This window comes from Fictibacillus nanhaiensis (assembly GCF_036213205.1).
GTDB lineage: Bacteria > Bacillota > Bacilli > Bacillales > Fictibacillaceae > Fictibacillus > Fictibacillus nanhaiensis_E.
The window spans coordinates 57,672-115,342 of record NZ_JARMFC010000020.1 but is presented as its reverse complement, the minus strand read 5'-3'; the positions used below and the strand labels follow the sequence as shown (position 1 = coordinate 115,342).

At 38.9% G+C, this 57,671-nt stretch carries 62 protein-coding genes (2 of these 62 cut by a window edge); 13 read left to right on the top strand and 49 right to left on the bottom strand.

Annotated features, from left to right (window positions below; translation table 11 throughout):
- Window positions 1-276 carry the start of a diguanylate cyclase gene (locus tag P4V41_RS17745; RefSeq protein WP_328086517.1) on the bottom strand. Its footprint begins 801 nt before the window's first position, so only the first 276 of its 1,077 coding nucleotides appear in the window; it begins with the start codon at window positions 274-276; its stop codon lies off the left edge, out of view.
- A gap of 161 nt (window positions 277-437) precedes the next feature.
- Here P4V41_RS17745 and P4V41_RS17740 point away from each other — a divergent pair, with 161 nt between their 5' ends.
- Window positions 438-1,508: an NAD(P)/FAD-dependent oxidoreductase gene (locus tag P4V41_RS17740; protein WP_328086516.1), complete on the top strand. Its 1,071-nt coding sequence runs from the start codon at window positions 438-440 to the stop codon at window positions 1,506-1,508.
- A gap of 115 nt (window positions 1,509-1,623) precedes the next feature.
- On the opposite strand, the gene P4V41_RS17735 is transcribed toward P4V41_RS17740, so the two are convergent.
- The 6 genes from P4V41_RS17735 to P4V41_RS17710 all read right to left on the bottom strand — a co-directional run bounded on the left by P4V41_RS17735 (window position 1,624) and on the right by P4V41_RS17710 (window position 6,132).
- Complete coding sequence (locus tag P4V41_RS17735; protein ID WP_328086515.1) at window positions 1,624-2,892, bottom strand: aminopeptidase P family protein; 1,269 nt, start codon at window positions 2,890-2,892, stop codon at window positions 1,624-1,626.
- A 111-nt stretch (window positions 2,893-3,003) separates the two neighbouring features.
- Window positions 3,004-3,486, bottom strand: coding sequence for an NUDIX domain-containing protein (locus tag P4V41_RS17730; RefSeq protein ID WP_328086514.1), 483 nt, complete (start codon window positions 3,484-3,486; stop codon window positions 3,004-3,006).
- Window positions 3,487-3,849 carry an NUDIX hydrolase gene (locus P4V41_RS17725; protein ID WP_328086513.1) on the bottom strand — a complete coding sequence of 121 codons (363 nt, stop codon included), beginning with the start codon at window positions 3,847-3,849 and terminating at the stop codon, window positions 3,487-3,489.
- 59 nt (window positions 3,850-3,908) lie between these two features.
- The gene (gene pepT, locus P4V41_RS17720; RefSeq protein ID WP_328086512.1) at window positions 3,909-5,141 is read right to left on the bottom strand and encodes a peptidase T; all 1,233 of its coding nucleotides are present in this window, start codon (window positions 5,139-5,141) and stop codon (window positions 3,909-3,911) included.
- A gap of 343 nt (window positions 5,142-5,484) precedes the next feature.
- Window positions 5,485-5,631 carry a hypothetical protein gene (locus P4V41_RS17715; protein WP_328086511.1) on the bottom strand — a complete coding sequence of 49 codons (147 nt, stop codon included), beginning with the start codon at window positions 5,629-5,631 and terminating at the stop codon, window positions 5,485-5,487.
- Between the two features lie 78 nt (window positions 5,632-5,709).
- Complete coding sequence (locus tag P4V41_RS17710; RefSeq protein ID WP_328086510.1) at window positions 5,710-6,132, bottom strand: DUF1801 domain-containing protein; 423 nt, start codon at window positions 6,130-6,132, stop codon at window positions 5,710-5,712.
- Between the two features lie 184 nt (window positions 6,133-6,316).
- Here P4V41_RS17710 and P4V41_RS17705 point away from each other — a divergent pair, with 184 nt between their 5' ends.
- Window positions 6,317-7,366: an NAD(P)/FAD-dependent oxidoreductase gene (locus P4V41_RS17705; RefSeq protein WP_328086509.1), complete on the top strand. Its 1,050-nt coding sequence runs from the start codon at window positions 6,317-6,319 to the stop codon at window positions 7,364-7,366.
- A gap of 61 nt (window positions 7,367-7,427) precedes the next feature.
- Here the strand turns inward: P4V41_RS17705 and P4V41_RS17700 are convergent, their stop codons facing one another.
- Entirely contained in the window at window positions 7,428-8,726 is a 1,299-nt protein-coding gene (locus P4V41_RS17700) for an Nramp family divalent metal transporter (RefSeq protein ID WP_328086508.1), read from the bottom strand.
- A gap of 294 nt (window positions 8,727-9,020) precedes the next feature.
- Between P4V41_RS17700 and P4V41_RS17695 the strand changes: the two genes are divergently transcribed.
- Window positions 9,021-9,335 carry a MerR family transcriptional regulator gene (locus P4V41_RS17695; protein WP_328086506.1) on the top strand — a complete coding sequence of 105 codons (315 nt, stop codon included), beginning with the start codon at window positions 9,021-9,023 and terminating at the stop codon, window positions 9,333-9,335.
- Between the two features lie 36 nt (window positions 9,336-9,371).
- Here P4V41_RS17695 and P4V41_RS17690 read toward each other — a convergent pair whose 3' ends face one another.
- The 7 genes from P4V41_RS17690 to P4V41_RS17660 form a co-directional block, all read right to left on the bottom strand.
- Window positions 9,372-10,100: an exonuclease domain-containing protein gene (locus P4V41_RS17690; RefSeq protein ID WP_328086505.1), complete on the bottom strand. Its 729-nt coding sequence runs from the start codon at window positions 10,098-10,100 to the stop codon at window positions 9,372-9,374.
- Complete coding sequence (locus tag P4V41_RS17685; RefSeq protein ID WP_328086504.1) at window positions 10,097-11,068, bottom strand: DUF294 nucleotidyltransferase-like domain-containing protein; 972 nt, start codon at window positions 11,066-11,068, stop codon at window positions 10,097-10,099. The genes P4V41_RS17690 and P4V41_RS17685 overlap by 4 nt, the downstream gene beginning before the upstream one ends.
- Before the next feature lie 59 nt (window positions 11,069-11,127).
- Window positions 11,128-12,402, bottom strand: a complete 1,275-nt coding sequence (locus P4V41_RS17680; RefSeq protein WP_328086502.1) for an ammonium transporter — start codon at window positions 12,400-12,402, stop codon at window positions 11,128-11,130.
- Between the two features lie 153 nt (window positions 12,403-12,555).
- On the bottom strand, window positions 12,556-13,530 hold the full coding sequence (locus P4V41_RS17675) for a bile acid:sodium symporter family protein (protein ID WP_328086501.1): 975 nt from the start codon (window positions 13,528-13,530) through the stop codon (window positions 12,556-12,558).
- A 215-nt stretch (window positions 13,531-13,745) separates the two neighbouring features.
- Window positions 13,746-15,476: a ribosomal protection-like ABC-F family protein gene (gene abc-f / locus P4V41_RS17670; protein WP_328086500.1), complete on the bottom strand. Its 1,731-nt coding sequence runs from the start codon at window positions 15,474-15,476 to the stop codon at window positions 13,746-13,748.
- A gap of 395 nt (window positions 15,477-15,871) precedes the next feature.
- Window positions 15,872-18,265 carry a M14 family metallopeptidase gene (locus P4V41_RS17665; RefSeq protein WP_328086499.1) on the bottom strand — a complete coding sequence of 798 codons (2,394 nt, stop codon included), beginning with the start codon at window positions 18,263-18,265 and terminating at the stop codon, window positions 15,872-15,874.
- 206 nt (window positions 18,266-18,471) lie between these two features.
- Window positions 18,472-19,047 carry a GNAT family protein gene (locus P4V41_RS17660; protein ID WP_328086498.1) on the bottom strand — a complete coding sequence of 192 codons (576 nt, stop codon included), beginning with the start codon at window positions 19,045-19,047 and terminating at the stop codon, window positions 18,472-18,474.
- Window positions 19,048-19,141: 94 nt separating this feature from the next.
- Between P4V41_RS17660 and P4V41_RS17655 the strand changes: the two genes are divergently transcribed.
- The 3 genes from P4V41_RS17655 (at window position 19,142) to P4V41_RS17645 (ending at window position 21,434) form a co-directional block, all read left to right on the top strand.
- On the top strand, window positions 19,142-20,701 hold the full coding sequence (locus P4V41_RS17655) for a hypothetical protein (protein ID WP_328086496.1): 1,560 nt from the start codon (window positions 19,142-19,144) through the stop codon (window positions 20,699-20,701).
- A gap of 16 nt (window positions 20,702-20,717) precedes the next feature.
- Window positions 20,718-21,089 (top strand): cupin, encoded by a 372-nt coding sequence (locus P4V41_RS17650; RefSeq protein WP_328086495.1) that lies wholly within the window; start codon window positions 20,718-20,720, stop codon window positions 21,087-21,089.
- A gap of 90 nt (window positions 21,090-21,179) precedes the next feature.
- On the top strand, window positions 21,180-21,434 hold the full coding sequence (locus tag P4V41_RS17645; protein ID WP_066392185.1) for a YiaA/YiaB family inner membrane protein: 255 nt from the start codon (window positions 21,180-21,182) through the stop codon (window positions 21,432-21,434).
- Between the two features lie 46 nt (window positions 21,435-21,480).
- Here P4V41_RS17645 and P4V41_RS17640 read toward each other — a convergent pair whose 3' ends face one another.
- From P4V41_RS17640 to P4V41_RS17570, 15 genes are all read right to left on the bottom strand, one after another.
- Window positions 21,481-21,774, bottom strand: coding sequence for a putative quinol monooxygenase (locus tag P4V41_RS17640; RefSeq protein WP_328086494.1), 294 nt, complete (start codon window positions 21,772-21,774; stop codon window positions 21,481-21,483).
- Window positions 21,775-21,795: 21 nt separating this feature from the next.
- Entirely contained in the window at window positions 21,796-22,434 is a 639-nt protein-coding gene (locus P4V41_RS17635) for a nitroreductase family protein (protein WP_419181333.1), read from the bottom strand.
- A gap of 45 nt (window positions 22,435-22,479) precedes the next feature.
- Complete coding sequence (locus P4V41_RS17630) at window positions 22,480-22,917, bottom strand: MarR family winged helix-turn-helix transcriptional regulator (RefSeq protein WP_419181332.1); 438 nt, start codon at window positions 22,915-22,917, stop codon at window positions 22,480-22,482.
- Between the two features lie 149 nt (window positions 22,918-23,066).
- Entirely contained in the window at window positions 23,067-23,249 is a 183-nt protein-coding gene (locus P4V41_RS17625; RefSeq protein ID WP_066392178.1) for an alpha/beta-type small acid-soluble spore protein, read from the bottom strand.
- A gap of 232 nt (window positions 23,250-23,481) precedes the next feature.
- The gene (locus P4V41_RS17620; RefSeq protein ID WP_328086491.1) at window positions 23,482-24,036 is read right to left on the bottom strand and encodes a GNAT family protein; all 555 of its coding nucleotides are present in this window, start codon (window positions 24,034-24,036) and stop codon (window positions 23,482-23,484) included.
- Between the two features lie 8 nt (window positions 24,037-24,044).
- The gene (locus P4V41_RS17615; RefSeq protein ID WP_328086490.1) at window positions 24,045-24,449 is read right to left on the bottom strand and encodes a GNAT family N-acetyltransferase; all 405 of its coding nucleotides are present in this window, start codon (window positions 24,447-24,449) and stop codon (window positions 24,045-24,047) included.
- Window positions 24,446-24,943, bottom strand: coding sequence for a GNAT family N-acetyltransferase (locus P4V41_RS17610; protein ID WP_328086489.1), 498 nt, complete (start codon window positions 24,941-24,943; stop codon window positions 24,446-24,448). Before P4V41_RS17610 ends, P4V41_RS17615 begins: the two co-directional genes overlap by 4 nt.
- Before the next feature lie 10 nt (window positions 24,944-24,953).
- Window positions 24,954-25,832, bottom strand: coding sequence for an alpha/beta hydrolase (locus P4V41_RS17605; RefSeq protein WP_328086488.1), 879 nt, complete (start codon window positions 25,830-25,832; stop codon window positions 24,954-24,956).
- Between the two features lie 10 nt (window positions 25,833-25,842).
- Entirely contained in the window at window positions 25,843-26,970 is a 1,128-nt protein-coding gene (gene dnaN / locus P4V41_RS17600) for a DNA polymerase III subunit beta (protein WP_328086487.1), read from the bottom strand.
- Between the two features lie 135 nt (window positions 26,971-27,105).
- The gene (locus P4V41_RS17595; protein WP_419181334.1) at window positions 27,106-28,002 is read right to left on the bottom strand and encodes an AraC family transcriptional regulator; all 897 of its coding nucleotides are present in this window, start codon (window positions 28,000-28,002) and stop codon (window positions 27,106-27,108) included.
- Between the two features lie 432 nt (window positions 28,003-28,434).
- A complete protein-coding gene (locus P4V41_RS17590) occupies window positions 28,435-30,066 on the bottom strand; it encodes a M4 family metallopeptidase (protein ID WP_328086486.1) in 1,632 nt (543 codons plus the stop codon).
- Between the two features lie 259 nt (window positions 30,067-30,325).
- On the bottom strand, window positions 30,326-31,015 hold the full coding sequence (locus P4V41_RS17585; RefSeq protein WP_328086485.1) for an HAD family hydrolase: 690 nt from the start codon (window positions 31,013-31,015) through the stop codon (window positions 30,326-30,328).
- A gap of 14 nt (window positions 31,016-31,029) precedes the next feature.
- Window positions 31,030-31,593 carry a GNAT family N-acetyltransferase gene (locus P4V41_RS17580; RefSeq protein WP_328086484.1) on the bottom strand — a complete coding sequence of 188 codons (564 nt, stop codon included), beginning with the start codon at window positions 31,591-31,593 and terminating at the stop codon, window positions 31,030-31,032.
- Window positions 31,594-31,612: 19 nt separating this feature from the next.
- On the bottom strand, window positions 31,613-32,479 hold the full coding sequence (locus tag P4V41_RS17575) for an RNA polymerase sigma-70 factor (protein WP_328086483.1): 867 nt from the start codon (window positions 32,477-32,479) through the stop codon (window positions 31,613-31,615).
- Between the two features lie 3 nt (window positions 32,480-32,482).
- Window positions 32,483-33,772: a phytoene desaturase family protein gene (locus P4V41_RS17570; protein ID WP_328086482.1), complete on the bottom strand. Its 1,290-nt coding sequence runs from the start codon at window positions 33,770-33,772 to the stop codon at window positions 32,483-32,485.
- 161 nt (window positions 33,773-33,933) lie between these two features.
- On the opposite strand from P4V41_RS17570, the gene P4V41_RS17565 reads away from it, so the two are divergent.
- A complete protein-coding gene (locus P4V41_RS17565; protein WP_328086481.1) occupies window positions 33,934-34,386 on the top strand; it encodes a universal stress protein in 453 nt (150 codons plus the stop codon).
- 52 nt (window positions 34,387-34,438) lie between these two features.
- Here the strand turns inward: P4V41_RS17565 and P4V41_RS17560 are convergent, their stop codons facing one another.
- Window positions 34,439-35,143 carry a polysaccharide deacetylase family protein gene (locus P4V41_RS17560; protein WP_328086480.1) on the bottom strand — a complete coding sequence of 235 codons (705 nt, stop codon included), beginning with the start codon at window positions 35,141-35,143 and terminating at the stop codon, window positions 34,439-34,441.
- Between the two features lie 52 nt (window positions 35,144-35,195).
- Window positions 35,196-35,690 (bottom strand): DinB family protein, encoded by a 495-nt coding sequence (locus P4V41_RS17555; protein ID WP_328086479.1) that lies wholly within the window; start codon window positions 35,688-35,690, stop codon window positions 35,196-35,198.
- A 260-nt stretch (window positions 35,691-35,950) separates the two neighbouring features.
- Between P4V41_RS17555 and P4V41_RS17550 the strand changes: the two genes are divergently transcribed.
- Window positions 35,951-36,712, top strand: coding sequence for a class I SAM-dependent methyltransferase (locus tag P4V41_RS17550; protein WP_328086477.1), 762 nt, complete (start codon window positions 35,951-35,953; stop codon window positions 36,710-36,712).
- Between the two features lie 112 nt (window positions 36,713-36,824).
- On the opposite strand, the gene P4V41_RS17545 is transcribed toward P4V41_RS17550, so the two are convergent.
- The 9 genes from P4V41_RS17545 to P4V41_RS17505 form a co-directional block, all read right to left on the bottom strand.
- Complete coding sequence (locus P4V41_RS17545; protein ID WP_328086476.1) at window positions 36,825-37,454, bottom strand: YrrS family protein; 630 nt, start codon at window positions 37,452-37,454, stop codon at window positions 36,825-36,827.
- A gap of 190 nt (window positions 37,455-37,644) precedes the next feature.
- Complete coding sequence (locus tag P4V41_RS17540; protein WP_328086475.1) at window positions 37,645-38,094, bottom strand: GNAT family N-acetyltransferase; 450 nt, start codon at window positions 38,092-38,094, stop codon at window positions 37,645-37,647.
- 148 nt (window positions 38,095-38,242) lie between these two features.
- The gene (locus tag P4V41_RS17535) at window positions 38,243-39,496 is read right to left on the bottom strand and encodes an L-lactate MFS transporter (protein ID WP_328086474.1); all 1,254 of its coding nucleotides are present in this window, start codon (window positions 39,494-39,496) and stop codon (window positions 38,243-38,245) included.
- A gap of 243 nt (window positions 39,497-39,739) precedes the next feature.
- On the bottom strand, window positions 39,740-40,078 hold the full coding sequence (locus tag P4V41_RS17530) for an RNA polymerase sigma factor (RefSeq protein ID WP_328086473.1): 339 nt from the start codon (window positions 40,076-40,078) through the stop codon (window positions 39,740-39,742).
- 152 nt (window positions 40,079-40,230) lie between these two features.
- Entirely contained in the window at window positions 40,231-40,479 is a 249-nt protein-coding gene (locus P4V41_RS17525; RefSeq protein ID WP_328086471.1) for a phage holin family protein, read from the bottom strand.
- Window positions 40,480-40,563: 84 nt separating this feature from the next.
- The gene (locus P4V41_RS17520; RefSeq protein ID WP_328086470.1) at window positions 40,564-41,628 is read right to left on the bottom strand and encodes an NAD(P)H-dependent flavin oxidoreductase; all 1,065 of its coding nucleotides are present in this window, start codon (window positions 41,626-41,628) and stop codon (window positions 40,564-40,566) included.
- A gap of 88 nt (window positions 41,629-41,716) precedes the next feature.
- Window positions 41,717-42,988 carry a C4-dicarboxylate transporter DctP gene (gene dctP / locus P4V41_RS17515; protein ID WP_328086469.1) on the bottom strand — a complete coding sequence of 424 codons (1,272 nt, stop codon included), beginning with the start codon at window positions 42,986-42,988 and terminating at the stop codon, window positions 41,717-41,719.
- Between the two features lie 188 nt (window positions 42,989-43,176).
- Window positions 43,177-43,860 (bottom strand): response regulator, encoded by a 684-nt coding sequence (locus tag P4V41_RS17510; protein ID WP_328086468.1) that lies wholly within the window; start codon window positions 43,858-43,860, stop codon window positions 43,177-43,179.
- Window positions 43,853-45,451, bottom strand: a complete 1,599-nt coding sequence (locus P4V41_RS17505; protein WP_328086467.1) for a sensor histidine kinase — start codon at window positions 45,449-45,451, stop codon at window positions 43,853-43,855. The genes P4V41_RS17510 and P4V41_RS17505 overlap by 8 nt, the downstream gene beginning before the upstream one ends.
- Window positions 45,452-45,546: 95 nt before the next feature.
- Between P4V41_RS17505 and P4V41_RS17500 the strand changes: the two genes are divergently transcribed.
- A complete protein-coding gene (locus P4V41_RS17500; protein ID WP_328086599.1) occupies window positions 45,547-46,608 on the top strand; it encodes a DctP family TRAP transporter solute-binding subunit in 1,062 nt (353 codons plus the stop codon).
- A gap of 33 nt (window positions 46,609-46,641) precedes the next feature.
- Here the strand turns inward: P4V41_RS17500 and P4V41_RS17495 are convergent, their stop codons facing one another.
- Window positions 46,642-46,824 carry a cysteine-rich CWC family protein gene (locus tag P4V41_RS17495; protein WP_328086465.1) on the bottom strand — a complete coding sequence of 61 codons (183 nt, stop codon included), beginning with the start codon at window positions 46,822-46,824 and terminating at the stop codon, window positions 46,642-46,644.
- A complete protein-coding gene (locus P4V41_RS17490) occupies window positions 46,817-47,161 on the bottom strand; it encodes a helix-turn-helix domain-containing protein (protein WP_328086464.1) in 345 nt (114 codons plus the stop codon). The genes P4V41_RS17495 and P4V41_RS17490 overlap by 8 nt, the downstream gene beginning before the upstream one ends.
- 116 nt (window positions 47,162-47,277) lie before the next feature.
- On the opposite strand from P4V41_RS17490, the gene P4V41_RS17485 reads away from it, so the two are divergent.
- Window positions 47,278-47,820, top strand: a complete 543-nt coding sequence (locus tag P4V41_RS17485) for a GNAT family N-acetyltransferase (protein WP_328086462.1) — start codon at window positions 47,278-47,280, stop codon at window positions 47,818-47,820.
- A 211-nt stretch (window positions 47,821-48,031) separates the two neighbouring features.
- On the top strand, window positions 48,032-49,210 hold the full coding sequence (locus P4V41_RS17480) for an endonuclease (RefSeq protein WP_328086461.1): 1,179 nt from the start codon (window positions 48,032-48,034) through the stop codon (window positions 49,208-49,210).
- A gap of 336 nt (window positions 49,211-49,546) precedes the next feature.
- On the opposite strand, the gene mraY is transcribed toward P4V41_RS17480, so the two are convergent.
- Window positions 49,547-50,497, bottom strand: a complete 951-nt coding sequence (mraY, locus tag P4V41_RS17475; RefSeq protein ID WP_328086460.1) for a phospho-N-acetylmuramoyl-pentapeptide-transferase — start codon at window positions 50,495-50,497, stop codon at window positions 49,547-49,549.
- A gap of 201 nt (window positions 50,498-50,698) precedes the next feature.
- On the opposite strand from mraY, the gene P4V41_RS17470 reads away from it, so the two are divergent.
- Window positions 50,699-52,366, top strand: coding sequence for a serine hydrolase domain-containing protein (locus tag P4V41_RS17470; RefSeq protein WP_328086458.1), 1,668 nt, complete (start codon window positions 50,699-50,701; stop codon window positions 52,364-52,366).
- Window positions 52,367-52,415: 49 nt separating this feature from the next.
- Here the strand turns inward: P4V41_RS17470 and P4V41_RS17465 are convergent, their stop codons facing one another.
- From P4V41_RS17465 to P4V41_RS17445, 5 genes are all read right to left on the bottom strand, one after another.
- A complete protein-coding gene (locus tag P4V41_RS17465; RefSeq protein WP_328086457.1) occupies window positions 52,416-53,111 on the bottom strand; it encodes a DUF3600 domain-containing protein in 696 nt (231 codons plus the stop codon).
- On the bottom strand, window positions 53,111-53,686 hold the full coding sequence (locus P4V41_RS17460) for a sigma-70 family RNA polymerase sigma factor (protein ID WP_328086456.1): 576 nt from the start codon (window positions 53,684-53,686) through the stop codon (window positions 53,111-53,113). Before P4V41_RS17460 ends, P4V41_RS17465 begins: the two co-directional genes overlap by 1 nt.
- A 148-nt stretch (window positions 53,687-53,834) precedes the next feature.
- On the bottom strand, window positions 53,835-54,266 hold the full coding sequence (locus P4V41_RS17455; RefSeq protein ID WP_328086455.1) for an NUDIX hydrolase: 432 nt from the start codon (window positions 54,264-54,266) through the stop codon (window positions 53,835-53,837).
- On the bottom strand, window positions 54,263-55,054 hold the full coding sequence (gene fdhD, locus P4V41_RS17450) for a formate dehydrogenase accessory sulfurtransferase FdhD (RefSeq protein WP_328086454.1): 792 nt from the start codon (window positions 55,052-55,054) through the stop codon (window positions 54,263-54,265). The genes P4V41_RS17455 and fdhD overlap by 4 nt, the downstream gene beginning before the upstream one ends.
- 18 nt (window positions 55,055-55,072) lie before the next feature.
- Window positions 55,073-55,417 (bottom strand): DUF2294 domain-containing protein, encoded by a 345-nt coding sequence (locus P4V41_RS17445; RefSeq protein WP_137790251.1) that lies wholly within the window; start codon window positions 55,415-55,417, stop codon window positions 55,073-55,075.
- 387 nt (window positions 55,418-55,804) lie between these two features.
- On the opposite strand from P4V41_RS17445, the gene fdhF reads away from it, so the two are divergent.
- A protein-coding gene (fdhF, locus tag P4V41_RS17440) for a formate dehydrogenase subunit alpha (RefSeq protein ID WP_328086453.1) crosses the window boundary here: on the top strand, window positions 55,805-57,671 show its 5' portion. Its footprint extends 1,070 nt past the window's final position; 1,867 of the gene's 2,937 nt are visible here — the first part of the coding sequence; the start codon lies at window positions 55,805-55,807; its stop codon lies off the right edge, out of view.

The following is a 57,671-nucleotide window of genomic DNA, read 5'->3' as shown; positions in this document are numbered from 1 at the left end:
AATAACTAATACCATTCCAATTAATGCTGGTACTGCTCCACCAAAATAGGCTAGAAGGATAATCGGGATATGCCTAAGATCAATAATAATTGTACCGATTGGAATGCTGTACTGCATGAGAATATTACTGAACAATCCCCCTGCTACACCTGTTGTGAGCTTTTTCTTTATCGAAGAATTCATTCTAAGTGGTGGATCTTTCTTAATTTGGGTATACAGAAATAATAGTGCGACTAAGATTGCAAGATTAGCAAAAAGCTGTTTAACAATTATCATTTTTATCACCATCTAGTAAAATACCATATAATACATCCAAAAACTAACAAAATTTCCAACTCATCTTTTTTTACCTTTAAACAAACAAATCATTCGCATTATCCATATCGTACTTATATGATTAAGGAAAAATACTCATCAATCTAACTGGAGTGTTCATTTTGACAAAGCTTTTATTAATCGGTGGTGGACATGCTCATCTTTCCATTCTCCGCAGTCTTTTACATGAAAAAATGAGTGATTTAGAAATTACACTTATTACATCGTCAAAATTTCAATATTATTCAGGAATGTTTTCAGGATTTACAGAAGGTCTTTATGACGAAGACGAAATCCGTATTGATTTAGAGTCGTTATGCAGTCGAGCCTCGGTATCATTTATAGAGGACACCATCATCTCTTTTGATCCCATGCAGAAAGTGTTATTAGGGTTTTCTGGAGAGATCTATCACTTTGATGTGATTTCTTTTGATATTGAACCTTGGGTTTCTTCAGAACTCATATCTACGTCAGAACTAACCCCCAAACATCATTTTATTGAAAAGATAAAAAAACTTCGCTCTAGTGAAGCACCTGTAATCGTTGGTGATAGTTCCAGAGCAGTTGAGCTCGCTCTTTCTGTTTCGTCTTGGCGAAATACTTATAACCTGAGTAATTCCGTAACCTTAATAAGCCCCTCTTCGCTTCTTCACTCATATGGGGCTAAAGCTACGAAAAAGATTAGAGAGATCGCTCACGATCATAATCTTGAATTCTACGAAAATGAACAAGTGAACGAAGCAAAAGATAGTTATGTAACGACTAAAAACGGCACGAAAATAAAATACTCTATCATCCTACCTATTACAGAACCTAAAGCTAGTTCCCTTTTTAAACAAGCATTATTACCCGTTGATTCTGATGGATTCCTCCTTGTTGAAGACACATTGCAAAACGACGAGTATCCCTATGTGTTCGGAGCAGGTAACTGTGTGACAATTTCAATGTACTCTGAATTAGTGAAAAACGATTTTCATGCAACAAAGCAAGGACCTATTTTATGGAGAAATATTAAGCGTTTTCTATTCGGACAATCATTAGAAAGCTTCAAACCTTATACTAGTCCATTTTCTATTATTTCAACTGGTAAACAACAAGGGCTATTTATTTTTAGAAATGTGACTCTTTATGGAAAATGGGTATGGTACATGAAAAATTTTAATGATCAAAAATTCATAAAAAGACATGTATAAACAAATGAGATGTATGTTGTAAACCAGTGTATTCATTCGCTCTTTTAACTTCCGAAAACAACAAAAAGAGGTCCAAGTGCGTAGGACCTCTTTTTGTAATGATATAACGATATTATTAAGCTTTTACCACATGAACACCTTGAGTAGCCATAAACTCCTCAATTTCCTCTACTTCACGAATTATATCTTTAGATAGGTTCTCGAATCCATCTTCAGTTACCAAGATGTCATCTTCAATTCGAATGCCGATCGATTCTTCCTCAATATAAAGTCCAGGCTCTATTGTAATGACCATTCCTGGCTCTAAGATGCGATCTTTATACGAACCGACATCATGTGTATCAAGTCCAAGAAAATGGCTCACACCATGATAATAATAGTTGGAGATCTCATCGTCATTTTGAATCAAACCAATACGTCTGCACTCTTCTGCTAATACTTTTTTCGTATGATTATTAAGTTCGGCAAATGCAAGACCCGGCTTAATAATAGCTGTTGTTTCTTTTAACGCTTTAAGTACGATGTTATAGAGAACTTTCTGACGCTCTGTGAATTTCCCATCTACGGGGAACGTATAACTGATATCCGCGTTATAATAGTCCTTTTGTGCTCCTAAATCGAGAAGTACGAGCTCTCCGGGATTCGTTAGCGCGCTGTTATGCTCATAATGAAGAATCGTAGCATTTTTTCCACTAGCCGCAATCGTCTTGAACGCGAAATCACGAACTCCATTGGATTTTAAAGTAAAGTCAAAATGTGCTTCAAGCTGATTTTCTTTCATTCCAGCTTTCGCGTGTTTCAGCACATTATAGATGCCTTCTTTCGTAATGGAGATCGCTTCTTTAATCTTTTGAATCTCTTCTGTCGTTTTGAACACACGCAGTTCAGCGACTTCAGGATATACGTTGTGAATCGTCACATGCGGATAATGCTCTCGAATATGTTTTGCGAATAGTGATGTTTCAGATGGGGCACCCGTCCATCCACGGCGTTCTAGATCTAAACCAACGTGCTGAGCTTGATTCGTAAAGAACTGACTGGCAACAAACGACTCAAAGCTATCCACATACTTGATATCTTTGATCCCAGATTGATGTTCTGCTTCCTCTTTAGACACGGTTTTCCCAACCCACTTCTCCATGACGGGATCAGCCTTTTCGATGAAAAGTGTTTCATCAAGTTTTCCACCGCTCTTTTTTAGCACGAGGATTACGTTTTGTTCCGAAATTCCTGAAAGATAATAAAAATTTCGGTTAGGTGTGAAAGGATACTGTTCATCCGCTGACTTTTGTGGTGCTTTTCCTGCAAAAAGAATAGTTAAAGATTCCTCTGGAAGCACTTCTTTTAATCTGCTTCGATTACGTTCAAAAAAATAAGACTCCATGTGGTCCTCCTTAAATTGTTTTAAAAACGACTGATTAGTTTATTTATGTATCTATAGTATAAAGATTTTTTGATAGCAATGACAGTTTTTTTCAGAATTTTAAAAATGTATTTATTGTATCTTTTCGTATTTCTCCAGGATATGTTCTTCAATAAATGAATTGATCTGTTTGTATTTAACATAGTCCTGAATATGATTTTGTACTTTCGGATACAAAATAATATGTTTCAAATCCTTAAGAGGAATCCACTTCACACCAGTTTGATTGGGATCTGGCTTATCCGGTAATCTAGGCTCGGAGCCTCCTAAAAGAGTGCACTCAAACATAAGTCCTAGTGAATGTGTTTTTCCGTATCTACTATCAGTCAGATGTGGTGCATACTCATACGTGAACGCGAGTGGACCAACATTTACTTCTATTGCTGCCTCTTCTCTGGCTTCGCGTTTTGCTGCTTCTTTTACAGATTCATTTGGTTCAACACCACCTGCCGGTAAATTGTAATGAAGTCCATTCTCATCATGAAACTCAATTAACAGGATAGCATCGTTTTCAATAATCAAAGCACCTGCTCTAACACGAATAGGATAGCTCATTTACGTTACCTCCATATTTTTTAACACCATTTCAACTACAGGTCTTGAAACATCATCAAAATACGTTTCATCTTGTAAGTCGACCCAGCGGACATCAAGTATATCTTCATCGTCTTCGATGGAGAGTGTGCCTGAGATTAGTTCACAAAGAAATGTTTGTTTTTCTGTACTCTGAATCAGGGGTTTTATCATTCTTACGGTATAGCCTGTTTCCTCCATCACTTCTCGTACGCATGCTTGTTCAAAGGTTTCTCCGTACTCAACTCCCCCACCTGGATAATTCCATACTATGTCCCCACGTTTCACTTTTTGTTTAACTAGGAGAACCTTACCATCAACAATTACTACACCCTGCGCTAACAAAATCATTCCCCCTAGTGATAGATAAAAGCTAACCAAATGCTATTGGTTAGCTTCACATGTTATGCTTCCTGCTCAAACAACTGCACTAGTTCAATGATGACTTGAGTCGCTTTAATCATATTATCAACCGAGATATACTCGTGACGGCCGTGATAGTTTTCTCCGCCCGTAAAGATGTTTGGAGTTGGCAGACCCATAAACGATAGTTGAGATCCATCTGTCCCCCCACGGATTGGTTTAATATTTGGTTCGATATTTAGCTTTTTCATCGCTTGAGAAGCAAGATCAACAATCTCTTTTACCGGTTCAATCTTTTCTTTCATATTATAATACGTGTCGTTCATTTCTAATTGAAGCTTATCTTGTCCATACTTTTCACGCAGTTCATCCACAATCTCTTGCATTCTATCTTTTCTCTTTTGGAAAAGTTCCTTGTCATGGTCGCGGATGATGTATGACATGTCCGTCTGTTCTACGTCACCCTTTAGACCAGTTAGATGATAGAACCCTTCATAGCCTTCTGTATGCTCAGGTGCTTCGTCAACAGGAAGCTTACCGTTCAGTTCCATAGCAATTTTTGCAGCATTAACCATCTTATTCTTTGCAGATCCAGGGTGAATGTTCTTTCCTAAAATACGAATTCTAGCACTAGCCGCGTTAAAGCTCTCATACTCTAATTCACCTAAAGGGCCGCCATCCATCGTATAGGCATACTTTGCTCCGAATGCTGCCACATTAAATTTATGAGGACCGCGTCCGATCTCTTCATCTGGAGTGAAAGCCACTCTTATTTTTCCGTGTTTAATCTCTTGGTGTTCAATCAAATACTTCATCGCCGTCATAATTTCAGCGATGCCCGCTTTATTATCTGCACCAAGCAATGTTGTGCCGTCCGTTGTGATCAATGTATGCCCCTTGTACTCTTTTAAACTAGGAAAGTCATTTGGAGACAATTCGATATGTAAGTCTTTGTTTAAGATAATCGTTTCTCCGTCATAGTTTTCAACGATCTGCGGTTTAACGTTCGTTCCCGTAAAATCTGTAGCTGTATCCACGTGTGCAAGAAACCCAATGACCGGAATCTCTTTATCTGAATTGGATGGTAATGTGGCCATAACATAGCCGTTTTCATCAACAGTTACTTCTTCCATACCAATTGTTTTTAATTCTTCAACAAGCATGTTTGCTAACGTCCACTGACCTTCTGTTGATGGTGTCGTATCGCTGCTTCCATCAGATTGTGTATCTACTTTTACGTATGTAATAAACCGATCCATTATTTCTTGTTTCAATTTTCAATCAACTCCTAGTGTTTTGCTTAATGATAGCATGTTTTACAGAACATTACATATTGCTAGATTGCAAAAAAAATGTACGTTTTCACCCCTCTTGATGTCTAATCAACTTGTCCCCTTTCTGCATATAATGTATTACCAGCACCAAACAAAGGTGTTGTGAAAATAATGGGGTGATTTTAATGGGTTGTTGGAAAAAAGACAAATGTGAGTCTTCTTCACACTATATCTATCTAAAATGTAAGCGTTGCAAGAAAAAGAAGAAGAAAAGCTGCGGCTGTCACAAAAAACATTAATTTTAAAAAAGGAGTCCATTTCGGGCTCCTTTTCAAATATGCTTCTATTTTGATCCTTGACCAAAAGCAATTCCTAATGCAATGCCTATACCAATACCTAATCCAATATTTTTTAGTGCAATGCCGATCGCTACACCAATTGCAATTCCGATCGCCATTCCACTTTTATTAAGGTTAGTACTTTTCTTCATAATCGGCTCACCTCCTTTTTGAACAAGGAACCTGAGAGCACGCACTAATAATTGAAGATCGTTCCTCAGATTATAGAACTATTCTTGAGGATATGTTTTCAATAAAAACTCAATTGACTTGTTGATCAGTTCTTTTAAGATACCCTCATCAACATCTGCCAGTTTATTAATGTATACACAAGCGGCACCCGTTGTATGCTTCCCAAAATGTTGAAGCAGCTCTGCTCGATTCGGATCTCCTGGTGCAAAATAAAGACTGATCTTGGCTTTTCTTGGTGAGAAGCCAACAAGTGGCGCGTCTCCTTCATGCCCTGTCTTGTATTTGTAATGATATGAGCCGAATCCAATAATACTTGGTCCCCACATCTTCGCTTCAAAACCAGTTGTTTGTGTGAATATATCAAGCAGCTTATATGCATCTTCTCTCTTTTTAGGACTCTCCACACTCTCGATAAATTCCACAACACTACGATTATTTTCTTTTGTCTTTTGCTCGTACATAAATATCTCCCTTTTAATATGAAATGTTGAAGATAAACTTTCTACAACTTAACCTTCTACATCTTTGGCAAATCCCCTTTGTTTCTCTCCTTACAATTTCCTGATTGTAAAGTTTGAAATTTGATTGTATACTACTAATTGAGAATGATAATCAATATTATGTTCCGAAAAGGGAGCGAACAATATGAATCAACAAAACGTTTTCGATGTTACCATTATCGGCGGCGGTCCAGCTGGCCTTTATTCAGCTTTTTACAGTGGTCTCCGTGAAATGAAGACCAAGATTATAGAATTTCAACCGCAGTTAGGTGGAAAGATTCATGTATATCCAGAAAAGATGATCTGGGATGTAGGAGGACATACTCCGCTGCCAGGTGCAAAACTTATTGAAAAACTCGTTGAGCAGGGACTCACGTTTAATCCTGAAGTAGCTCTAAATGAAAAAGTAGAATCTATTTCACAAGATGAGAATGGAATATTTGTTTTGCAGGGTTCTTCTGGTGAACAGCATTTTTCTAAAACGGTTATCGTTGCGGTTGGAAGCGGTATCTTAAACCCTCAACGACTTGATATTGAAGGTGCTGAAAGGTTCGAAGTGTCTAATTTAAACTATACGGTAAAATCTCTACAGCATTTTAAAGATAAGACTGTTGTTATTTCAGGTGGCGGGAATACTGCAATCGACTGGGCGAATGAATTAGTTCCGATCGCTAAAAAAGTATACCTGACTTATCGAAAAGGAAACCTAGCTGGACATGAAGCACAAGTCACACAATTGATGAACAGCTGTGCTGATTGCATTTTTAACACGTCGATCTCAAAATTATTCGCGTGTCCTAACCATGAAGTTATTGAACAGATTGAGTTAACGAATCACGAAACAGGTGAGATCTCTTACCTCCCTATTGATGAGGTCATCATTAACCATGGCTATGAACAAGATACATCTCTATTAGGAAACAGTGGGTTGAACATTGAACTCGCGGACAACTTTTATATCTCAGGAAATGCTAACAGTGAATCTTCTATCCCAGGATTGTATGCAGCTGGAGATATTCTCAAACATGATGGGAAATTAAATTTAATCTCTGGTGCTTTTCAAGACGCTGCAAATGCAGTAAATAAAGCAAAGCAGTACATCCAGCCTGATGCACAAAAAGTTGCGATGGTTTCCTCACATAATGAAGTGTTTAAAGAGCGTAATCGCGAGCTTGTCAAGCAGATGGTGAAATAAGGTTATAACGTAGAATATAAAAAGCCCACCATCTAGTGGGCTTTTCGTCTTTTAAGATTATTTAAAACAGCTTTTGCAGTTCATTTATTCCTAAAAACGCGAACATGAGGAGACATCCGATCAAGACTGCGTTGGTTAACCACTTGTTGCGATACTCCACATCAACTTTTTTAGAATTTAATAAAATAATGAGTGAGATTGCAAGAAACGGCATGAATAATGCACCTAAGACACCATATATAATAATTAACTGAACAGGCTTACCAAAAAAGAAGATCAACATTGGCGGGAATGTCAGCCACGCTAAATAAGCACGATACGACTTATCTTTTTCTGTAACTGGATTAACAGAATGTAAGTCTTCCTTCTTTGTCTTGATTGTTCTTAAAAAGTCCGCAAACAGATAAGGCACACCGTTCCAAACACCAAGAAGAGAAGTAAAAGCAGCAGACCAGAACGCGATTAAGAATAACCAACGTAGAGGTGTTCCGAATTCTTGTCCTAACAGCTCAGCAAGATTAAGAAGACCTTGATCCCCTTCTAACTTTACATCTGTTCCAAATAAGAACTTGGCTCCGATTACGAGTGCTGCCATTGTGAAGATTCCAGTAATCACATATGCCGCTTTCGTATCAAGTCTCATAATCGGTACAAAGGCTTTTCCTTTCCAATTCTTTTCTCTTAGCCAATATCCATAAGAAGCCATAGTGATCGTACCACCTACTCCACCAATCAATCCAAGAGCTAACATGAGCGACCCATCTGGCATTTTGGGTACAAAACCACCTGCAAATTCACCAAGTGAAGGTAAAAAGAGCAATGATGTACCGATAATAGTGATGAACATGACACCGATTAATACCGTCATAATTCTTTCAAAAAGTAAATAACGCCCTGTCCAAACAAGTGCAAAACCTAATAAGGAATGTATGATTGCCCAAGCCCAGATCGGCATGATTGGAAGCATCGCATGCATACCTAGTCCACAGGTCATCGCTGCAGTGGCACCGTAAATGTAACCCCAGATCACAGAATAAACACCAAAATATCCAGTCGCCCACTTACCAAGCGAGTGCCAACCTTGAAGAATCGTTTGTCCTGTCGCAAGATACCAGCGTCCGACCCCTTCATTTAAGAAATACTTTAAAATAGAACCGATAACGATTGCCCATACAAAAGTCATGCCGAATGAGGTACCGATTACAATAGCAGTTACTAAATCTGCTGTACCTACACCAGTTGCTGCTACTACGAAACCAGGACCAATCATTTTTAACTTTTGGCCCATCGTTTGAGGCGGTACTGGTTCACTAGGGTCAACAGTATTAAGTTTAGTGTTTAATTTCAATTCATTGTTCAATTTCAGCTCCTCCTTATCCATTAAATAAAACGCTTTCAATATAACATCTGCTAATTATGTCATATGTCTGAATATTTTATCAACTCTTTTTATCCTTATTCCTTTCTTGAGATAACCGTTTTCAAACAACTTCTTACATTCTTTTAAAAAACTAAACAACGGAAAAAAATGTGTTCACAAAGAAAATAAAATAGGAATAAAATATATGTAAGAAAACCTAACATTAATATGATATAATAAATAACAATATTTAGAATTGTCTGGTTAAGCACTTGCTAGGATAGGAGGCTCAAAATGTCTGGTGATAAATCATCTTATAAAGATAAAAAGGTCATGTCCATTGGTATCATAAGTGAACTTACCGGTTTATCAGAGCGAAAAATCCGTTATTACGAAGAAAGAAAGCTCATCTTTCCAGAAAGAACAGGTAAAGGAACGCGCAAATACTCTTTTTCTGATGTAGAGCGTCTTATGGAGATTGCTGATCAAATTGAAGATGGTGTGCAAACATTTGAGATTAAAAAAGAATTAACGAAAAAGCAAAAACGTGACGAACGTAATAAAATGATTCGCGGACAAATTAACGCTCAATTCAATATGAGAAATTAAAAACAGCTGGCTCTTCATATCATAGCGCCAGCTGTTTTATGTCGAGAGTCGTTCATATACCTCTCTCAAATTCTTAATTCCTAACTTTTGAACACGTGCTACATAAATACTCCAAAGCTCAGCCGTCATCTTCGCATCCCCTAAGGCATGGTGTCGATTAATCACAGGCACGTTACAATGCTCACAGCAATCTTCTAAAGTAACAAGGTTAGCGTTTGGCTCAACAATTTTCAGTAAAAATGAAGTATCTACTATTCGGTGTTTGAACTGACTTCGAAAAAGTTTCCAATTATAGTGTTGTAGAAACTTTTTCTCGTGACTTGCATGATGAGCCACTAGGACATGACCTCTTGCAAAATCGTAAAAATCTACTAGCACTTTTGATAATTGAGGCGCATTCTCAAGCTCACTCTCTTCTATTCCTGTAAGCTCTTTGATCTCAGTTGAAAGTTCGCCCGTACAACGCGCGAGAGAATAAAAGGTTTCTTCATTCTGCACTTCTCCACCTTTTACTTTCACAGCACCAATCGATAGAATCTGGTTCCCTTGTTCAGGAAAAAAACCAGTAGTTTCAAGATCAAAAACCACTACATTCAAATCATTGAGAGGTACGGTTAAACTCTCTTCCACTTTCAACTCTTTTTCAAGCTGCCTTAAAAACGCCACATGTTGAGGACTAGATTGCCCTTGTAACGACGCATAAACACTAGAGTTTATCTTCCCTTGTACTTGCTTCATAAATTGAATAAGCGGATTCATCCTCATGTTTCTATCGTTCCCTTTATGACCGACTGAGTGTATTCTTGTAGCTTTTGCCCATTTAATAGAATATGCTTCATGTCTTTTTTCTCATCTTTACTGAGTTTTTTAATGTTTAAGTAGTGTATATCATCATAGTTTTCTGTATTTTTCTTATGATACTGCAGCCTGTAATGAAGCAGTTTATCAAATTCTTTAATACACCAACTAAGTTCGTATTTAGACATGTTATTAAGCGCTTTTAGTCTTGCAAGGGTAGAAGTAACTTCCAAACTCTCTTTCATTGCAAGCAAACGCACATTATTAACATAGGGAAAGAAACCTGATTGCTTCAGATCAATACTCCCTGCATGTGAGCCATGTGGTTCTGTTAAAAATTGATGAAAGAACCCGACCGCTTTTTTTACATGCTGTGTATTTTCTAACAAGCGTTCTAGAAAACGTGGATTCTTTTTAATGTATTCATGTACGATCTGTTTAAGTTTCTTACAATAAGCTTCTTCACCAATAAGCACTCGTGCATCATAGAAGATAAGAAGAAATCGTATACTTTCAAAGCTCTCTTCGGTAAGCCACTTTGACAGCTGCTCTTCCCACTCAAACATTGATTTACTCCAAACAGGATTTGAACTCATTACATTTCCATCACAATACGGATAGCCAACTTCATTTAATCCATTTGCCAATTCTTTTCCGAATGCAATAAAATATTGATTCGTTATCTCATTTTCTTCCTCATAAATCAGACCATGATCTTGATCTGAGATGATCGCTTGTTCAAATCTACCTGCACTCCCCATTACAATCCACGCGTAACGGCAAGGAACGGCACCGAACTTTGAAATATGTCTTTCAAGAGCAGCATCAAAGACATTTTTCATCACTTCATCGTGAAAAGTGTTTAAAGCTTGAGATGAATCTTGGTGTTCGACCCATTTATTATCGCGCCATTTTTTTATCTGTGAATAAGGCATTTTTACACATCCTATGTGATAAAAGCATTGAGGATAGACCCCAATGCTCTTCACCACTTTTAATTTGCGATTTTTTTCTTTTCTTCATTTGCGATGAACGCTTCCGGATAACCATAGTTTCCGTGTTCACTCACATCCAAACCGATAATCTCTTCTTCTTCAGAAACTCGAAGACCTTTCATTACCTTTTTCATAGCGTACAAAAGAACGAAGGAAACAACAAATGCGTACAACGCTGACACAGACAAACCCATCGCTTGAACGCCAAGCTGTGAAAATCCACCGCCATAGAACAATCCCGGCTTCCCAACTGTAGCAAGTTCTGGTGTTGCGAATAATCCTGTAGATAACGTCCCCCATACTCCAGCAGCTCCATGAACGCTCAACGCATAGATCGGGTCATCTATTTTTAATCTATCGAAAAATTTAACAGAATAGAATACTAAGATTCCTGCAACAAATCCGATTAGAACCGCTGCCCACGTTTCAACGAATGCACAAGAAGCTGTAATGGCTACTAGTCCTGCTAACGCACCGTTTAATATCGTCGGAATATCCGATTTACCGAGTACCATCCAAGAAATGATTAGTGCAGCAACCGCACCTGCTCCAGCAGCAAGATTCGTATTTAACGCAACAAATCCGAAAAATCCATCATCAACTACAAAGGTACTTCCTCCGTTAAACCCGAACCATCCGACCCATAAAACGATAACTCCTAGTGCTGTGTACACTTGATTGTGACCAAATATATTATTAGACGTACCATTCTTATTAAATTTACCGATTCGAGGTTTCAACAGAATTGTCGCTGCAAAGGCTGCCATGGCACCTGTTAAATGGACAACTGTCGAGCCAGCAAAATCCTGCTTACCGTGTTCTGCCAACCAACCTCCGCCCCAGATCCAGTGTGCGACAACCGGATAGACGACGACGGAGAAAAGAATGGCAAACACGAGATATGCTGATAATTTCGCTCTTTCCGCGAATCCCCCGAACGCAATCGTTAACGAGATTCCTGCAAACGCAAGCTGAAACATGAAGAATGCCGCTGTCGAATAGGCCATCCCTTCAGCTTGATCACCCGAATAGAAAAAATCAGACAACCCGATAAAAAAGTTTGAGTTACCACCGAAAATGAATCCATATCCAACTGCCCAAAATACGATTGATGCTAAACCAAATGTAAAGACTGTCTTTCCTGCAATGTGTCCTGCATTTTTCATTCGAGTCGACCCTGCTTCAAGCAAGATAAACCCACCTTGCATTAAAATGACAAGAAGTGCACCTAGTACAAGCCAAACACTGTTTAATGAAAACATGATATCTTCCATTTGAACGCCCCCTACTGAACTGTTTCTTTCATTCTATACAGTTCTGGCGCAGATTCTACACCCATGTAAGATTTTCTGACATGGTTTTTCGAAAAGTCCATAAAAAGAGAAAAAGCTAACCTTTCACTGTTAAAAGGTTAGCTTCTCTATCTGTCAAACCACCTTAGATGATGTAGTTTGAGTTCTAGTTTGTGCGGAATGATGTTCAGCTTTCTTCCCCCACCATGTTGCAAGCAATGGTCCTGATATGTTGTGCCACACACTAAAAATCGCACTTGGCACAGCAGACAGCGGTGAAAAGTGAGCAACTGCAAGGGCTGCACCTAATCCAGAATTCTGCATCCCGACTTCAATAGAGATGGCTTTTTGATCTGCAAAATCCAGCTTCAAACTCTTCGCGATCAGAAAACCAATTAACAGCCCTAACACATTGTGAAGAACAACAATAGATAAGATCAATAATCCTGTCTCTGCAATTTGTTTTGCGTTCGCTGCAACAACAGCGGATGCTACAGCCACAATTCCCACAACAGAGACGAGGGGAAGAGCTGCAATGCTTTTTTCCACTTGTTTACGAAATGAAAGTTTAACAACAAGACCTAACAAAATTGGAACGAGTACAATCTGAACAATCGACAACAGCAAACTGCTCGCTGAAACCGTGAGCCATTTACTCGCAAACAAAAGCGTTAGTGCTGGTGTTAAGATTGGCGCGAGTAGTGTTGCCACGGATGTTACCGCTACCGATAGGGCTGTGTTACCTTTTGCTAGAAAGGTCATAACGTTTGATGCCGTTCCACCAGGACAACATCCTACTAATATAACTCCTATTGCCACTTCTGGCTGCAATTGAAACGCCGTAGCTAATCCAAACGCAAGAAGCGGCATGATTGTATACTGTGATACCACACCAATTAAAACACTCTTTGGAGCTTGAAACACTGCCTTAAAATCATTCAAAGACAGGGTTAACCCCATCCCAAACATGATAATTCCTAATAAAAGAGGAATATGGGGAGCGATCCATGTGAAGCCTTCTGGAATCAAAAATGCTAGTACGGCAAAAAGAATCACCCAAACCGCAAAGGTGTTGCCCGCTACTTTACTAACTTTCTCTAGAAATCTCATGGTCGTCACTCTCCTTTTTAAGAGAGTATAAACCAATTATCTGAAATTTCAATGTTTTTAATAAAAAATTTAGAATTATGTGATGAGACCGTTTTTTTTTGATTGTCGCTCTTGTTTATGTGATTAGAATCAAAAATTATTTGATAAGTCTATTTCAGGCTCATCTAATCAAGCTCAAAGCCAGGCGGATAATCCAACCTGGCTTTATATTACATTTAAGTTTTTTGTATGAGCTGCCGCTTTTTACTCATTAACATTTGCAACTCCTGATCAACCTCTCTATACTCATCAGTCCCCGTTTTACAAAAACTAATTTTCCCGAGCAATTCCATAATCTTGTTCTCTACTAAAGCTAATTCTTCTGCATGGTTTTGATCATCGATATTAGAAACACGTAACCTCTGTTCTTCGTATTCCCCAAGTCCCATCTCTATCCTCTTTATTTGCTGTTTCTCAATAACTAGCAGTTTATCACACAGCTTTTCAACGAAAAAACGGTCGTGTGAGACGATGATTAGGGTGCCTGAAAACTGTGACAATGTCTCCTCCAATTGCTCGCGGCTCGGCAGATCCAGATGATTCGTCGGTTCATCCAAAATGAGAACATCATATTCCTGCAATATCATCAGCACTAGTTTAACGCGCGTTCGTTCTCCTAAACTTAAGTGACGGATTGGCTTTGAGAGTTTTCGGTCCTCGATGCCCATGTTAGCAAAGATTGTTCTTGCCTGAGTTAAATGATGCTTTTCCTCTAGATCAAAGTATTCATAAACCGTCTTCTCTTCAGGAAGATCACTCACATCTTGAGATAGATAGGCAATTTTCATAGATTCACTTTTCCAAATTGTCCCCTTTGTCACAGACTCCTGACCGAGTAACATCTTTATAAATGTTGTCTTTCCCGATCCGTTTGGTCCCTGTAATGCTATTTTTTCTCCATGCTTGACATAAAAGTGACATTCGTTAAAAAGAGTTCGATCATCAAATTGTTTTGTTAGACCACGGGCTTCAATGAGTCTTTTCCCCCTGTTTCCAGCAGAATCAAATTGAAAGAAAACATCACTTTCTTCTTTTGGTTTATCAATTCCCTTTTTTGAGAGTTCTAGATTCAAACGCTTCAACTTTGACTTGATCTGGTTATCTTTTTTCTTCGCTTTCATTCTTTCGTATTCTTTGAGTCCCATCTGTTTATTCTCTGCTGCCGTTCCACCTTTACCTGCTTCTCGGTGAGCTTTATCAGACCACGTTTTTAACGTGTTCACTTGCTGTTCGATCATGTGTATTTTTCTTTGCTGCTTCTCATAGTCCCTTTTTTGCTGGTGGAATCGACGTTGCTTCTCTTTTCTATACGCAGAGTAATTTCCTTCGTAGAGTGTGAGAACACCCTCTTCTAGTTCAAATATCTTCTCTACCGATTTATCAAGAAAATGACGGTCATGAGATATGATAATGGCTGCACCTTTATAGTTATTAACTTCTTCTGTAAGCCAGTTTATCCCTTGAAGATCTAAATGATTTGTCGGTTCATCTAAAATCAAGAACTCTGGATGATTTGCCCATATTTTTGCGATGGATACCTTTAATCGTTCGCCACCACTTAAATGTCGTAGTTCGCTCTTTTGAAGCAAATGTTTTTGAAGTCCTAACTTCTTACTAGTAGCCATTAATTCTTCGCCTGTTTCAAGCAACTCCCGTTCAACATCTAACACATAATCTGTTGATTGTGGCAAATATCCCATGTGCAGATTTGCCGGCCACGTCGTAAATGATCCATAATCGTGGTCGATACATTTCATAAGGATGTTAACGAGTGTTGTTTTTCCACTACCGTTCCATCCTACTAGGCCAATTTTTTCACCTTGCCTGATATCAAATGAGATATCTTTTAAAATTTCTTTATCACCAAATTTTTTCTGCAATCCTTTAACTTGTAATACTGTCGTCATGCAGCTCACCTCTTTCTTGGTCATTAAGGAGGCTACAAAAAAACCTCCCTGGAGAGCCCAGAGAGGTTGGTCGGATTGCACAATATGGTAAAGACACGTATCCAAATAAACACAAGAACATAACTATTCTTTGTGTGAAATCATAAGGCATATGGCACGTGTATACGCAAAATGGGCAGACTTATCCTATTCTCCAGGTCTCATTAGTTTAGAGTTAGCCTAAGAAAATAAGAGTTTTCCACATCAGCGTAGTACCGTTCCTTTCCAAAATGACTTCAACTTACAATTGTTAGTATATGGACGTTCTTTAAAAATGTCAACGCTTCCTTTACTACGAGTCAATATGTAAAAGGAAGAAGCAGCTTATCTCCTCTGCTCCTCCCTTTTTGTAATGGCTATTTAATGAAAAATGTTTTCGTGTTGTATTTCTTGTTGTTTCCAGGTTCATATCGGTTCTCTACGTTTTTACTCGCATCGACCGAAAACCAGTTTACCGTTGTCGTCTTTTCAAACGTTAATGATTCCGGTCCTTCACGTGTACCGCTCAACTGCAATTTCTGTGAATCAAACGTAGGACGGCTGCCATCTAACGTGTAGTAGATCGTAGCGGGCTCACTTGTTCTGAAGCTGACTTCAACTTTATTTTCATGTCTTCCGCCGTTTGGTGTGATACTTGATTTTGGCGCTTTTTTATCTTTAGAATATTGATACGCCACATCGATAAGTCCTAATAATCCGTTTGAGAATTCCATGGCTTCTTCGTGTCCTTCGTCAAACGGTGGCTGAAAACCTACCAGCTCCCAGCGTTTTGTTTCTTTGTTCCAAAGATCTGCTCCTACTTCAAAGTTCCAAGCGTAGATTCCTTTTTCATACCAGAGGTGATCTGCTGAGTTTCCAGCAGCAGAATAAAGAACGTCTGGAATCGGTCCTGTTCGACTTGGTAAGATCACTGTTCCACGATGCTTTTTGATCTCTTTTAAAATATAATCTGAAGCTTGCCAATAATAGGCTTCTTCCCCAGCAGACGGGCGAGGCAATGTTTCACGTTCTGGCGTATACGCACCTGGTGACCACATGAAATAACCACCATAGCTATGAATGTTCATGGCAAATTTAATGTTAGGGTTCTCATCCGTTAACCAAACTAGATTACGGCTTTCTGGTTCAGAATGCTCGCTAGGTCCGGCGTATGTGCCACTCAAACAATTCGTTGTTGATGCTCCGACATAACCATCAAACGCAGATCCCACATCATGGTTACGATTCAAATCAACGCCCCACGAATTTCGGTAGCCATTGTCAGACTGATGAGGTGAGCAGTGATTCGTCATGTTCTTACGCTGTGAATTAAAGTCATAGAAGCTATAGTGCCCTCCATCTGGATTCATGGACGGAATAATAAAAATATCAAGATTATCAACCAGCTTCTTAGTCTCTTTATCATGCGAATAGTTTCGTAAAAGTCGTTCAGCAGTCTCAACGGAAACAAGTGGTGTTACCCATTCACGCGCATGTTCTTGTGAGTAACCAAGTACACCAGGCTTTGAGCCATCTCTATGCTTTCCGATTCGAATCGCTTTAACAGTAAATGGATCACGCGATACTGTAGCTGGTGCTTTTAAGTTATCAGACAGGTTTGAAGTAGCAGGTTCTACAATTCCATTACCTGCATTTCCACGATAGGTTGTAGCAGAGACAAGATCACTAACTTCTGCATTCAAAAGATCTACCACTTCTTTTGCCGTACTTTTCGCATTACCTTCAGCATCTGTTGCCAGTGTAACGACGATTTTGCTTCCGCTCGTACCAACAGAAAGAGGTGTGCCTGCAGCTGAAGCTCTCTTCAATTCCAAGCTGATCGCATTTCCGCCCTCGTGTCCCCAGTGTCGAGATGTCACAACTACCGCTGTGTTTTGCATCGTTCCTAATGTCGCTTGAGCTTGTCTGCGATATCCGTTCGTCTTGTTAGGCATCTCCACAATTTCAGCGAGCTCTGGATATTCTTTTACTAAGTTCTCGATTCTCGCGTTGATTTCTGTCGGGTCCATATAATGGTCAACAAAATTCTTAACATAGTGCTTGCCTGGCTTGTCCGGCTTTCCTTCACCGAGCCATTCGGTTACTTGAGACGTAGCTGAACCTCCTAGCGAGCTTTCAATTGTTATATCATTTGGTATTGCCGAAACAGGTAACATAAAGGAATGGTAGAGGTACTCTCCAGCATCTTGAATCTGTTGTAGTGTTGCCGTTTTCTCTTCTCCATTCTCTGTCCATCTAGCGGTTAGAATCGTGCTTGATACGGCACCAGTTGTGGATTTGGCTTCAACATAAAGGAAAGTGTCTGATTGATTCGTGAAGTGATTTGCTCTGAGGATTGTTACTGTTTCTTTAGCGGATGTTAACTTTTGTTCTTGCCTAACTGCCATACTTCTTTCTGCAGCACGCTGATTGAGTTGGTTTTCTGTGATGAGAGTTTCTTTTACGTTAATCCCATAAAGCTTCAGCATCGCAACTTCAGTTGGTGTTACGACTGCATCTACTTCAATTTGTCCATTATGAACGTGCATTCTGTGAGTTAGATCGATACCAAGTTCTTCGATTTTCCCCATCGCTTCCTTTGTGTTTGGAACAGCGAATTGAACGAGAGAAACGGACTCTGCTGGCTGTATTTTGAGCGATGAAGCTTCAGCAACTTGCGGCGTCACACCTGATTCCAATGTTGAAAAAGCCATCCCTGCAACTGTTGATAATACGAGTGCAGAAGATAGCCATCTCTTACTGTTTTTCATAACAAGCACACCTCCTATATATGTATAAGGTAAGTGTAACTTTATTATCAGAAAATTCAATCATACTTAAGAACGTACATATAGCTTATTATATACATTCGTTTTGACTACTTATTTTGTAAAAATACTTTATAAAAGGAAAATATAGTAATTAAGAAGCAGATAGATTGTCTTATTAGTAAGGCAATCGCGTAGAGCTGAGTAATTTATAGGTTATTCTTCACTTTAAAATCTTCTTTTAAGACAGCATATACCTTAAGATCTCGGTGCTTTCCTTTTGCAAACATCGCTTTTCTTACCGTACCTTCATATTTCATTCGGAGCTTTTTCATAACCCCTTCAGATCCAACATTCTCTACAAAACATCTAGCCTGAATTCGTACTAAATCCATTTTGGTAAAGCCGTAATTGAGAATCGCCTTACTTGCTTCTGTCGTAATGCCCTGACCCCAATAGATCTTTGAGATTACATAACCGATCTCAGCTGTTTTATGATTGGTCTGCCATGATACAAAGTCTATCGTACCAATCAGCTGGTTGGTTTCTTTTAAAACAATTCCCCAAGGTGCTAGATCACCATTCTCATATTTTGTTAATACGATCTGAATGAATTCCTTCGTATCCTCTAGCGTTTGGTGCGCATCCCAAGTTACATGGCGGGAAACCTCAGCATCCGATCCATATTGAAACATGTCTTGTGCATCCTCTAATGTTATTTTTCTTAATAGAAGGCGCTCTGTTTCTATTGTTGGTAAGTTCATAAATATATTTTTACTTTCCAAAATGAATCCCTCCCTTACTTTTACTATTGTATACTTAATTTCAAAAAGGAAAAATATGGACTTTCGTCGAATTTTGGAGTAAGGGGGAAATATGATGAAAAAGTTCAAGCCTTTTGTTATTCCACTTCTATTCTTCATGGTTGTTTTTATTGCTTTCACTTCTCAAAATCTAAAAACTGAACTGAAACTACCGATTGAAGATTGGAGTCGGTCATTGCCATTACAAACAGAAAAAATTGGTGAAGTTAAGCCGGTATTTCAAGAACAAAACGGAATACAACGTGTATATGTTCCGAAAGAAAATGAAGTTTTGAGTTTTCATGTTACTGATAAATTAGAGGTACAAGATAAACAAACCATTCCACTTTCTATTCCAAGTCCCCAAGACTTCTGGGTACAAGGTGATCAGTATGTATTCGTTAGAGATCAGCAACTGATTCACTATGATGGAAAGAAAGAAAATATACTCGATCAAAATGTTAGAGGATTGGACTCTAACCCTAATAACATTATTTATTTTAAGGAAAACGAGATACTAGCTGTAGAAATGGATTCATGGAAAGTTAAGTCTCTAAAAAAGGTGCCAGAACAAATTTATTCGGTCGTTCTAAACGACAAGTCGGATTCGTTTATTAGTGTTAGAAAATCTTCTAAGGAAACGACTAAACAAGTTAAGGTTACTTTTTATCAACCTGTTGATCAGTTTGGCTATAAGGAACACGTGATCTTAGATAAAGAGGAACAAATTCATGAAAATCATTTTGGCTTTTACTTTATTGAGAATAGCAGAGATGTGACGATTTATTATACTTTGTTTACTAATAATTCAGGTGGAAAGTCATATAAAATCTACCAAGGAACTAATCCATTGAATGCAAATAAGGATTGGGATTTTAACATGATGACATTCATTGACAACAATGGAGTGAAGTTAGAAAATCCTAAGTTTATTCAATATGGTGTTGATGCGAACGGTCAAGCAAAAGTTATGTTTACTACTCGCGCATTAAGGTCTAACGAAAAGGAAGCCGTTAATGTGTATGAAGCACGAGCTGATGGAGATGTTTGGAGAACTGAGCTGCGGAGTACAACAAACTATCAGTCCCTTCACCCTAACTGGGTTGGTGAAGAGTCGGTTATGTGGTTAAACTTAGTGGGGTACAAAGAATACACGTTTAGCGGCGCTTCTAAGAATCCTGATGTTATTGAAAAAAGTCTAAAAATAACACAATCAGATATGAAGGAAGCCGTTTCTGCAACGGTATTATCTCTTTTTCAAGGATTAATCTTTGCGATGAGTTCAGTATATTGGATCACTCCTGCCGTCCTTTTTGCATTAGTTATATACATTGTAAAAATTAAATTGATGGAAGATGAAGATAAGCGCATTTTGTATACCATCTTAGCACTGTTTCTCGGTGTCCAATTAATCTTTATTCAGAAATTGTTTAACACTCATTATTACATGTATGCTCCCGATTTTTTGGCTTTTACAGGGAGTTCATTTGTTATCCCTATTGCGCTCGCACTATTAAGCGGTGCAGCGGTATGGTATGGGAGAAAGCAAGATTGGAGCAAACTTACGGCCATTTGTTATTTCGCTGCTTTAAACACTTTCTTTTTATCGATTGTTGTTGGGCCATATATGTTTTAGAGAATGGGGATAATACATGAAAATTTTTCAATTTACGAAAGAATCAGGAAGACACATTTCTAAATTTAATTCAAATTTTGTAATGACTAGAATTGCAAAAACAAAGAATCCTGCACAAATTGGATGTGTTCATCTAGAAGCTGGAGGAGTCATTGGCTACCATCAAGCCGTAGTTCCACAGCTCCTTCTTGTAGTTAGTGGGGAAGCTGAGGTTTGTGGTGAGGATAAAATCATGCATAAAATCAACGCGGGTGAAGCTGCCTTTTGGATCAAAGACGAATTTCATGAAACATCTACAAAGTGTGGTCTTACAGCAATCATTATTGAATCCGCGATGCTAGAACCTGCTTCTTTTACACATGATAACATTTCCAAACAAGAAAAATAAGGAAATAAAACCTTTTATTGATTATAATGAAGATAGCTTTTGGCATATATTTGTTTATCTATCTATAAAGAGATTAAAGGAGGTTTACATATGCAACGTCATAGAAGAAGAAATACACCCGCATTTACCGTTTTAGCTTATTTTACATTCATCGCTGGGGTGTCTATGTTTTGTATCGGACTTTACAATGCAGACAATCTGCAACTGAACGAAAAAGGTTACTACATCGCCGTAATGATATTGGTAGCCGTTGGTGCGATTTTGACCCAAAAGGTTACTCGTGATAACGCGGAGGATGATGAACTAATCGCTGAACAAGAGCGCAAGTACACAAAAGCCGAATAGTATCACTAAAAAAGGAAGGCACATTCTATGCGCCTTCCTTTCATCATTACTTTACTTGTTCACCGGCGTACACTTTTACATCAGTTGGCGCAGCCATAAAGCTTGCAGCCTTTTTACCGAACGCTACAAAGTGCTCACTTGTGTTATGGTTTTGAACCGCTTCTTGGTTCTCCCAAACTTCAACCATCATATACGTTGCTTCTTTTTCTGTATCTTTCTTTAGATCGTATTGAATGTTACCACTTTCAGCACGCGAAGCCTCTACTAAAGTTTTTACCTCTGCTAAAAATGCTTCTTCTTTTTCTTTTTGTACCGTTAAACCTGCGTGAATAATAATCATTTTATCTATTCCCCTTCCTTATTATCTCCACTCTGTTGTTTCTTCTACTGATAGACGAACAGATTGATATCCTGTATCTGCTGCTTTACCGATGGAAAGCAACATAACAGGGAAATAACGTTCTTTATCTAGACCAAACGCTTCAGCAATATCAGCTTTTTCATATCCACCGATCGGATTCGTGTCATATCCATGTGCACGAGCAACGAGCATCAATTGCATAGAAACAAGTCCTGCATCGATCAGGTTCATGTCTTTAAATTGTTCTGGTGTCATTTGTTCTAAAAGTCCGCGAATGGCTGGCACTTGCTGATTTCTAACTTCTTGAGGCATATGCCCTTCGTCTACTGCTTTATCATAAATTTTTTCTAAATAATCCAAGCTGTTGTTATCAGCGAATACAGCAATGACAGCAGATGAAGTTTCTACTTGACGCTGATTGAATTTAGCCAACGGTGCCAGCGTTTCTTTTCCTTCTGGTGTATCGATCACGACAAAACGCCAAGGCTGTAAGTTTACAGATGATGGTGCAAGAGAAGCCTCTGTTAGGATTTCATTCATCTCATCTCTAGAAATTTTTACAGATGGATCGTAGTTACGGATGGATCGACGTCCAGTGATAATTTCGTTAAAGTCATTGGTTTTAGTTTGTTGCATCATACATTCTCCTTTATGTGTAATAGTCTTAGTTGTATTTGATTGTGATTACTCAAAACATTCAATATTGCGTTGAATACGGGTTAACATCTCCAGCAAACTTTTTCTCTCTTCAGCAGAAAAATCATGTAATACACCAGAAATAAAACGTTCCTTTTCTTCACGGTAATGAATGATTTTTAAACGTCCTTCCTCTGATAGAGAAACATACGTAAATCGTTGATCTTTAGGATCTTTCCTTCTAACTACCATTCCTTTATCCTCAAGCTGTTTCAGATGCCTCGTTACAGCGGCATGATCAATATTCACTTTCTTTTGAAGAGCTCTTTGACTGATCTCTTCAACTTCATATAATTCATGCAAAAGCTCTAAGCGCGTCTGACTGATCCCAGTACAGCTCTCAAACTTAGGAACCGTTCTGCGATGGATCTCATACAAACGGTTAATAATCTTCTCGTCATCTATATATGAGTTGGACAACAGCATCCTCCTCCTCTAAATAATTGATAGCTCAATAATTGATACGTCAACTAATATAAAATACTTCTTTTCAAATGTCAAACAGAAAAGTTTATGTAAAAAATAAAGAGGCTATCTGCGATGAACAGATAGCCGAGCCATGATATTAAATTTAATTAGCGCTTTCCGCCAAGAGCTTGAGCAACTAAACGTTTTGTGATTTCTCCACCTACAGATCCGTTAGCACGAGAAGTTGAATCTGGTCCAAGGTTTACACCGAACTCAGAAGCGATTTCATACTTCATTTGGTCGATAGCTTGTTGTGCACCTGGTACTACTAATTGGTTTGTGTTAGCCATGTTATTTTCACCTCCTTGTTGAATTAAGATTATAGTTCCACATTGAATCTTTCTTATGCGCAACAGCAAAAGGTAGTATTTGCTAATAAAAAAAAAGGACGATTTTAGAGTATCGTCCTCTGTGAAACAAGTGGCAAACCTGTTCTTTGTATGTCATTAGGGTTACCTTAAAATGAGTAATTATTCCAATTAACTTATAAAATTTTACAGGTTTAAATTTGGTATACATTCTTTACCGATGCGAAACACTATTTGCAAAAAATTCATCTTTTATTACACTCATTCGTAACCGATCAACAAACTTTCCATTTCGTAGACGATCTTGTCTTAAAATCCCTTCTTCTACATAACCTGCATTTTTGTATGAAGCTATGGCTCTTTCATTATCGATCTCAACTCTAAGCCAGATTTTATTAAGGGAGAGTTCACAAAAACCAAAATTTAGCATCTCATGCATAGCGGCAATACCATAGCCTTTGTTCCAATAACTCTTATCTCCAATGGCTATGCCTAACTCGGCATGTTGGTTCAACCGATCTATATTCTTTAGGTCTACCCAACCAATATGTTTACCCGTCTCACTGATTATCGCTTTTTGCTCATAACCATTGTTCTTTGCGATACACTGATTTATCCAAGTTCTTGTTTCTTCTAAACTAAATGGAGGATATTTGTCTGGCATGTTAAGATGCTTTGTGACTTCTTCGTCTAAACACCACGCATAACGATCTTCAGCATCCTCTATAACAAGATCCCTAAGTTGAACGTTTGGAAATACCTTTTGCATGTTTTCACCTATTTCCTTTGTTTTTTCTTTTGAAAAGATTGAATAGACTTTGTATAACCTAACTTTTCAAAGAAATGTTCTTTTCCTGGTTGAGCACCTATAAAGAGAGACGTTGGACTATGTTTGAAAGCCATCTCCATTAGATGTTTGCCTATCTTTCTTCCTTGATAGTCCGGCCTAACAAGAATTTCAGTGATGGTTCCAAAGAAATAACCATCAGTAAGAATTCGTACACAGCCAACGAGTTTTTCATGATCCCATGCTGTAATGTTTATTGTTTTTTGCAAAGCTTCTTTTGTAAACTGTTCATGGTATTCACCTGGCCATACTGCATTCACTAAAGAAAGAAATTTTGACACACACACTTCGTGGTTGTCTGCAATATAGATAATACTTTCGTTGTCGGGAATCATACGTTAATACTCCCTTGAAGTTTTTTACTTAAAACAATTTCATCCCGAATAGGTATGCCATTGTTTGCGACTTGAGGAATTTCAGGTTTTACCTTCCTAGCCTTTTCTACTTCATTTAGAAGAAGCTCCGTTAAACAATAACCTCTTTTTTGATAAAAGCTCAATGCCCTTATGTTATCGTTCGTAGTCGTTACTTTTATATGTAATACTTCTTGACTATAAGCCTCTTTTTCAATTTTTTTTAGAAGCTCTGTACCGATTCCTTTGTTTTCTAAGATGCTGTCCAACGAAATGATCTCACAGACGTTTTTATGTATGAAATATGTAAGCAGACCTACTATTTCACTCCTCTTATTCACAGCAACAAATCCATCAAGTTCCTCACATTTAAACGTTCCACTCGAAATCACCATCTCTTGACTTCCCCAGTGCTTTTGAAAGAATTCATTAATCGATTTTTTATCAACTTTCGATGTACCCACTATTTCTAACATACTAGGACCCCTATCTTAAAAAATCTAATGTCGTTGCTACAAATTTTTTCTCTTCTTCTAAATCTGGAAAGTGTGCACTGTTTTCAAATATCTCTAAGTTACTGTTTGATAATTCATGTTTAATGATATTTGATATCTTTAAGCCCGTATTCCGATCATGCGCACCTGTTAAGATAAGCGTATGATGCTTAATTTCATTTAATCGCTTTTTAAGTGGTGTAGACGGGGGATTCTTTTGAAGTGACTCCAACAATGTTCCTGTGTTACTTAAGCCACTTTCTTCCCATAAGCGTCTGTTATAATCAGCTACCTTCGCGTTTTCAAATAAAAAGCGATCAACAAGCTTAGAGTCAGCTAGTGCCCAAACCCTTTCCCATTTAGCTTTTAAAGAAATATTTTGCTTCAATACCTTTTCGATTCTCTCGAAAAATATATCATCGCTGACTGTCTGAAATCCTTGAATCTGAGTATCATAGACCATATCCGAAAACATTAAACTTGGTGCAGAGAGCACTAATTTATTGATTATTCCTGGAAAAGCGAGAGCGATTTCTAACGCTAATTCTCCTCCGAATGAATAACCTAATACATCTACTTTCTTGATTCCGAGCTGCTTCACAAGACAATAGAAATCATTTACTAATAACTCAACCGTATAGTCTTCAGAGTGGGGTAAATCGCTTCTACCACAACCTCTTTGTTCGTAATAAATAACCGTTCGCTCCTCAGCAAGCTTCGGTCCTGCAGTCCGTTCAAAAACATAGTGATTACCTCCTGGACCACCATGGATAATCAATAAAGGTATCGTTTTTTTTTCGGTCCCCTCTATTCTTATCCAATGACTTATCCCATTTACGAGTAGCTGATATTCTCCATTTTTGTAATCCATGGAACCCCCCCTAAAAAGACCTTACTGGTGAAATGAGATGAAGATATCTTGATTTTTGATGTGTGGATTCTATTACGATCGGTCTCATTGAGCCATTAAATTTCATGTTGATTTCTTCGTCCTTAATCGTATGTAATGCTTCTTTCAAAAAGTGACCATCGATTGAAACCTTAAGATCGTTGTCACCTGAAAAGTCGTTAATCTCTTGTAATTCTTGAATATTGCCCATTTCTGAAGAGCCTGATGAGATGCACAGTTTATGGTCTTTAATACTTAATGTGATATTGTTGTTCTTCCATTCACCGGCAAACAAACAGGCCCGATCTATTCCTTTAACGAGATGATCTTTATTTAATCTTAATATTGTCTTTTGTTCATTCGGAATGAGTTTTGATGTATTCGGATACTGCCCAGAAATTAATCTTGAATACAGAGAAACCTGATTTATTTCAAAAAGAATGTATCCGTCTGCCCAGGAGATTTTTACGATACCTGAATAATCACTGATTTGTTTTATAAGTTCATTCAGACTGGAGCTTGGAACAATAAACGATGTCTCTTCCTTAACCTGAACTTCGTTAATTACAGAAGCTAAACGTTGTGAATTAGTGGCAACGGCAGTAAGCTCATTGTTTGAGAACATAAAATGAACACCAGTAAGTACTGGCCGCGTTTCATTTTTAGCTGTAGCAAAAACTGTTTGTTTGATTGTCTCTTTTAATTCATTTGCACCCATTGTGAATGAATATGTTCGATTGATCTCAGGTAACCTAGGATATTCGTCTGCTAGGAATCCATTTAATTTAGTAAAGATGTCACCCGACCTAACCTTTACGACGTGCTTATCATCTACTTCGATATGGACGTCTTCAGGTAGCTTGCGAATAAGTTCTGTAAAATATCGCGCTGAAACGACAGCACTCCCTGTTTGGTCGATTATCATAACACCGGACGTTTTTTCTCTAGATATAAACCGTGTGATAATAATATCTGAGTTTGTTCCAATAAGCGTTATCCCCTCATTCTCTGCTATAACCTTTATGCCGGAAAGAATGGGAAGAAGTGATTTTTGAGAAACAGCTCTTCCAACTTCAGATAGAGCTTTACTAAATACTTTTTGATCGACCGAAAACTTCATATTTGATGTATCCTTCCTCGTTTATCCGCTTGAATTTTTATTAATATTCAGATTTTTATTTTAACACAAAATTCCAATTTCCTAGATTCAAAAAAAACCCTTTCTGCTCATTGAGCAAAAAGGGCAAAACACAACTTATTTCACTTTTTCCGCCTTCTTAACGAGTGGAATATAGATGTCAATCTGTTTGTTCTCATTTCCATAGCATCGTTCATCATAAAGCTCAAACTCTAACTTTCCGTTATGCTCATATTCTGAATCTGGAAACCATTTGGAGAAGATTTCAACCCATGTTTGCTGGATCGATTGTACGAAGTTCTCCTCTGAAGCTTTTGGCGTTGTAAAAACGGCATACTCCATCTCTGGGAAACTTCTGTAAGACATTCCTTCTGGAGCGAGTGTTCCTTTCTCCACTTCCATTCCAATCATATAAACAAACTCACCTGTTGTCGTATTGTATTCTGTGCACAATCCTAGTTCTTGGTTTTTGTTTAAAGGGTTTGGAATTTTGTCTCCTAAGTTATTTTGAATATAGTTCTCCCAAAACTTCGGAATATCTACATTATTTTGACCGGCAGTGTTGCGTGTGTTCAAATCATACCCGATGATGTGGAAAGCTGGCTTTTTCATGATTTTCATTTCCATGTTTATTCCTCCTGTATAACGATTTATATTGAGGTAAGTCCTTTGATGAAGAGAGACGGGATGAACGGATGCATTACGGTACTCTCGCGGTGATCGGCCATATTGTTTTTTAAAAGCTCGGTTAAACGATTCATGATAGTGAAACCCTAGATCAAAAGCGATATCAATCACTTTATCATCTGATTGCATCAATCGCATAGCCGCGTGTGAGAGTCTTCTTTTACGCACATAATCCATAACAGATTCGCCGACTAGAAACTGAAACACTCTATGATAATGAAAAGGTGAGAAGCAAGCGAGCTCTGCAAGCTCCTCTAATGTAATCCGGTTCTGCAAATTCTCTTCAATATAATCGAGTGTCCGCTGAATGCAAACTTCATAATCCATCTCCATCACCTACCCTACATCCATCATATACACGAACATTCATTCGTTCTTAACCTTTTTTGCTAAGTTACCGTTTTACTTATTCTATATCGACGTGATCAGCCCTGCTAATGATGGTTAATTTCATGAGATTGAGCTTACAATTCCTGGGTTTCTGCTCTTAATCCATGAGTTTAGGCTGTTAATCCACGAGTTTTAGCTCCCAATCCAGAAGTTTTTGCTCTCAATCCACGAGTTTCGGCTCCCAATCCAGAAGTTTCAGCCCCCAATCCACGAGTTTCGGCTCCCAATCAACGAGTTTCGGCTCCCAATCCAAAAGTTTCAGCTCTCAATCCACAAGTTTCAGCTCTCAAACCACGAGTCTGTAATCATTCGCTATTTCCCCATAGAAAAAGCTAGAACCATCAAACATGGTTCTAGCTACATCAAAATTTATTGAATGCCTACTGCATTAAATGCCTGATTTACCGAAGTAACAGCTTGTGACGAAGCACCGTATAAGTCTGTTGCGGACTGGACTGCAGCTGCTCTCGCTTGACTGAAATTTGATGATGACGTTAAGTATACCGTGTTCATACGGTAGAAGATCGCACCTAGCTTATCCCGTCCGATTCCGGTAACGGACACGCCGTAATGACTGCCGCCCTCACTTAATAGATATGCTGCTTTATTGATGATACCACTGTTGATATGAACGCCGCCGTTGTCACCTGTTCCGGTATAACGAACAGAATAGTGGTCTGGATCTTGGTATTTCGCCGGATCTGACATGGAACGAAGTGCATCTCCTGCTACTCCAGGCGTATAAACATCTTCACCGATCTCGAAATCAGGGTTTTTACCGTTATAGTACTCAACTAATGTACCAAATATATCAGACATCGCTTCGTTCAATGCACCTGACTCGTTTTGATAGACAAGATCTGAACTTGTATCTGTTACCGCATGTGTCAATTCATGAGCAACTACATCAATTCCGCCAGAGAAGGCGATAAAGTTCGTGCCATCACCATCGCCATATACCATTTGAGAACCGTTCCAGAACGCATTATTGTAGTTTTTATTAAAGTGAACAGAAGATTTAATCTGTGCTCCTCTATTATCATATGAATTACGCCCGTGTGTATTTTTATAATAATCGTAAGTTAAACCAGCAAAGTAATGAGCATCTACGACTGCTTGATCGTATGAACTATCAAACAAGTTGTCTGTTCCACTGTATAGTGTTCCCGGCAAGAAGAATTCAGGAAGGAACGTACGGTTCTTCATATCATAGGTGAAGATTCCGTTTCCTCGCGTATTATCTTGCATATAATACTTTCCGCTAGATAATGTGAGATTAAGCGTTTTTGAATCGCCTAGTACACCTTTTCCTGTTCCAGTCGTGTTCGTTCCCGTTACTTCGTGCATGTCATTATAACGGTTTAAGATCTCCCCTGACTGTGCATCAATAAAATAGTTCCAGTTTCCTGGCTCAGGAGTTAAGTAGTTTAAGTTTACAAGATAAGCAAAATGAGCTTTACCGTCTTTCATCAGTACGATTTTTTCCGCTTTTGGCTTCTTCTCATATTCTGGTTTTAGACCAAGTGCATCAGTAGCAATTCGCACCGCTTTTTTCCCACTGATCTGCTTTGCGTTATTTAACTTTGGTTGCTTGTCCATTTCTGGAGCAACTTCACCCGAGATAACGGTAAGTTCACCGTTTTTATTAATGTGCGCCACTTGGGTATAACCCCATATAGGAATACCGTTGTATTCTTGCTGAAGTCTTAGAACCGTATTCCCGTTTGCTTCTTTTGTACTCTCTAAAATGGAGAACGATTCTTCTGCTTTTGTATTTCCGAGTTTAAATATGGATTTATGACTATTCACATAATCGAATAAAACCTTTTGTGCAGAAGCTTTTGATTTAGAAGATAACTTCCCTGCAAAAAAGGCTGGTGTCCCAGAATCACTGCTTACTTTCACCTTCACCTCTTCTGTTGCTGCCATAGCTGATGGTCCGAACGCACCTGCGATCAATGTTGCCGCAATCCCCATTGCAACCCACTTCTTCTTTGTCATTGTCACGCCTCCAATTTCCTTTTATTTACTTTGTCTGCAACATCATATCACCTCTTAGACTCTATTTATACGAATTTTCAGAAAGTTAATTAGTTGTTACTAGAGTAAAAAATAGGAAATAAAATCAAAGTGTCTGATGGCATATTTTTGCTGTAGTTCTTTTTTACCGAAATTTTATTAATAAAAAATAGATTCTAACTCAAATCAAAAAGAGCTAGCACGTTAATTCAAGTGCTAGCTCTCCACATAAATAAATAGATTAGCAGATTGTGAAGGAAGTAATATCCACATGTTTCAGTATGTCTTGTGGTTTTTTTAGTTTTGGATAACCTGTCGTTCTCTCACTGATCACCGTTGGCAAAAACCAAGTTGCTTGAAGTGCTGTCATTCCTGCTTCTGTTGCACCTCTTAATTCGTCAGATCCACCGTCACCAATAAATACTGATTCTTGCGGTGTTACACCAAGCTTCTCACAAGCCAATTGATAGATTTCTTTTTGGGGTTTTGCAACTCGTGCCTCATATGAGAAGATCACTTCATCAAAGAAGTCAGCTAAATCACACGTTTCCCATGCGTAAACCTCTTCAGCCGCCGCATTAGAGATCAGACCAAGCTTTAAACCTTTGGACTTTAAAGTACGAAGAAGTCCTAACACGAGAGGATTCATCTCTTGAAAAGGAATACGCTTAACTGCCATTCTTTCTCGATGAACTTGCTCGATAGCATCTAACTTTGGTTCCATGCCCTGTGAGCGAAGTATATCCCTTAACACACTCTCGTGATCTAAAAAAGTGCCATTCATTCTAAGCTCTCTTCTAAGGTCCCACTCTACTTTAAAAATTTTATTATCTAACCCTAAAGGTTTAATAGAATACTTGGCTTTCTTTCGTCCATCTTTCCATTCCGTAATCAATGTTTCGTACAAATCGAAGAAAACAGCTTTTACCAAGATCTCTCCTCCTATTAGAATACTTTTGCATACACACTTGTAGCTCGAAGTTTCGTAGTTGATCCAATTTCCAATGCGTCATTTTGCAAAATACCTTCCAATGTGAAACCAAGTCGTTCAGGAATAGCCGCACTTTTAACATTTTGAGTATCACAGCGAATCTCAATTCGACGCGCTTTTAGTTCTTTAGAAGCAAACTCAGTAATTCCTTGAACAGCTTCAGTCATATATCCTTTGCCTGTGTATCGAGTATCGATCCAATAACCAATCTCGAATTTTGGAATTTCCCAATTAATACGGTGTAACCCTGATGAAGCGATCAAGTTACCGTTTTCTCTTAAGAACACAAGCAACCGCAAATCTTCCCTGCTTAGAAACTTCAAATGCGCTTCTCGAATATTTACTTCTACATCTTCCTCGGTTTGTTCAAAATGGGCGAAGGGTAGCCACGGCTTTAACTCTTCCAGTGAAGCATGAATAGCTTCAAACATCGCTTTGCCATCTCCAGGTCTTGGCATACGGATAAGGAGTCGATCGGTTGTAAATTCAGTAGGAAAATTCATTAATATAGGTTTCAAGGTATACCTCCGAGTGTTGTTACTTAATGTGAGTAAGTTTGTCAGGGTTTACTACCCAATAAATAGTCTGAATCAGGTCATTCTTAATCTGTAATGATAGAACACCGAGTACTTGATGTTCGGCATACAGTACAATTCCTGGTTCACCGTTAACAATAGTATATTTAAATGAAAAGTCTTCCTTTGCTTTTGCCATGATTCCCATGTAAAAGCGAGAGATTCGCTCTGCTCCAATGATTGGAACAAGAGCAGCTTTTGTTTTCCCACCACCGTCTGATACAAGTGTCGCATCCACTGCAAGCAAGCTTAATAGTTTATTGACATTTCCTGAAACTACGGCTGACACAAACTGTTCGGTTAGTGCGGATGTCTTCGGCGGTGACGACTGAGTAGCTGTATGATTGCCTATCGCCTTTCTTGCGCGGTGAAAGATCTGCCTGCAGTTCGAACTGCTTTTTCCGACCACTTCTGAAATCAAATTATAATCATACTCTAAGACTTCCCGAAGCAAAAATACAGCACGTTCTGTTTCTGATAGCTGCTCTAATAACAGTAAATATGCAGTAGAAAGAGATTCTTTCATTATAAAATGTAATGCTGGATCATTGTTGTTGTCTGTTAATAACGGTTCTGGAAGCCAAGGCCCTACATATGTTTCCCTTTGTTTACGCGCAGATTTGAGAATGTCAATACAGCGATTAGTCACGATTTTACAAAGGTAAGCTTTTGGGTTCTGAACATGATTAACTGGTTGTTCACTCCAAGTAATGTACGCATCTTGCACGATATCTTCCGCATCTTGCACACTTCCAAGCATACGAAACGCTAATGAAAACAAGAGTGATTTATATGTTATAAATAACTGCTCCGTATGGACATCGTTCATCCATTAAGCCTCCCTTCGCAAACGATTTAATCCCTCATTCTGCATAATAGCTTTCGCTGCTCTTTTAGCACTAGCAAAAGCTGCGTCCACCAACATTTCTCCATGTCCTGCTCCGTCCCCAGCAATGTATAATCCAGGTATTTGAGGTACACTCGGACCAAAATATTGTTTATCGTGAACGCTAATCGTGTCTTGAACTACAATCATGCTGGGTAGAAACTGCTGAGAAACAAGTTCTTTTCTCCAGCCTGGCTGCATGAGATCTAAAATACTCTCAAGCTCTTGTTTATGAACATTTGCACTCTCTTCTTTCTTCGTCCCTAAATATTTGATCATTTGAATAACAATCTCACCATTCTGACCTAATGAACAAGCTCTAGAGTGGTTAGAGAACAGAATATGCTGATCGATTCCTATTGCAAAATGATGACTCGACCTTGGGAGTTTTTTTAAAGCTATATCTAAGCATGCAACATATACGGGACGTGCTTGTTGATTCCACTTTTGCAGCAATGTTCCTTCTGATTTCTTTATTAATTTCATTGATTGCTCGGGTCCTGTTGTTAATAGTACATTTGAAACTTCAATCGTTTCTCCATCTGTACAAAAGAGTTGATGTTGAATTCCACATTCAATAGAAGAAACCATTTTGTTTGTACGAATAAGTACACCGGCAGCCAAGGCTTTAGAACGCAGATTTTCTATGATGGATTGCCAACCGTTGTTAATATATAGAACACCTTTCAATCCTGATTTAACTTGACGAATGACAGCACTCGCTAACTGTTGATCGTAGTCTATACAATACGTTGATGTTCTGCATAGTGCATAAATAACGTTACGCACCATGGGATTCTTTATTTCCTTTTCGGCCCATTCTCGCAAACTCATATGCGGAATTGATGAGGTATCGATCGTTTGCAGCTTCAACATAACTCTTACAAGTTCCGTCTTGCAGGACCATGTTAAAAGTTTTGATCTCACCATTGCACCTAATGATCCTGGCAAATGAAATAGTTCTCCATTCCAGATCGCGTATCCTTTTGTATCGGGAACAGCTCCAGATATATTTACTTTTAACTCATTTAAAATCTCCTCAGCCGCTCCCCCTCTATATAATGCATGCCCTCCTAAGTTAAAAAGTGCTCCATTTTTCGAGTTGGTTTGTGCACGTCCGCCAACCTTGCTAGCTTTTTCTAGTACCAAGACAGACTTTCCTGCTTGTGCTAAATATATGGCAGAAGTCAAGCCTGCTATTCCGCCTCCAACAATAGCCACATCAAATGTATTCATTGTATAATCACCACTTTCTGATTTTACAAACATGACGATACTGGCTTATGTTTTGTGACAGAAATCTGTTTTTTGTTTACATAAAATATCAAGGGGTAATGGTTTTATAGGGTGACATTTTAATTCAAGTTGCCAAATCTGCAAGAAAGGAGATCAACGTGATGTTATTTACCAAGATTCTGGTTGCTTTTGATGGGTCTGAAGGAAGTTACACAGCTCTGCACAATGGTAATGAGATCGCACGGCATACCGAGGCTGAGTTAACGTTACTTTATGTTACCAATGAAGTAGTCCTGCCTTTGTATGGTGTCGTTCACCCAGGCGGAGTAGCGAGTTCAACTGCAGAAGTAAGGAAAGCAGAAATTTTGGAGCAAAGTCATGGTGAAGAAATCCTAAACAGAGCGTTAGGACGTGTTGATCCTCAAATAAAGACAACAACAGCCATTTTGCATGGTGACCCGACTACCACCATTTGTGGTTATGCGGATAGCCATAACATCGATCTCATCGTCATTGGTAATCGTGGCCATAGCGGATTAAAAAAACTATTCTTAGGAAGCGTTAGTCAAAAGGTTGTCTCTACCGCACATCAACCTGTACTTGTTTCCAAATAACATTCAATTCATTTGAGAAGCCCCTTTTAGATTAAGATGGGCTTCTCAATTCTTATTCAATCATTTCAGAAACCGTTTTAAACGTGTATCCCTTTGCCTTCAAGTCCGTAATTATTCCTTTTACGGATTTCATCGATTCTCTTCGGCTATCATACATAACATGCAGCAGAATGATTGAGCCAGGCTGAATATTTCGACTCACATGCTTCACTATTTTGGTAGAATCAGATGCTATTTCGGGATAGGTTTCCGGCTCTATGTTCCAAAGTATTGTCTTACGATGGTGTTTATCTAAGTAATAAGGCAGACCAATCAACTTTTTACCAAATGGCGGGCGAAAGTGAATCTTTCCCTCGTACCCTGCTTTTCGTATCAGCTCATCTGTTGTTTCTATCTCATTTTTAATAAAGGAAGGTGTTTTCAAAACCATTCGTTCATGAGAATAGGAATGATTTCCGAGCTCATGTCCTGCTGCAACTATTTCTTTTGCATCCTCCAAGTTCTCTTCTATCTCTTTGCCAGTTACAAAAAAAGTAGCTTTAACTTCCTCTTCTTTTAAAATCGTTAAAATTTCATCAGTGTTATCTGTAGGGCCATCATCAAATGTAAGGGTAACTACTTTTTCAGTAGTATCTGCACTCGTCACTAAACCTCCGAAAAATTGAAAGTCTCTTGAACTGCTTAACTTTAAACCGATGTATGCTAACGCTGTCAATAGGATGAGCACAATGCTTACGTAAATTACTATTTTCTTCATTCATTTCTCCTTGTTGAACCGTATGTATCGAGCTATTAGTAAGTAGGATTTTTTAACCTGAATACCAAAAACTCGTTAAATCTGTCGTAACTGAGCTATAACCATTTTGACGCAGCATAGCTGTAATATTTCCGCGATGATAGGCACCATGAGTCGTGATATGCATCACCATCTCAGAGATACTCGTTTCTCTTCTTCCTGCCCAAGGTATATCTAGCATTAACATTTTGTCCAAATCATCATGTCTATTAAGAAAGTTTCTATACTGTTTCGTTAATTCATTGAACATCGTAATGATTTCCTCAATACTCTTTGTATCAGACTCTACTTTTTCAATTTCGAGCGCTTCTGTCATGCTTGTTCCTGAAACGATATGAAACCAAAGCTGGTCAACGATGTACATGTGTGAAACCACCTTCGAGAAGGATGGAAAAACACTTTGCATTTCCTGATGATATACTTCATCTCCAAGTTCTACTAAACGATTAAACATCTCCTTGTTCGCCCATACATGATAGTCGTACATTTTCAAAGCGTGATGTGTCATAATGCCCTCCCCTTTATCACATACTTCACTCATTTGCCTAATTTCGACAACACGACAAAATTCCCTCTATTTGTGAAGTTTCAGAAGGAGCTGGAATTGTTTTGAAGAATTAATTTTAGTATGACAATGAGTAACATATTATGAGGAGAACATTATGAATCATTTCGAGCATGAAATATAAAACGGCTATTATTCAAGGGGACCTCCAACAAATCCGTATAGACTCAACATAATGAAACATAAACTTTGGAGGTGCAGGTATGAAACGTGATGTAGATTTTGAAATGTATATTAAGGAAGTTAAGAAACCTTTTTCGGGGTGGGATTTTTCATATATAACTGAATCTGGTCGAATGGCAAGTGGAATGCTTTCTTGGTCTTATGGCAGTATGGTGACTCCTCTCATCGGGAAAGTGTCATCGATGCTTGACATGGGCACTGGAGGTGGAGAACTGTTATCCAAACTTCAGCCATTTCCAGCAGTAGTTTGTGCAACAGAAGGATATCTGCCAAATGTTCCAATCGCACGAGAACGACTTGAACCTCTTGGTGTAAAAGTGTTTCAGATCGGTGACGACGACCTTCTTCCTTTTGAAGATCATACGTTTGACCTTATCATCAATAAACATGAATCCTATTCTCCACTTGAAGTAAAACGCATATTAACAGCGGACGGTATTTTTCTTACACAACAAGTTGGCGGTTCAGACTGTGCTGAAATTAACACAATACTTGATTACCCTATTAACGAAGAATTTTCACATTGGAATTTGCGTTTTGCTGAAAATGAATTGAGAGAAAATGGGTTCGATATATTGGAAGCAAAAGAAGAATTTCCTGTTCAGCGCTTTTATGATATAGGAGGGCTACTTTACTACTTAGATGCAATACCTTGGCAAGTGCCAGAGTTTAAAATTGAAGATTCTGTGGAGAAGCTACATCATATTCATAAGATGATTCAAAATAATGGATACTTTGAGGTAAATCAACACCGTTTTCTACTAAAAGCGAAAATAAAGTAAAAAGCTGGCTCAGTATCGTTACATATGAACGAGCTAAGCCAGCTTTTGTTAAGAATTTTAGGTGAGTCTTCTTAAAAGGGAATGTTTACTGTCCACTTCTTCAGATCAGAAATTACTTCTGAACACTCGTCACCATCCAGCCTTTTTCATCAACCCACTCGAGGTTCACTGTGTATTTTTCGTTCGGCTGTTTATTCGGACTTACTTCTGCGACTGATTTTTGAGGACTGCCACCGTTACCGATCTTCCATACAGTCATGTTTTCATCAAGTCCTGTAGCAAGACGGATCGCTTTCAGTTTTTCATTCCAATCTACGCTTCCTTCATCATAACTAGATGTATGTGTTCCTGTTTGAGAAGTTCCGATCGGTTTGTTTAAAACTGGTTTATCGCCTGAATCTTGTTGTTTTTTCTTTTCCGCTTCAGCTTTTTTCTTTTTATCTGCTTCTTTTTCAGGATCTATGCCAATCTCTTCAGAAGGTTCTTGTTTCTTGGATTTATCCTTATTGTTTGTTTCTTTTTCTTCACGTTCTTCATCTTCATATGCACTTTCGTTATCAGGCTGAAGTTTAACCACTTTATGTTTTGGTTCTTTATTTGCTTCTTCTTTAGTTGGCTCCTCTTCACTGCCCATAAGCAACGCGTCTTTAGGCAAGAACAATAACGCTAACAGAACAGCTCCTAACGCACTAAATAAAACAACATTTCTCTTTTTTGACTTCTTGCGTTCTGATCTTCTCATCTATTACATTCACTCCTTCGTAACAATCTTTCCCTCTCATGATGAAACAAAACAAAAAGAACTCTAATAAAGATTAGAGTTCAACCAACTTAAAACTTTTATATATTCAACATTAATTATTCGATGAGATTTACTAAGAATTTGAGGGTGACCTAAGATTTCAGAAGTTTTTGCCAACACAAGATATGTATTATACTTCTAAAACAACAGCCATTTCTTTGCCAAATCTATCACCTTTATCAACAAATCCTAAGCTCTCATACAACTGGTGTGCTCCCTTATTCTCCGGGTGATATCCCACTACAATTAATTTAGCATCTAATACAGTCTTCATTTCATCAATCATCAACTGTGTAGCTATCTTTCCAATTCCTTTTTGCTGATAATTTTTATCGATCATAATTCGATAGATCCAATAACCACCTAATTCTTCTTTCATGGAGTTGAACATAAGAAATCCAACTGTCTTATCTTCTAAAAAGATAGCATAAGGTTTTAAGCTCGGTTCAAATTTGGATTGTGCAATTGAAACGGCATTAGGTTCAATATGGCTCACTTGATCATCTGCTACTTCTAAAAAGCAGCACTCGTACCAGTTTTCTGCGTTTAGTTCTGCGATTGTCACTTGTTTTTGTGTCATAAGTTCTCCTTTAGATGTAAAATACATTTCCAATTTTACCATAATATCTCATATAGAAGGTGTTTATTTTCAAAAGTACGGCTCTTGTATTTTCAATCATTAAACAAGCAGTGCCTTCCCATTAATAAAGACACTGCATTTTGGAAGATTATGCAACGGATTTTTCTTGTTTTGCTGCGAGTTTTTTCATATCAAAACGGACTAATATGGATACGATGAGTGCTAGTATAAACAATCCAGAAAAGAAAGTTAAACTGTTCGCGTAAGATCCTGTTGTATCCTTAATCCATGCTGCGAACAATGGACCTGCAAGACCTGCTGCTGCCCATGCCGTTAAGATGTAGCCATGGATAGCTCCAACCTGTTTTGTTCCAAAAAGGTCGCCAATATATGCTGGTATTGATGCGAAACCTCCACCGTAACAAGTATAGATAACTGCTAGCATCACTTGAAAAAGAATGGATGATGATGTTTGTGGCAACATGAAAAAAAGCGCGATCTGCAGAACGAAGAATGTCGTATATGTATTAGGTCGCCCGATATAGTCTGAAATGGATGCCCATCCGATTCGACCAAAACCGTTGAACAATCCTAGTACGCCTACAAGTGCTGCTGCTTCAGCGGTTGTTAATCCGATACTCTCTTCTGCAAGAGGTTTTGCGGCAGAAAGTATAGCAATACCACATGTAACATTGATAAACAGCATGATCCACAAATAGTAAAAACGGCGTGTTTTTATCGCTTGGTTAGCTGTTAGTTGTGAGAGGTCTTTTTTTATTTTTACTTTTCCACTCTCTACATTTTCTTTAAACCCAGCAGGAAGCCATCCTTCTTCTGGTTTTTCTAAATAAAGAGAGGACAAAGTCATTACAGCAAAATAAGCAATTCCTAATATGAAGAATGTGTTTGCAATACCAACTGATTTAATAAGTGCGTCCATAATAGGTGAACTGATCGCTGCTGCAAAACCAAATCCCATGATAGCAAGTCCTGTTGCTAAACCACGACGATCGGGAAACCATTTAATCAGTGTAGAAACAGGCGCGATATATCCTACACCGAGTCCGATTCCACCAAGTACTCCATAAAAAATGTAAAGCATGGTTAACGAGCCGAGATTCACTGCAAGACCTGAGCCTGCAATTCCTACTCCAAAGAAAATGGCTGCAAGCAGACCCGCTCTCTTGGGACCATGTTTTTCAACAAAATGTCCTAAAAAAGCTGCTGACAAACCTAAGAAAAGGATGGCGATACTAAATGTCATCTGTACTTGTGAAGCTGTCCACCCAAATTTTTCGATCAATGGATTTGTAAAGTTGCTCCAAGCATACACGGAACCAATAGAAATATGAATCCCGACAGCTGATAAAGCAATGAGCCAACGATTTTTTGACTTTTTCATCCTTAAATCCCCCCTAAAAGTTAATAAAGTTAAACATTCATGAACCTTACCCTAATGTAAGACAAATAAAAAGACAACATTCGAAAGTACTTATTTTTTCAAATAAGTCCATTGTAGAATGTTGCCTAAAAGCTCTACATACTCGTGCAGAGCGTTCATTCATCATTAAAGTAGAATAGAAAAAGTACAGATCGTGTATTTTCTCCATTACTTCACACATTAGTTGTAAGCGTTTTTATAATATCAGATCGTCGCATTATGCGCAACATAATTTTTTGACTTTTTAGATAATAAGTGAGTAATGTGAATTTCTTCGCGATCGACACATTTTAATTTACATAATCTTATTAAATAACTTGAAAGAAATTTGTCTTTTACTTTTGTGTAATGGTCTGAGTTATCCCATAAGTCGCGAAACACTTCGCACAATACCTGTTCAGCAACACGCTTATCACCAGTTATTCGGAGGGCTACATGAAATAGTAGTGTGCTATATGAATCGATCATCTGTTTCAAGGCACTTGAATCCTTATGATGCAATCTGTTTAAAACATTACGATCAAGGTCATGTCGTATGTTCATTTTAGCAACACCCTCCTACTACTTCCTTTGATATTTTCCCTTTCCCATAAGTTAAAGTAGTTAAACATCGAACACAATATTTGTTTAACTTTAATATATATTTTGTACAATAAAAAACAGCGCTTGAGTTTAAGCACTGTTCTCATTACCGCTTATTTTTTTAAGTTTTTCTCTACTGAATATTTAATACCCGCGACTGTTCCTATTCCAAGGAGTGCATATTTTAACCCGATTAATGTGGCTTCTGGTGTAGCAGCTCCCGCTTCCCAAAAGGCATAAAGAACGCCTAAGACAACTGCAACAATGGGGATATACTTATTCGAAAAACGATCCGTATGACGAATGGCATATAAAATCACAGCTAAACCAATGTACGGCGCAAAATCGGTCATAAAATCCATGATTTTCACCCCTATCGATTAGATTTGTAATCTTATACAAATTTTATTAGGACTTGGATGAAAATAGACCGTTACAAATAAACTTTATCTCCATGTGGTTTTCTTGAGTACGCTCTCGCATTGATCAACTAAATCTTCCACCAAATCTCCAGCAGTTCTTACTCTAGCTAGACCTGATGCTTGACCTGCCCACATGGACATCATATCTTTATTTCCTTGTTTAGCCGCTTCTTTTCTAATATCAGATGTTAGTAAATGTTGCAGTGGATACGGAGGCAAATCACCTTGAATACGACTCTCCAAATCTATCATCATCTTATTCTTAAGACCTCTCGCACTTTTTCCAGAGAAGGCTTTTGTAATTTTCGAGTCAGTATCACAACTTGATAGGATCGTTTGTTTGTGAATACTATCTGCTCCGCTCTCTTTTGTTGTCAAAAATGCTGTACCCAGCTGAATGGCTGAAGCACCTAAAGCTAGTGCTGCTGCCATTCCTCTGCCGTCCATGATGCCACCCGCTGCTACAACCGGACAGGATACAGCATCTACCACTTGGGGAACGAGTGCCATTGTGCCAATCATAGATTCATTTTTAACATTTAAGAACGTTCCTCTATGCCCTCCTGCCTCAGCACCTTGTGCAACGATAAGATCTACACCAATTGACTCAAGCTGAATCGCTTCTTTAACAGAAGTTGCTGTTGCGATAACTATGATTTCTGAAGCGTGTAATTTTTCTACTAATCTCTTAGTCGGCGCTTCAAATGTAAAACTTATTATCTTCACGCCTGCTTCTATCACGGTAGCGATTTGTTTCTCAAAAAGATCTTCCATGTATGGAATGTTATTCGTCTTAGGAATTCCAAGTTTTGAACGGTATATATTCAAGTGTTGCTGCATTGCTAGAATGGCATCATCTTCTATTTCATAATTCTGGGGAAGGAACAGGTTTACAGCAATTGGAGAATGAGTACGTTGCTGAATATTTTCTAAAGCCGTTTTAATTTGTTGAGGAGTCATGTATCCTGCACCAAGTGTTCCTAATGCTCCCGCTTCACTTACTTCTGCTACTAATTCAGGTGTTGTCGGTCCACCTGCCATGCCTGCTTGTATAATAGGATATTTAATATTGAGCATGCTACAGATCATAAGTTATTTCCTCCATTTCTTGCTTTTATATTAAGCATATCAAAAAGAAGGAGCTTTAGTCTGTTTCGACCAAAGCTCCTTCCCAACGTTATACCGCAATTTTTCTATTTTCGTACATCGCCTGAATAGCTTCTTCACTTTTACCTTCATCAAACTCATATTCACTTTTAGATACAACGATCGTTGCAATTCCGTTTCCGATTAAGTTTACGATCGCACGTGCTTCACTCATGAAACGGTCAACTCCTAATAGCAGAGCTAGTCCTTCCACAGGAATGACTTGCATAGCTGTTAGCGTTGACGCCAAAACGATGAATCCACCGCCTGTAACGGCTGCTGCACCTTTTGATGTTAGCATCAGAACAGCGATGATCGTTAGCTGCTGAGTGATACTGAGATCAATGCCAAATACTTGAGCTAAAAAGACGACTGCCATCGAGAGGTAGATGGACGTTCCATCTAAGTTGAAGGAATAACCGGTTGGAATAACAAGACCTACAACTGACTTTGAACATCCGAACTTCTCCATCTTGTTCATCATTCGCGGCAAAACCGATTCTGAAGAGCTCGTCCCAAGAACAATTAATAGCTCTTCTTTTATAAATTTCAAGTACTTCCACAAACTGAATCCATACATCTTGCAGATCAGATTCAATACGATAAAAACGAAGAAGAACATCGTCGTGTACACCGCAATCATTAACTTGCCAAGCGGGACGAGTGACTCTAGACCATAGTTTCCAATAGTAAATGCCATTGCACCGAACGCTCCAAGTGGTGCAGCTTTCATTATATATCCGACAATCTTGAAAAATACGTTCAACAATTTTTCAAAGAACTCGATAATGATTTTTCCGCTGTTTCCGAGTGCCGTAAGTCCGACACCAAATAAAATGGAAAAGAAAAGTACTTGTAGAATATCACCTTTAGCAAATGCATCTACCATGTTGCTAGGAACGATATGTGTAACGAACTCGATCCAATCGATCTTACCGCCTTCTTCAGATGTGTATTGTGAAACATCACCTTTTTCAAGCTTATCAAAGTCTAAGCCCGCTCCAGGTTTTAACACGTTAACAACAATCAATCCGATTACGAGTGCGAGGGTGGTAACAATCTCAAAGTAGATGAAAGCTTTGCCTCCGACCTTCCCTACCTTCTTCATGTCACCCATTTTCGCGATGCCAAGTACGATCGTTAAGAAAATAATTGGCGCGATCACCATCTTAACGGCATTAATAAATGTATCTCCGACAGGTTTCATCTGTTTTCCGAAATCCGGCCAGAAGAGTCCTACAAGTACACCTACTGCAATAGCCGTTAAAACCTGAAATGTTAAGTTCTTAAATAACCTTTTCATTGTTCTTCTCCTTTCGAGTTTGAAAATAAATTGGGGTCTGACCCGGGGTCAGACCCCAAACAATTTCCACACAATTTAAACAAGCCATAGAAAAAAGCGTTATCATTTGTAAAGATAATGATAACGCTTTCAGTATTTTGTTAGAATATTAAGAACTTATTGGACGTTTTGGTCTTTTTGGTCTCTAACTATTTTTTCAAGAGGTATCGGTTTACAGGGCGTCCAACCGTACCGTACTGAATGTCCATTTGAATGGTGCCGCTCTTTACTAAATAATCGAGATACCTTCGAGCTGTCACTCGTGCGATGCCTATACCTTCCGCAACCTCTTCTGCTGACTTTGCTTCTGTCTGCTCTTTTATAAATCTAGCGATCTGTTTCAGCGTCAGTTCGTTCAACCCTTTAGGAAGCTCCAGCGTAACAGGAACGTCGCGTACTTCAGAAAAGAAGAGAGTATCCAGATCTTTTTGTGTTGCCGTTCCGGATGGTGCCATTGTAGAGTAATAGGTTTTGTACTTGTTTAATGCTTTTTCAATACGCTCAAAATTAAACGGTTTGATAATATAATCAAACGCACCGTTCTGCATCATGAAACGAATGGTCTCTAAGTCATTTGCAGCAGTTATTATCATAACGTCTACCTGAATTTTATTCGCTCGAATCTGTTGAAGGGTCTCTACACCATCCTGCTCTGGCATGTAGATATCAAGAACAACGAGGTCTGGCTTATATTTTTTTATCAGTTTCAGCCCTTCTGTTCCGTTCGATGCCGTTTCAATTACCTTAAATCTCTTTACTCTTTCTATAAACGCTTTGTTTATTTCTAGAACCATCGGATCATCTTCAATCAACAGAACCTTTATCTCACTCATCAGCTTCACCTCTATCGCTCATTGGAAATACAATCACAAAGCTTGTTCCCTGCTTTTCGTTTGATGTTACTTCTATCTCTCCATTACCTTTTTCTACGATTTGATGAATCAGGTACAATCCAATTCCTGACCCATTGTTTCCTTTTGTCGTATATCCTCTTTCAAACATGTGCTGCAAAACCTCCTGATTCATTCCGCGACCGTTGTCCTCAACCAAGATGGCACATATCTCAGAATCCTGCGCGATGGAAACATCAATCCTGCCATCACGTATCCCTTTTAGAGCGTCAAACGCGTTCTCTATCAAATTACCAATGATCGTAACAAAATCATGCTGATCGAGCTGATCTGGAAAGGTTTTAAGTGAGCTTTCATTATCTATGACCACTTTTATTCCGAGCTCTTTTCCACGTCCTACTTTACTTAACAGTAGACCCGCAAGACTCTCGTTTTTAATCTTTTGATTTAAAAATCGAGTAAGGGATCCTTTTTCTTCTGATACTTGAAATACATACTGCATCGCTTTTTTCATATCACCTAACTGCAAAAGCCCTGCAATCGTATGAAGCTTGTTCATGTGTTCATGGTTCTGAACACGCAACGCTTCCACAAACGCCTTTACACCTGTCAGTTCTTCTGCGATCTTAGCAACCTCTGTTCTATCTTGAAAAATTGCAACAGCTCCAACAATTTTGTCCTTCACTTTAATCGGCACGCGGTTACTCATGATAACCTTTCCACTTACACGAATCTCTTGATTATAAACAGGACGACTTAGTTCTATAATTTCTGGCAACCGAGTATCCGGAATCACATTACGAATCTGCCTTCCTACGACATTTCCACTCACAGAGAATATACTCTTAGCTTTATCATTAAAGATCGTGATGAGTTCCTCTTTATCAATGGCGATTACACCTTCATGCATAGAGTGAAACGTTGCTGTTCTTTCTTCGAACATACGAACGATCTCGTGTGGTTCCAAATAGAACATCTGCTGTTTAAGATGACGAGCTAGCAGATAGGAGCCGATCACACCGAAAGAGAGAACTAATAATAGAATGAGAGTCATCTCATCTGTCAGATCATGAAACACTTCATAATATCCTGGAATTACATGACCGACCACAACAACCCCGATCTGCTCCAACTCATCATTTTTGATAGGAACAAACGCCCTTACGGCTGTCCCCATCTCTCCCTTAGCTTTTGAAATAAACGTGTGGTCAGCAAACGCTGCACCTTCATCACTCCCTCTAGACACGGTACCAATCATGTCTTTAACAGGATGGGAATATCGAATATGATTCATGTCCATGACTACGACATAATCGGCTTCATTTATGACACGAATCTTTTCAACGACTGGCTCTATCTCGCCCCAGCCCTTATTTATCTGAATGTATTTCTTCACTTCAGGAAGTTGCGCTACCGTGCGCGAAGTAATCATTGCCCGCTTACCGAGCTCTTCTTCCTGAATATCGAGGATTTTACCCATAATGACGACACCGCCGATAAGGATGGCACAGAATACGATTCCAAACGTAAGAATCATTATTTTTGTTCGAATGGGTAATCGTTTCATCGTCATTTACTAGCATCCTCCTCTTCATTGTCCCTATTGTATCATTCCAACTTCAATATGTTAGACTATTTAAAAAAGTAACGGATTTGGGGTAAATTATGATGAAATCGTTCATTGGGATCGCGCTGATGCTAATGGCAGGTTTAGCCGTATCAATCTGGATTGGTTTTCATACAAAAATGTCAGAAGGAACACTTCCCTTTGACGACGATCAAAAAGGAATTAAGGATCAGGTCGTCATCAAGTTCAGTCACGTGGTGGCAGAGAATACTCCTAAGGGGCTTGCTGCGCAGCGTTTTGCAAATCAGGTAAATGAGAAATCAGATGGCCAAATTAAAATCGAAGTGATTCCAAACGGTGGTCTCTATTCCGATCAGGAAGAACTCGAAGCTCTGCAGCGCGGTGATGTTCAGATGATCGCGCCAGCTACTACAAAGCTAAGATCTTTTTCACCAAAATGGCAGGTTCTTGATCTTCCCTATGCCATGCCTACTTCTGAAAGCATTATAAAGGCGTTAAACGGAGACATTGGGAACACATTGCTTCAGTCACTAGAAGAGAAAAAAATGAAAGGTCTTACGTTGTGGATTAATGGATTCAAACAGATTACAACAAACGACGGGCCTGTCGTTCACCCCGATGATTTAAAAGGACAAAACCTGCGAATCATGCCTAGTACAGTGCTCGAGAATCAATTTAATCAAGTCGGAGCTAAAGCAGTTGGATTGGATTTTAACGATACGTACCGATTATTGGAATCTGGAGAACTGAACGGTGAGGAGAACACGATCTCTAACATCTATTCTAAGAAATTCTTTGATGTACAGAGTCACCTTACTATAAGCAATCATGGATTTTTAGGGTATGCCGTAATAATGAATGAGGAGTTTTGGAACAATCTTACGAAGAAGCAGCAGAGAATCATAACTGAAGCTTTGGACGAAACTACTCGCTGGAACCAGAATCAATCTTTCTCAATGAACGAAGAACAGCTTGCTTTAATTGAGAAAAACTCTTCAATCGATATTCATTACCTTACAGAGGATGAAAAAAGAGAGTGGGCGAAGCGTTGGGAGACTGTGTACAGAGAGTTCAAGAGTGAGATTGGAGAAGATTTGCTTTCCAAGATTATTGAGTTAAGAGATTCCTATAAAGACTTTTAAACGGTGAAAAATTCAGGTGCTGATCACTCATTTTCAGCACCCCTTTTCATTCCAATTATCCACACAGGTCTCGCAAATACACGTTTCACGTTCTGATGCAGCACGTTCAAGGAGTTGGGTTGGGATCTGAACACTCATACACCAACACGTTTCAGGGTTCTTTCCGTTTGAAATCGCACATGCATTATCGCCATTACATAACGGACACTTAGACATGATTCTTCACATTTATCTGCATCTCTTTTCCCCATTCTGCCAAAGACTTCAGTGATGGAATTAAAGCTTCTCCTGCCTCCGTTAAAGAATACTCCACTCTAGGCGGTATCTCCATGAATTGCGTTCGCACCACCAGACCTTGTTTTTCCATCTCTTTTAAAGACTGAGATAAAACCATGTTAGTAATTCCATCAACCTGTCGTTTCAGTTCGTTATATCGTATCCTCTTATTTTTCCACAATGCCCATATGATTGGCAGTCTCCATTTACTCCCAATTAGCGTAAGAGCAAATGTTAACGGACAATCTTCCTTTCTCTTATACCCTTCATTACTCATGTTGTGTCTCCTTTAATCAGTTTTTACTGACTTAGTAAGAAATTACTGCATACTTGTTTTCCTTTTTCTATGTAATAAAATTATAGCGTAATGATTAACGTATGGGAGTGATTAAAATGGAATTAAAATACGAGATTATTCCTGATCATGATGTCGAGGTTTGCCGAGAACTCTGTAACGAGCTCATGAAATATCAAAAATCAAAAGCCATCATAAGTCCTGAATTATTTGACACTATGAACTTTGAAACGCGCTTGGTTCCATCCATACATAAAGCGATGCATAACTACATCGTTGTAGTCAAAGATAAAAATGAGCCTGTAGGATACGTTTATGCAAACATTTCTCCGAAAGAAGTGTATCGCAATGATTTTGCCACCTTTTTTGATATGAATTCCGTTCAGAGAGAAGCGGTCGGTTGCCTTTCTCAATTTTATATTAAGGATGAGTACAGACAATATGGAGTAGGTTCTAAACTATTTAACATGTCTATGGACTGGCTCTCTCATTTTGATGAAGTGGATGATTACTTTATTTACGTTTCCAATGGGAATGATGACGCATTATCCTTCTATCAACGTAAAGGCTTCACAGTCAGTCATGAAATATTAGAAGGTTTCATTTCTGTTCTTCACAGTAAGAAAGTAAGAAGAAATTAACTTTTTTTCATTTATTGGGTCCATTTACCTGTTTTTAATGCCTTTCTAGTTCCTCCCTTTGTAGCTAGTTTTCTCGTTTTACAAATCTGTAAAATGAAATTAATAAAAGTATTGTAGAATAAATCCTGTTTCACCAACATTTTGAAATATGTGAAACAACTAGAAATACTAGCTACAAGGGGTAAAAACTAAATGGATGGAGGCGTTGATGATGAAAAGGCATGAAAACAAAAAGTTTCTTTCGCTTTTCTCAGTAGTAATTGCGTTAGTGGTCAGCACGTTAGCATTTATTCCAGCTCTTCAAGCGGCAGGCGATGGATCGTGGTCTAGTCCTTATTCAGTTTCTCAAAGTATCTCGAATCAGAACAATTCTGCAAAGACTGTTCAAGGTTATGTAGTAGGACAACCTACCGCAACCACAACCGTAGTAACAAGCAATTATCCAAATGATTATGCACTTGCTTTAGCAGACAGTCCCACTGAAACAAACACGGCTAATATGGTGTATGTTCAGATTCCAACTTCTTACCGATCACAGTTTGGACTGAAAACTAACCCTACTTTAAAAGGTCAATCCATTAAAGTAACAGGCAGTCTAGCGGCTTACTTCTCTCATGCTGGCCTAAAAGATCCAACGGCTATGGAGAAAGCATCTGGTTCAACACCAACAGACCCGCCAACAGACCCTACAGACCCACCAACTTTTGATGAATCGTATTATGATCCTGCTCAAGGGAAAACTGGAGCAGCATTAAAAACAGCTCTTCACAATATTATCGATGATCACACTGAACTCTCTTATGATGCCGTATGGAACGCACTTAAAGTAACTGATCAAGATCCAAACAACAGCAACAATGTCATCCTTTTATACACAGGGCGTTCGCAGAGCAAAACAACAAACGGTGGCAACGTAAACGATTGGAACCGAGAGCACGTTTGGGCAAAATCACATGGTGATTTTGGAACGGCGATGGGTCCAGGAACGGATATCCATCACTTGCGTCCAACTGATGTGAGTGTAAACAGCTCTCGTGGAAACCTTGATTTTGATAATGGCGGCTCTCAGCATTCTGAGGCACTTGGCAACTATTACGACAGTGACTCATGGGAACCACGCGATGCAGTAAAAGGCGATGTTGCCCGCATGTTGTTCTACATGGCCGTTCGTTATGAAGGTGACAGCGGTGAACCACAACTAGAATTGAACAACAATGTCAATAACGGAACGGCTCCGTATCACGGTAAGATGTCTGTGTTGCTTCAGTGGCACTTAGAGGATCCGGTTGATAACTGGGAACGCAACCGTAACAACATTATTTACGAAGATTATCAGCATAACCGCAACCCATTCATCGATCACCCAGAATGGGCTGAGGAAATTTGGTAGAATTACGTTTTGAAGAAGCTCACTTCGGTGGGCTTTTTTCATTGTTAAGGAAGTTAGATGGTTGGGATTTAGGGTATCTAACTGCTTATTTTTATCTAATAATGTCGACTCGCCGATATATGTTCAAAACTCGCCGGATTATTGTTAAAACTTGCCGGAATAGCTCCAAAATTTCCAAGATTAATAGGAATTTTTATAGAATTAGTGGTGATACCCCGCCTCGTATAAGCGATAAGCCGCATTATTTCTACCACATCTACATAATGGTTGAAAATCCTCTCCAAAAACACACAACAGCTAAAAAAGAGAATGACACACCAAGTTGTGTCACTCTCTTTACATCAATACCTCGTAATACACTAAACAGATTGCACATGCTGCCCAAGAAACCATCGCAAAAACGGTTACGATTATATTTTCCGACCAACCATATTTGATTCCGTAGTGATAATGAATGGGCGTGAATCGAAAAAGCTTCTTTTTTGTTCGTTTAAAATAAGCGACTTGAATAATGACAGAAAGCTGTTCTGCAAGATAGATAATGAACAGAACAGGAATTAAGATTTCAACGTTTTCAATGATGGCAAGAAACGATAAACTACCTCCAATAGCGAGTGATCCCGTGTCCCCCATAAACGCTTTTGCTGGATACAAGTTATAGATTAAAAATCCTAGAATCGTAGCGATCATCACTAAGCAAAAGACTTTTACTTCCGTATATTCACTGATTACAAAGAAAAAGAAATATGTAGGAATTGCAACCATGCCTAGAAGTCCATCCATACCATCAGTAAAATTAATCGCATTCGCCGTCCCGACAATAAACAGAGTGACTAGGATCAGGTAAATGAAGTAAGGAAGAACAATGTTCAATGATTCTGTCACACGAATGCTAGTATCAATGTCGAAAAGATCAATGCCTACATATAAGAGTAAAATAGTGAACGCAAACTGAAATTTTAGTTTTGTCTTTCCTGAGACCCCGGCAGGATCTTGTTTTGAAGCTTTCCAAAAATCATCTAGAAACCCGATAAAACTAAACAGTATAAACGTTCCCACTAGAAAGAGCATGATGGGACTTGTCGAGAAATAAAGTGCTACGAAAATCCCTACAAAAAACACACTTCCTAACATTAAGGGTGTTCCCTTCTTTTCTTGATGATCTGCAGGAAGTTCCACTCTAATAGGCTGTGTGAGTTTTAGTTTTTTTAACGTGAATATGATTAGAGGCGCTAGTGAAACGGTTAACAAAAACGTGATAAATGCAGGTGTTAGCTGTAACAACACGATTGTGGTCTCCTCTCTTCTTTATCCACTTTAATTATTCGAGAAAAGATGAAAAGTTCCTTTAAATTGTAGGGGGTCTGACCAGACCCCCTACAATTTAAATAGGACAAAGTGCTGTGGGACTTCCGAGTGATAGACACCTTTTCTCCTGATTGCTACTGTAAGTAAGTGTAAGAATATTCAGAATAAGGAGAATGACTTATGAGCGGAAAACGTGTTTTAGTTTGTACCATGCTAAGTACAGCCCTGTTATTATCCAGTTTTACTCCTTCCATTTTTGCAGATGGCTCCTCCTCCCAACAAAATAATCGCACACATCACGGTGACTGGAATCATCCCTCTAAACCATCATCTGTTCTACATCCGGGAACACCTGAAAGTGCCTCACTAAAAAGAGAACCGCTCGAGCAAATCGGTCCGTTTATTGAAAGTGAGATTGAAAAACGAACCATGCCAGGCGCTGTCGTTCTTATCGCTAGAAGTGGCAGCATCGCAAAGCATGATGCTTACGGCTATTCCGCGCGATACATAGACGATCAGTTCACAGAAATGGCCCAGCCTGTTGAGATGAGAAAAGACACGATTTTTGATATTGCCTCAATCTCTAAACTCTTCACAACAACGGCAGCAATGAAGCTTTATGAACAAGAAAAGTTCAATCTAGATGATCCTGTCGGAAAATATATTCCAGAGTTTAATGAAAACGGAAAAGAGAACGTAACGATTCGGCAGATCATGACGCATACTTCAGGTTTCACAGCATGGATTCCTCTATACAGCATGGGTGCGAATCGCGAGGAACGGTTGCAGATTGCTTTAAAATACGGCTTAAAGAATGAGCCTGGGACAACGTATACATACAGCGACCTAAATCTAATTACACTTGGTGTTTTAGTTGAAAGATTGTCAGGTCAACGTCTCGATGACTATGTAAAAAAGAACATCACTGAACCTCTAGGAATGAAAGATACGATGTACAACCCTTCTCCAGATCTTCGTAACCGAATCGCAGCAACAGAATATCAGCCAGCAATCGGACGCGGCATGGTTTGGGGCAGTGTGCATGATGAGAACGCGTGGAGTTTAGATGGCGTTGCAGGTCATGCGGGTGTCTTTTCTACCGCTAAAGACCTCGCCATTTTTGGACATATGATCTTACAGAATGGTAAGTACGGTAAAACACAGATTCTAAACCCAGAAACGGTTAGCTTATTAACAGAAAATCAGCTCCCACAGTTTCCAACCAACTCTCACGGACTAGGCTGGGAATTAAATCAAGGTTGGTACATGGATGCTCTCAGCAATGAAGAAACACTAGGACACACGGGATATACCGGTACATCTATGGTTGTTTCACCAAAGAATAAAACGATTGTACTAACCTTAACAAATCGGGTTCATCCATCTCGTGCGACAGTCTCGATGAATCCGATTCGACGCAAGGTCGCACAGCTTACAGCCGATGCAATCTCGGTTCCTCTTCATCATAGAGATAAAGCTTGGTTTTCAGGATATGGTGATAACCTGAAAAAAGGATTAACATTTGAAGTCGGAAAAAATCAGGATATTCTTAATTTTAACCATTGGTTCAGTATTGAAGACGGAAGTGACAAAGGTCTCGTTCAAGTTTCAAGCGACAATGAAACGTGGACAACGTTACCAAACACCTATACCGGAAAAGAAGAAACATGGGACCGCGAAAAGGTAAAGCTCCCTGAAGGAACAAAGTTTGTTCGCTTCCTCTATGAAACCGATGCATCTGTAAACGGTAGAGGATGGTATGTAGATGATGTATACGGAAGAGATCAGCGAGGAAAGAAGAAACGATTAGCCGTCGTTCAAAACGATTGGATCGAGCGTGGTTGGTAAAAAAAGAAAGCAGTTCCACAATTATTGGCGGAACTGCTTTTTTCTAATTTTACTGTCTTTGTTCTTCTTGTAACTGGTATACACTATGTATAAATTTCTGTGTAAGTTTAAATTGTTCTCGATATTCGTCAGGTAAATTATCAATGACTACAGGGCCTTTAGTCGTATCTATTTCTGCCTTTGCTAGAATGGTTTCGTACGTCATGAGCGCATCAATAAATAATTTGTATTCATGGGATGAAAGCAATTCCTTGCTCGAAACATCACCGTTCAATTTATCAAAATAAGGTTGAAGTACAAAAGAATTTGCTCTCATCTTTTCTTTTTTTTCTTTAGGCATCAGGTCATAATTAATGTTACCAAATTGATCACCATACTTTAGTTTTGCATCTGTCAGTACACTTAATGATCCTCGAAACTTCTCATACTCTTCCTTACCCATTTCTCCTTTTACTTCTGATAGCTTTGCATCAAAAGTCATGTAACCCTCTAACGTGGCTGAAGCCACATGTTTTTTTACGTTAGCAAAAGAACCGTATAGACCGTCTGCTAACAACGATTGATACGCAAATGCACTCGTTGGAACGATAAACAATGCAATAAGGAAAGCAGCTGCATATCTTTTCATGCCCCAATTTCTTTTTTGTGTAAACTGACACATAACCTTACTCTTCAACTCAGGTGGTGGACAAACATTCCTAGCCTCTTCATTCAGTGCCGTTTTTAACTGGTTTACATGTGCCATTAAACATTCTCCACCTTTCTTAAAAAAATGTTTCCTAACTCTTCTTGTTTACGCAGCTTTTTGAGTGCTGTATGGACTCTAGACTTAACTGTTCCAACTGGAATTTTTAAAATAGACGCTACCTCTTCTTGAGAATGCTCATTAAGATAGCGTAATATAATGACTTGTCTCAATTTATACGGAAGTTGTTCTACTAGTTGAACGAGTTGTTTATTAAAAAGGCCATCAACAACTTGCGGAGAAAAATCATCTTCAACCTCAGAAGGCTGCTGATACATTTTTTGGTAGTTTCTAAAACTAATCCATCGCTTTCTTCTATAAGCAGAAATTTGTTTGATCGCAATCCCTTTCAACCATGGTCGAAATGGTTTATCTTTGTTGAAGCGATGTAAATTTCTTAGTACTTCTACATAAATTTCTTGAACGACATCATCAACATCTGATTTATCGTCTAGTAAAAAATGAACCGTTTGATACACATCATTCACTGTATTTTCATATAGTTCTCCATAAGCATGCTTATTTCCAGATCGTGTACGTCGTATAAGTTCTTCAAACTCTGTTTTTGTATCCACTCTCACCTCTCCTTTACCTTTCACTATCTATTGGTAAGAACATTCCATTTCGTTCATTTTTTCTCAAAATAAAAAGTAGTTCTGCAATATGTCAGAACTACTTTGACAGTTATTCTTTGATTATTATGTTTATAAAAGAGGTGTCACACTAGGATTTCTTAAGTAGATCTCGTAAATCCTTAGGAAAAAGAAGCATACGATTTTCTAAAATATCATCTAAGTCTATCCATTTCGCAATCGTCTTTTGCTGTCCCTCTGTTACAATAAAATCTTTTGCCAGATATAAATCTGAATCTACGAATTCCACTAAGTAAATCTGTGAAATCTCATGCCCCATCTTTTTATCGACAACAAAAATATTTTCTACACATGCCAGGTAACGCTTCACCTTAATGGCTGCGCCTAACTCTTCGTAAAATTCACGAACAATCGTTTGCTCTGATTTCTCTCCAAATTCTATCGTACCACCAATAGGTCTGTAATAAGTCCCCGTTCCTTCCGAATGGTTCCCTTCCCGTTCTTCTAACAAAATCCGGACATTATTTAAAAGAATACCAAGTGTATTAACTCTTAGACTCATACAACAATCCGCTCAGGGCGTGTATACACATTCATAGAATCTCCTCTTACAAAACCAACCGTCGTAATTCCGAGCTCTTCTGCTGATTGCAGTGCAAATTCTGTTGGAGCTGATTTAGAGAGGACAATTTCACAGCCTATCTTCGCTACTTTTAACAAGATCTCAGAAGAAATCCGACCACTGAACACGAGAATCTTATCTCCTATGAAAATATTATTCTTTAAGCAATATCCATAAATTTTATCGAGGGCATTGTGACGTCCTATGTCCATCCGGCTCAGCACAATTCCGTTCACGTCACAAAGTGCTGCGTTATGCACACCGCCTGTCTCTTGAAAAACACCTGCTCCGTTCTGCATCTCTTGCATCAAACGGAAGCAGTCTTCAGGCGTAACTTGCACCCTGACTTCATTCATAGATTTCGCTGTTCGTGCATCATTTGCAAAAACAAAGCCTTGCCTGCTCATGCCACAGCATGAAGTTATGTATCTTTTATTCTGCAAATTTTGATAGACCGGGTTCAAGCGATCTGTCGTCACGTGTACAAAGCTTCCGTCCTCTTGCACCCATAGGTCTTTAATATCTTTATAGTTTCGGATAATTCCTTCCGAAGCGAGATAGCCTACGACCATATCCTCAATGTACTCTGGACTGCATACCATCGTTACAAATTCTTCCCCATTGATCTTAATCGTTACAGGAAGTTCGGTCACAATGGTGTCTTCTACGTTCACAGGAAGACCGCTCTTAATCTGCAGAATACTACGCTTGGTCACAATAGGTTTCATAAGACAATCACCCCTTCGCTATGCGATCGGTTTATCAAAAACAAAGACAGACACAGCCATGTCTTCATCCACTTTAAAATCTGAGAACAGATGAACAAATTTTGCACCGGTCACATCTTCTAATCCATCTGGTGGTGCTGTTGCGTAAACGTCCTGAATCAGGCGAGTTCTCGCAGCATGCACCATCTCCTTGCCTTCAGCCGTTCGGGCAATGAATTTTTCAGTTGGTGTTAAATTTCCATACATGGTTGAGATCGCCATGTTTTCTACAAAGACCGTATGTATTTTCTCAGGTCCTTTTCCTAATAAGTTCTTACGAAGTTTACGAATAATATCATTAAAGTCATGTACTTTCTTCGTCATTCGAACATCACCACAATTTCTCCATTTTTTTCTAATCATACATGATGTACTTACTTTTCGCACGTGATTAAAATGAAATGCTAGCATTCAAGTCTGGTTGTTTCTTGACAATGTAAACGTTATAATAAAAGAGAAAAGTTGGTAGAAAAAATCGTTCACACTGTTTTTCCTTCCATCTTGTTAAATTACATAATGATCTATCTTTTAATTAGAATAAAAGAGATCCAATGCTGGATTGGCCAAATGGTATGACCTGCTATTACACTATTCCACCATGAACACACATTTTCTGTACGTCTATAGAATTTGTGCTTTCGTGGTGGATTTTTTTGTACAATCAGTAAGTTTTATGATGATTAGAAGTATTAAACGAAAGGAAGAATTCAAATGGATAAGTTGATTCAAATCTCAATCGACGGAAACAAATACGAAGCTCCTTCTGGCAAATCTATTCTCGATCTATTAAATAAAAACGAACTATCTCACCCCCAAATTTGTTACACCCCAGAAGTTGATCCGATAGAAACTTGTGATACATGTATCGTAGAGGTTGACGGCAAGCTGATGCGTTCGTGCTCAACGATGGCACTCGACGGTATGAGGATCGAGCGTTCTTCTACGAGAGCAAAGGATGCGCAGAACGAGGCGATGGATCGTTTACTCGAGAACCATCTTCTTTATTGCACGGTTTGTGATAACAATAACGGCAACTGTAAACTGCATAACACAGCAGAACTGATGGAGATCGAACACCAAGCGGTTCCCTACTCGCCTAAAGAAGAACCTGTGGATATTGACATGTCTCACCCCTTTTACCGATATGATGCCAACCAATGTATCACGTGCGGTCAGTGTGTGGAGGTATGCCAAAATTTACAGGTGAATGAGACACTTTCGATCGATTGGGAACGCGAACGCCCGCGGGTGATTTGGGATGCAGGTTCAAGTATCGACGATTCCTCATGTGTCAGCTGCGGACAATGTGTTACCGTCTGTCCTTGTAACGCTCTTATGGAAAAATCAATGCTTGGCGAAGCGGGCTTTATGACAGGATTGAAAGAAGAGCTACTTGAGCCGATGGTCGAGCTTGTTAAAGAAGTTGAGCCTGGCTATAGCGGAATCTTCGCGATTTCTGAAGTGGAAGCCGCAATGCGTGAAACACGTACGAAAAAGACAAAAACGGTTTGTACGTTCTGCGGTGTTGGCTGTTCGTTCGAAGTATGGACAAAAGGCAGAAAAATTTTAAAAGTCGAACCAAGTGAAGGTCCTGTAAACGCGATCTCCACGTGTGTTAAAGGAAAATTCGGCTGGGATTTTGTGAATAGCGAAGAACGCCTCACTACTCCACTCATTCGAAAAGACGGCGTTTTTGTAGAATCCACTTGGGACGAAGCACTTACAGTAATAGCTGATAAAATGAGCGCGATAAAAGAAAAACACGGCAGCAACGCGCTTGGCTTTGTGTCATCTTCTAAAATCACAAATGAAGAAAACTATTTAATGCAAAAATTCGCGCGTCAGATCATCGGCACGAACAACGTTGACAACTGCTCTCGTTATTGTCAGTCTCCTGCAACAGATGGATTGTTCCGCACGGTTGGAATGGGTGGTGATGCTGGTACGATTCAAGACATCGCAGAAGCGGGTCTCGTGATCGTCGTTGGAGCGAATCCGACAGAAGGGCATCCGGTTCTTGCGACTCGTGTAAAGCGTGCACACAAATTGCATGGACAAAAATTAATCGTAGCGGACCTTCGTAAACATGAACTTGCTGAACGCTCAGATATTTTCATGAGTCCGAAACAAGGCACTGACCAAGTATGGCTCATGGCCGTTACGAAGTACATGATCGATCAAGGCTGGCACGATCAGACATTTATTGATGAGAACGTGCATTATTTTGAAGATTTTAAAGAAGTACTTGAAAAATATACATTAGAATATGCCGAGGAACATACAGGGCTCTCACGAGAAACGATTATTGATGTGGCGAAAATGATCCGTGACGCGGACGGCACATGCATCCTTTGGGGGATGGGTGTAACACAAAATACTGGTGGAAGTGACACTTCAGCTGCCATCTCAAACTTGCTATTAGCAACTGGTAACTATCGTCGTCCTGGTGCTGGCGCTTACCCGCTACGAGGTCACAACAACGTTCAAGGCGCTTGTGATATGGGGACTCTACCAGCTTGGCTGCCAGGATATCAGCATATTACCGATGACGTTGCTCGTGCAAAATTTGAAAAAGCGT

Bases quoted from the DNA above. Each gene is read 5' to 3' on its own strand.
- P4V41_RS17735 (WP_328086515.1), bottom strand. From the start codon at position 2,892: ATGGAGTCTTATTTTTTTGAACGTAATCGAAGCAGATTAAAAGAAGTG.
- P4V41_RS17730 (WP_328086514.1), bottom strand. From the start codon at position 3,486: ATGAGCTATCCTATTCGTGTTAGAGCAGGTGCTTTGATTATTGAAAAC.
- P4V41_RS17715 (WP_328086511.1), bottom strand. From the start codon at position 5,631: ATGAAGAAAAGTACTAACCTTAATAAAAGTGGAATGGCGATCGGAATT.
- P4V41_RS17710 (WP_328086510.1), bottom strand. From the start codon at position 6,132: ATGTACGAGCAAAAGACAAAAGAAAATAATCGTAGTGTTGTGGAATTT.
- P4V41_RS17705 (WP_328086509.1), top strand. From the start codon at position 6,317: ATGAATCAACAAAACGTTTTCGATGTTACCATTATCGGCGGCGGTCCA.
- P4V41_RS17695 (WP_328086506.1), top strand. From the start codon at position 9,021: ATGTCTGGTGATAAATCATCTTATAAAGATAAAAAGGTCATGTCCATT.
- P4V41_RS17690 (WP_328086505.1), bottom strand. From the start codon at position 10,100: ATGAGGATGAATCCGCTTATTCAATTTATGAAGCAAGTACAAGGGAAG.
- P4V41_RS17685 (WP_328086504.1), bottom strand. From the start codon at position 11,068: ATGCCTTATTCACAGATAAAAAAATGGCGCGATAATAAATGGGTCGAA.
- P4V41_RS17680 (WP_328086502.1), bottom strand. From the start codon at position 12,402: ATGGAAGATATCATGTTTTCATTAAACAGTGTTTGGCTTGTACTAGGT.
- P4V41_RS17675 (WP_328086501.1), bottom strand. From the start codon at position 13,530: ATGAGATTTCTAGAGAAAGTTAGTAAAGTAGCGGGCAACACCTTTGCG.
- abc-f (WP_328086500.1), bottom strand. From the start codon at position 15,476: ATGACGACAGTATTACAAGTTAAAGGATTGCAGAAAAAATTTGGTGAT.
- P4V41_RS17665 (WP_328086499.1), bottom strand. From the start codon at position 18,265: ATGAAAAACAGTAAGAGATGGCTATCTTCTGCACTCGTATTATCAACA.
- P4V41_RS17655 (WP_328086496.1), top strand. From the start codon at position 19,142: ATGAAAAAGTTCAAGCCTTTTGTTATTCCACTTCTATTCTTCATGGTT.
- P4V41_RS17650 (WP_328086495.1), top strand. From the start codon at position 20,718: ATGAAAATTTTTCAATTTACGAAAGAATCAGGAAGACACATTTCTAAA.
- P4V41_RS17645 (WP_066392185.1), top strand. From the start codon at position 21,180: ATGCAACGTCATAGAAGAAGAAATACACCCGCATTTACCGTTTTAGCT.
- P4V41_RS17640 (WP_328086494.1), bottom strand. From the start codon at position 21,774: ATGATTATTATTCACGCAGGTTTAACGGTACAAAAAGAAAAAGAAGAA.
- P4V41_RS17635 (WP_419181333.1), bottom strand. From the start codon at position 22,434: ATGATGCAACAAACTAAAACCAATGACTTTAACGAAATTATCACTGGA.
- P4V41_RS17630 (WP_419181332.1), bottom strand. From the start codon at position 22,917: ATGCTGTTGTCCAACTCATATATAGATGACGAGAAGATTATTAACCGT.
- P4V41_RS17625 (WP_066392178.1), bottom strand. From the start codon at position 23,249: ATGGCTAACACAAACCAATTAGTAGTACCAGGTGCACAACAAGCTATC.
- P4V41_RS17620 (WP_328086491.1), bottom strand. From the start codon at position 24,036: ATGCAAAAGGTATTTCCAAACGTTCAACTTAGGGATCTTGTTATAGAG.
- P4V41_RS17615 (WP_328086490.1), bottom strand. From the start codon at position 24,449: ATGATTCCCGACAACGAAAGTATTATCTATATTGCAGACAACCACGAA.
- P4V41_RS17610 (WP_328086489.1), bottom strand. From the start codon at position 24,943: ATGTTAGAAATAGTGGGTACATCGAAAGTTGATAAAAAATCGATTAAT.
- P4V41_RS17605 (WP_328086488.1), bottom strand. From the start codon at position 25,832: ATGGATTACAAAAATGGAGAATATCAGCTACTCGTAAATGGGATAAGT.
- dnaN (WP_328086487.1), bottom strand. From the start codon at position 26,970: ATGAAGTTTTCGGTCGATCAAAAAGTATTTAGTAAAGCTCTATCTGAA.
- P4V41_RS17595 (WP_419181334.1), bottom strand. From the start codon at position 28,002: ATGGATTATGAAGTTTGCATTCAGCGGACACTCGATTATATTGAAGAG.
- P4V41_RS17590 (WP_328086486.1), bottom strand. From the start codon at position 30,066: ATGACAAAGAAGAAGTGGGTTGCAATGGGGATTGCGGCAACATTGATC.
- P4V41_RS17575 (WP_328086483.1), bottom strand. From the start codon at position 32,479: ATGAACGATGTCCATACGGAGCAGTTATTTATAACATATAAATCACTC.
- P4V41_RS17570 (WP_328086482.1), bottom strand. From the start codon at position 33,772: ATGAATACATTTGATGTGGCTATTGTTGGAGGCGGAATAGCAGGCTTG.
- P4V41_RS17565 (WP_328086481.1), top strand. From the start codon at position 33,934: ATGTTATTTACCAAGATTCTGGTTGCTTTTGATGGGTCTGAAGGAAGT.
- P4V41_RS17560 (WP_328086480.1), bottom strand. From the start codon at position 35,143: ATGAAGAAAATAGTAATTTACGTAAGCATTGTGCTCATCCTATTGACA.
- P4V41_RS17555 (WP_328086479.1), bottom strand. From the start codon at position 35,690: ATGACACATCACGCTTTGAAAATGTACGACTATCATGTATGGGCGAAC.
- P4V41_RS17550 (WP_328086477.1), top strand. From the start codon at position 35,951: ATGAAACGTGATGTAGATTTTGAAATGTATATTAAGGAAGTTAAGAAA.
- P4V41_RS17545 (WP_328086476.1), bottom strand. From the start codon at position 37,454: ATGAGAAGATCAGAACGCAAGAAGTCAAAAAAGAGAAATGTTGTTTTA.
- P4V41_RS17540 (WP_328086475.1), bottom strand. From the start codon at position 38,094: ATGACACAAAAACAAGTGACAATCGCAGAACTAAACGCAGAAAACTGG.
- P4V41_RS17535 (WP_328086474.1), bottom strand. From the start codon at position 39,496: ATGAAAAAGTCAAAAAATCGTTGGCTCATTGCTTTATCAGCTGTCGGG.
- P4V41_RS17530 (WP_328086473.1), bottom strand. From the start codon at position 40,078: ATGAACATACGACATGACCTTGATCGTAATGTTTTAAACAGATTGCAT.
- P4V41_RS17525 (WP_328086471.1), bottom strand. From the start codon at position 40,479: ATGGATTTTATGACCGATTTTGCGCCGTACATTGGTTTAGCTGTGATT.
- P4V41_RS17520 (WP_328086470.1), bottom strand. From the start codon at position 41,628: ATGATCTGTAGCATGCTCAATATTAAATATCCTATTATACAAGCAGGC.
- dctP (WP_328086469.1), bottom strand. From the start codon at position 42,988: ATGAAAAGGTTATTTAAGAACTTAACATTTCAGGTTTTAACGGCTATT.
- P4V41_RS17510 (WP_328086468.1), bottom strand. From the start codon at position 43,860: ATGAGTGAGATAAAGGTTCTGTTGATTGAAGATGATCCGATGGTTCTA.
- P4V41_RS17505 (WP_328086467.1), bottom strand. From the start codon at position 45,451: ATGACGATGAAACGATTACCCATTCGAACAAAAATAATGATTCTTACG.
- P4V41_RS17500 (WP_328086599.1), top strand. From the start codon at position 45,547: ATGAAATCGTTCATTGGGATCGCGCTGATGCTAATGGCAGGTTTAGCC.
- P4V41_RS17495 (WP_328086465.1), bottom strand. From the start codon at position 46,824: ATGTCTAAGTGTCCGTTATGTAATGGCGATAATGCATGTGCGATTTCA.
- P4V41_RS17490 (WP_328086464.1), bottom strand. From the start codon at position 47,161: ATGAGTAATGAAGGGTATAAGAGAAAGGAAGATTGTCCGTTAACATTT.
- P4V41_RS17485 (WP_328086462.1), top strand. From the start codon at position 47,278: ATGGAATTAAAATACGAGATTATTCCTGATCATGATGTCGAGGTTTGC.
- P4V41_RS17480 (WP_328086461.1), top strand. From the start codon at position 48,032: ATGAAAAGGCATGAAAACAAAAAGTTTCTTTCGCTTTTCTCAGTAGTA.
- P4V41_RS17470 (WP_328086458.1), top strand. From the start codon at position 50,699: ATGAGCGGAAAACGTGTTTTAGTTTGTACCATGCTAAGTACAGCCCTG.
- P4V41_RS17465 (WP_328086457.1), bottom strand. From the start codon at position 53,111: ATGGCACATGTAAACCAGTTAAAAACGGCACTGAATGAAGAGGCTAGG.
- P4V41_RS17455 (WP_328086455.1), bottom strand. From the start codon at position 54,266: ATGAGTCTAAGAGTTAATACACTTGGTATTCTTTTAAATAATGTCCGG.
- fdhD (WP_328086454.1), bottom strand. From the start codon at position 55,054: ATGAAACCTATTGTGACCAAGCGTAGTATTCTGCAGATTAAGAGCGGT.
- P4V41_RS17445 (WP_137790251.1), bottom strand. From the start codon at position 55,417: ATGACGAAGAAAGTACATGACTTTAATGATATTATTCGTAAACTTCGT.